This window comes from Microcoleus sp. T3_B1 (assembly GCF_036700445.1).
Classification (GTDB): Bacteria; Cyanobacteriota; Cyanobacteriia; order Cyanobacteriales; family Microcoleaceae; genus Microcoleus.
On record NZ_JAUBOX010000070.1, the window covers coordinates 1 to 43,220 of the forward strand.

General features: G+C 44.6%; 50 protein-coding genes. 20 read left to right on the forward strand and 30 right to left on the reverse strand.

Translation table 11 applies throughout. The features are described 5' to 3' along the window. Window positions 1-678: hypothetical protein (locus tag QT990_RS27195; protein WP_333465966.1), on the forward strand; the 678-nt coding region annotated here is incomplete at its 5' end. Window positions 679-830: 152 nt separating this feature from the next. Continuing rightward, window positions 831-1,517 (forward strand): response regulator transcription factor, encoded by a 687-nt coding sequence (locus QT990_RS27200; protein WP_333465967.1) that lies wholly within the window; start codon window positions 831-833, stop codon window positions 1,515-1,517. An 81-nt stretch (window positions 1,518-1,598) separates the two neighbouring features. On the opposite strand, the gene QT990_RS27205 is transcribed toward QT990_RS27200, so the two are convergent. Then, complete coding sequence (locus QT990_RS27205) at window positions 1,599-2,762, reverse strand: hybrid sensor histidine kinase/response regulator (protein ID WP_333143987.1); 1,164 nt, start codon at window positions 2,760-2,762, stop codon at window positions 1,599-1,601. After that, entirely contained in the window at window positions 2,759-4,693 is a 1,935-nt protein-coding gene (locus tag QT990_RS27210; protein ID WP_333465968.1) for a type IV secretion system DNA-binding domain-containing protein, read from the reverse strand. Before QT990_RS27210 ends, QT990_RS27205 begins: the two co-directional genes overlap by 4 nt. A gap of 83 nt (window positions 4,694-4,776) precedes the next feature. On the opposite strand from QT990_RS27210, the gene QT990_RS27215 reads away from it, so the two are divergent. Further along, on the forward strand, window positions 4,777-5,847 hold the full coding sequence (locus QT990_RS27215) for a DUF5895 domain-containing protein (protein ID WP_333465969.1): 1,071 nt from the start codon (window positions 4,777-4,779) through the stop codon (window positions 5,845-5,847). Window positions 5,848-5,850: 3 nt separating this feature from the next. Here QT990_RS27215 and QT990_RS27220 read toward each other — a convergent pair whose 3' ends face one another. From QT990_RS27220 to QT990_RS27255, 8 genes are all read right to left on the reverse strand, one after another. Continuing rightward, window positions 5,851-6,489 carry a hypothetical protein gene (locus QT990_RS27220; RefSeq protein WP_333465970.1) on the reverse strand — a complete coding sequence of 213 codons (639 nt, stop codon included), beginning with the start codon at window positions 6,487-6,489 and terminating at the stop codon, window positions 5,851-5,853. Window positions 6,490-7,159: 670 nt separating this feature from the next. Beyond that, the gene (locus tag QT990_RS27225; protein ID WP_333465971.1) at window positions 7,160-9,247 is read right to left on the reverse strand and encodes a hypothetical protein; all 2,088 of its coding nucleotides are present in this window, start codon (window positions 9,245-9,247) and stop codon (window positions 7,160-7,162) included. A gap of 321 nt (window positions 9,248-9,568) precedes the next feature. Continuing rightward, window positions 9,569-9,790 (reverse strand): hypothetical protein, encoded by a 222-nt coding sequence (locus tag QT990_RS27230; protein WP_333263986.1) that lies wholly within the window; start codon window positions 9,788-9,790, stop codon window positions 9,569-9,571. Between the two features lie 400 nt (window positions 9,791-10,190). After that, entirely contained in the window at window positions 10,191-10,424 is a 234-nt protein-coding gene (locus QT990_RS27235) for a type II toxin-antitoxin system RelE/ParE family toxin (RefSeq protein WP_333465972.1), read from the reverse strand. Further along, window positions 10,402-11,676: an RNA-guided endonuclease IscB gene (gene iscB / locus QT990_RS27240; RefSeq protein ID WP_333413138.1), complete on the reverse strand. Its 1,275-nt coding sequence runs from the start codon at window positions 11,674-11,676 to the stop codon at window positions 10,402-10,404. Before iscB (QT990_RS27240) ends, QT990_RS27235 begins: the two co-directional genes overlap by 23 nt. Window positions 11,677-11,916: 240 nt before the next feature. After that, entirely contained in the window at window positions 11,917-12,093 is a 177-nt protein-coding gene (locus QT990_RS27245; RefSeq protein ID WP_333413136.1) for a type II toxin-antitoxin system RelE/ParE family toxin, read from the reverse strand. Further along, the gene (locus tag QT990_RS27250; protein ID WP_333058483.1) at window positions 12,093-12,347 is read right to left on the reverse strand and encodes a type II toxin-antitoxin system ParD family antitoxin; all 255 of its coding nucleotides are present in this window, start codon (window positions 12,345-12,347) and stop codon (window positions 12,093-12,095) included. Before QT990_RS27250 ends, QT990_RS27245 begins: the two co-directional genes overlap by 1 nt. Before the next feature lie 332 nt (window positions 12,348-12,679). Continuing rightward, the gene (locus QT990_RS27255; RefSeq protein ID WP_333465973.1) at window positions 12,680-13,357 is read right to left on the reverse strand and encodes a hypothetical protein; all 678 of its coding nucleotides are present in this window, start codon (window positions 13,355-13,357) and stop codon (window positions 12,680-12,682) included. A gap of 180 nt (window positions 13,358-13,537) precedes the next feature. Between QT990_RS27255 and QT990_RS27260 the strand changes: the two genes are divergently transcribed. The 3 genes from QT990_RS27260 to QT990_RS27270 all read left to right on the forward strand — a co-directional run bounded on the left by QT990_RS27260 (window position 13,538) and on the right by QT990_RS27270 (window position 16,347). Then, window positions 13,538-13,681, forward strand: a complete 144-nt coding sequence (locus tag QT990_RS27260) for a hypothetical protein (RefSeq protein WP_333413132.1) — start codon at window positions 13,538-13,540, stop codon at window positions 13,679-13,681. A gap of 392 nt (window positions 13,682-14,073) precedes the next feature. Further along, window positions 14,074-15,930, forward strand: a complete 1,857-nt coding sequence (locus tag QT990_RS27265) for a bifunctional 3'-5' exonuclease/DNA polymerase (RefSeq protein ID WP_333465974.1) — start codon at window positions 14,074-14,076, stop codon at window positions 15,928-15,930. Between the two features lie 183 nt (window positions 15,931-16,113). Continuing rightward, complete coding sequence (locus QT990_RS27270; RefSeq protein ID WP_106331788.1) at window positions 16,114-16,347, forward strand: hypothetical protein; 234 nt, start codon at window positions 16,114-16,116, stop codon at window positions 16,345-16,347. A 243-nt stretch (window positions 16,348-16,590) separates the two neighbouring features. Here QT990_RS27270 and QT990_RS27275 read toward each other — a convergent pair whose 3' ends face one another. Next, window positions 16,591-18,264: an ATP-binding protein gene (locus QT990_RS27275; protein WP_333465975.1), complete on the reverse strand. Its 1,674-nt coding sequence runs from the start codon at window positions 18,262-18,264 to the stop codon at window positions 16,591-16,593. Window positions 18,265-18,427: 163 nt separating this feature from the next. Between QT990_RS27275 and QT990_RS27280 the strand changes: the two genes are divergently transcribed. The 5 genes from QT990_RS27280 (at window position 18,428) to iscB (QT990_RS27300) (ending at window position 21,987) form a co-directional block, all read left to right on the forward strand. Beyond that, window positions 18,428-19,159: a hypothetical protein gene (locus QT990_RS27280; RefSeq protein ID WP_333465976.1), complete on the forward strand. Its 732-nt coding sequence runs from the start codon at window positions 18,428-18,430 to the stop codon at window positions 19,157-19,159. Window positions 19,160-19,443: 284 nt separating this feature from the next. Beyond that, complete coding sequence (locus tag QT990_RS27285) at window positions 19,444-19,803, forward strand: hypothetical protein (RefSeq protein WP_015179737.1); 360 nt, start codon at window positions 19,444-19,446, stop codon at window positions 19,801-19,803. A 3-nt stretch (window positions 19,804-19,806) separates the two neighbouring features. Then, window positions 19,807-19,971: a hypothetical protein gene (locus tag QT990_RS27290; protein ID WP_333465977.1), complete on the forward strand. Its 165-nt coding sequence runs from the start codon at window positions 19,807-19,809 to the stop codon at window positions 19,969-19,971. A 341-nt stretch (window positions 19,972-20,312) separates the two neighbouring features. Continuing rightward, a complete protein-coding gene (locus tag QT990_RS27295; RefSeq protein ID WP_333465978.1) occupies window positions 20,313-20,489 on the forward strand; it encodes a hypothetical protein in 177 nt (58 codons plus the stop codon). A gap of 226 nt (window positions 20,490-20,715) precedes the next feature. Further along, complete coding sequence (gene iscB / locus QT990_RS27300; protein WP_333465979.1) at window positions 20,716-21,987, forward strand: RNA-guided endonuclease IscB; 1,272 nt, start codon at window positions 20,716-20,718, stop codon at window positions 21,985-21,987. Window positions 21,988-22,537: 550 nt separating this feature from the next. Here the strand turns inward: iscB (QT990_RS27300) and QT990_RS27305 are convergent. Genes QT990_RS27305 through QT990_RS27315 form a run of 3 tightly spaced genes read right to left on the reverse strand, consistent with a single transcriptional unit; the run spans window position 22,538 to window position 23,606 of the window. After that, window positions 22,538-22,684: a hypothetical protein gene (locus QT990_RS27305; RefSeq protein ID WP_333147853.1), complete on the reverse strand. Its 147-nt coding sequence runs from the start codon at window positions 22,682-22,684 to the stop codon at window positions 22,538-22,540. Beyond that, window positions 22,671-23,291, reverse strand: coding sequence for a Uma2 family endonuclease (locus QT990_RS27310; RefSeq protein WP_333147851.1), 621 nt, complete (start codon window positions 23,289-23,291; stop codon window positions 22,671-22,673). The genes QT990_RS27305 and QT990_RS27310 overlap by 14 nt, the downstream gene beginning before the upstream one ends. 39 nt (window positions 23,292-23,330) lie before the next feature. Beyond that, complete coding sequence (locus QT990_RS27315) at window positions 23,331-23,606, reverse strand: hypothetical protein (RefSeq protein WP_015179741.1); 276 nt, start codon at window positions 23,604-23,606, stop codon at window positions 23,331-23,333. 171 nt (window positions 23,607-23,777) lie between these two features. On the opposite strand from QT990_RS27315, the gene QT990_RS27320 reads away from it, so the two are divergent. Continuing rightward, on the forward strand, window positions 23,778-24,866 hold the full coding sequence (locus tag QT990_RS27320; RefSeq protein ID WP_333465980.1) for a hypothetical protein: 1,089 nt from the start codon (window positions 23,778-23,780) through the stop codon (window positions 24,864-24,866). On the opposite strand, the gene QT990_RS27325 is transcribed toward QT990_RS27320, so the two are convergent. The 3 genes from QT990_RS27325 to QT990_RS27335 form a co-directional block, all read right to left on the reverse strand. Next, window positions 24,814-25,182 (reverse strand): hypothetical protein, encoded by a 369-nt coding sequence (locus QT990_RS27325; RefSeq protein WP_333465981.1) that lies wholly within the window; start codon window positions 25,180-25,182, stop codon window positions 24,814-24,816. The genes QT990_RS27320 and QT990_RS27325 overlap by 53 nt on opposite strands. Before the next feature lie 240 nt (window positions 25,183-25,422). Continuing rightward, window positions 25,423-25,818, reverse strand: a complete 396-nt coding sequence (locus tag QT990_RS27330) for a HEPN domain-containing protein (RefSeq protein WP_333136428.1) — start codon at window positions 25,816-25,818, stop codon at window positions 25,423-25,425. Further along, entirely contained in the window at window positions 25,815-26,150 is a 336-nt protein-coding gene (locus tag QT990_RS27335; protein ID WP_015179744.1) for a nucleotidyltransferase domain-containing protein, read from the reverse strand. The genes QT990_RS27330 and QT990_RS27335 overlap by 4 nt, the downstream gene beginning before the upstream one ends. A gap of 166 nt (window positions 26,151-26,316) precedes the next feature. Here QT990_RS27335 and QT990_RS27340 point away from each other — a divergent pair, with 166 nt between their 5' ends. Further along, the gene (locus QT990_RS27340; RefSeq protein WP_333465982.1) at window positions 26,317-26,670 is read left to right on the forward strand and encodes a hypothetical protein; all 354 of its coding nucleotides are present in this window, start codon (window positions 26,317-26,319) and stop codon (window positions 26,668-26,670) included. Here the strand turns inward: QT990_RS27340 and QT990_RS27345 are convergent. The 6 genes from QT990_RS27345 to QT990_RS27370 form a co-directional block, all read right to left on the reverse strand. Continuing rightward, on the reverse strand, window positions 26,612-27,034 hold the full coding sequence (locus QT990_RS27345) for a hypothetical protein (protein WP_333465983.1): 423 nt from the start codon (window positions 27,032-27,034) through the stop codon (window positions 26,612-26,614). The two genes, QT990_RS27340 and QT990_RS27345, sit on opposite strands and share 59 nt — an antisense overlap. Before the next feature lie 58 nt (window positions 27,035-27,092). After that, window positions 27,093-28,214 (reverse strand): DUF6753 family protein, encoded by a 1,122-nt coding sequence (locus QT990_RS27350; protein ID WP_333465984.1) that lies wholly within the window; start codon window positions 28,212-28,214, stop codon window positions 27,093-27,095. Window positions 28,215-28,691: 477 nt separating this feature from the next. Then, window positions 28,692-29,489: a mobilization protein MobD-like protein gene (locus tag QT990_RS27355; protein WP_333465985.1), complete on the reverse strand. Its 798-nt coding sequence runs from the start codon at window positions 29,487-29,489 to the stop codon at window positions 28,692-28,694. A gap of 49 nt (window positions 29,490-29,538) precedes the next feature. Further along, a complete protein-coding gene (locus QT990_RS27360) occupies window positions 29,539-30,051 on the reverse strand; it encodes a hypothetical protein (protein WP_333465986.1) in 513 nt (170 codons plus the stop codon). Beyond that, window positions 30,044-31,708, reverse strand: coding sequence for a hypothetical protein (locus tag QT990_RS27365; protein ID WP_333465987.1), 1,665 nt, complete (start codon window positions 31,706-31,708; stop codon window positions 30,044-30,046). The genes QT990_RS27360 and QT990_RS27365 overlap by 8 nt, the downstream gene beginning before the upstream one ends. A 245-nt stretch (window positions 31,709-31,953) precedes the next feature. Continuing rightward, entirely contained in the window at window positions 31,954-32,187 is a 234-nt protein-coding gene (locus QT990_RS27370; protein ID WP_333281307.1) for an SMI1/KNR4 family protein, read from the reverse strand. 552 nt (window positions 32,188-32,739) lie between these two features. On the opposite strand from QT990_RS27370, the gene QT990_RS27375 reads away from it, so the two are divergent. The 3 genes from QT990_RS27375 (at window position 32,740) to QT990_RS27385 (ending at window position 34,213) form a co-directional block, all read left to right on the forward strand. Continuing rightward, window positions 32,740-32,976 carry a hypothetical protein gene (locus tag QT990_RS27375; protein ID WP_333465988.1) on the forward strand — a complete coding sequence of 79 codons (237 nt, stop codon included), beginning with the start codon at window positions 32,740-32,742 and terminating at the stop codon, window positions 32,974-32,976. Beyond that, a complete protein-coding gene (locus tag QT990_RS27380) occupies window positions 32,936-33,370 on the forward strand; it encodes a discoidin domain-containing protein (RefSeq protein WP_333465989.1) in 435 nt (144 codons plus the stop codon). Before QT990_RS27375 ends, QT990_RS27380 begins: the two co-directional genes overlap by 41 nt. Before the next feature lie 105 nt (window positions 33,371-33,475). After that, window positions 33,476-34,213, forward strand: a complete 738-nt coding sequence (locus tag QT990_RS27385) for a DUF72 domain-containing protein (protein WP_333465990.1) — start codon at window positions 33,476-33,478, stop codon at window positions 34,211-34,213. 40 nt (window positions 34,214-34,253) lie between these two features. Here the strand turns inward: QT990_RS27385 and QT990_RS27390 are convergent, their stop codons facing one another. Further along, window positions 34,254-34,433, reverse strand: a complete 180-nt coding sequence (locus QT990_RS27390; protein WP_333465991.1) for a hypothetical protein — start codon at window positions 34,431-34,433, stop codon at window positions 34,254-34,256. Between the two features lie 151 nt (window positions 34,434-34,584). On the opposite strand from QT990_RS27390, the gene QT990_RS27395 reads away from it, so the two are divergent. Both QT990_RS27395 and QT990_RS27400 read left to right on the forward strand, forming a co-directional pair. Next, window positions 34,585-35,136 carry a hypothetical protein gene (locus QT990_RS27395; RefSeq protein ID WP_333465992.1) on the forward strand — a complete coding sequence of 184 codons (552 nt, stop codon included), beginning with the start codon at window positions 34,585-34,587 and terminating at the stop codon, window positions 35,134-35,136. Between the two features lie 18 nt (window positions 35,137-35,154). Next, entirely contained in the window at window positions 35,155-35,373 is a 219-nt protein-coding gene (locus QT990_RS27400) for a hypothetical protein (protein WP_333465993.1), read from the forward strand. Window positions 35,374-35,759: 386 nt separating this feature from the next. Here the strand turns inward: QT990_RS27400 and QT990_RS27405 are convergent, their stop codons facing one another. The 5 genes from QT990_RS27405 to QT990_RS27425 form a co-directional block, all read right to left on the reverse strand. Further along, entirely contained in the window at window positions 35,760-36,836 is a 1,077-nt protein-coding gene (locus tag QT990_RS27405) for a leucine-rich repeat domain-containing protein (protein WP_333465994.1), read from the reverse strand. A 348-nt stretch (window positions 36,837-37,184) separates the two neighbouring features. Continuing rightward, window positions 37,185-37,406: a hypothetical protein gene (locus tag QT990_RS27410; protein ID WP_333465995.1), complete on the reverse strand. Its 222-nt coding sequence runs from the start codon at window positions 37,404-37,406 to the stop codon at window positions 37,185-37,187. Then, window positions 37,381-39,339 (reverse strand): AAA family ATPase, encoded by a 1,959-nt coding sequence (locus tag QT990_RS27415; protein ID WP_333465996.1) that lies wholly within the window; start codon window positions 39,337-39,339, stop codon window positions 37,381-37,383. Before QT990_RS27415 ends, QT990_RS27410 begins: the two co-directional genes overlap by 26 nt. 66 nt (window positions 39,340-39,405) lie before the next feature. Next, entirely contained in the window at window positions 39,406-39,909 is a 504-nt protein-coding gene (locus tag QT990_RS27420; RefSeq protein ID WP_333465997.1) for a hypothetical protein, read from the reverse strand. 155 nt (window positions 39,910-40,064) lie between these two features. Further along, window positions 40,065-40,427, reverse strand: a complete 363-nt coding sequence (locus QT990_RS27425) for a DOPA 4,5-dioxygenase family protein (RefSeq protein ID WP_333465998.1) — start codon at window positions 40,425-40,427, stop codon at window positions 40,065-40,067. 132 nt (window positions 40,428-40,559) lie between these two features. Here QT990_RS27425 and QT990_RS27430 point away from each other — a divergent pair, with 132 nt between their 5' ends. Further along, on the forward strand, window positions 40,560-41,639 hold the full coding sequence (locus QT990_RS27430; protein WP_333465999.1) for an alpha-L-fucosidase: 1,080 nt from the start codon (window positions 40,560-40,562) through the stop codon (window positions 41,637-41,639). Between the two features lie 556 nt (window positions 41,640-42,195). Beyond that, window positions 42,196-42,636 carry a hypothetical protein gene (locus QT990_RS27435; protein WP_333466000.1) on the forward strand — a complete coding sequence of 147 codons (441 nt, stop codon included), beginning with the start codon at window positions 42,196-42,198 and terminating at the stop codon, window positions 42,634-42,636. Between the two features lie 296 nt (window positions 42,637-42,932). On the opposite strand, the gene QT990_RS27440 is transcribed toward QT990_RS27435, so the two are convergent. Beyond that, the coding region (locus QT990_RS27440) for an HNH endonuclease (protein WP_445305455.1) at window positions 42,933-43,220 on the reverse strand (288 nt) is incomplete at its 5' end.

Genomic DNA, 43,220 nt, shown 5'->3' on the forward strand with positions numbered 1-43,220 from the left:
TCATTTTTTAACGTTATATGCTTGCTATGTAAGCATTATAACCTATTTTTATCGTATTTTATGTTTAAGTCCCGCTATCTGCAAGAACGCTTGCAACTGCTTGTCAAGCAAATTTTAATGGGATTACCTGTCGAGCCAATTCTCAACAGTCACCCCCAGTTCCAGCAGTGGGTTTTCCAGCTCAAAGAACTATCGCCATCACTGTTTTTACCGCAGCGAAAACTGTTTGTTGACATTCCACTTCAAACAAAACTAGACCGAAGAAAAAGAGGAGTGACAGAAGAAAATTCTTCCCCTTCTCCTCCATTTAAAGTGATACAAGTCCGTACAAATGTGGGTCTAGTCAAAGGGACGCCCAAACTATTTGAGTGGGCGATTCGCCATCCTGTACTGACTTGGCAAGACCGAGTTAAGTTATGGGTAGCTGCCGAATTCTTCGAGATCGAGCCTCACAAGCTACAACTGATTGTTTTGGCACTTCACCCGACTCAACCAGCAAAAAAAGTTCTGTTTGCCTGGGACAGCAAACAACACCGAAAAACTCAAAATTGGCTTTTGACTACCATTGAACGAGAGACAGAACAAACAGTTTTCAAGCTCAATGGTTATCTAACACCTCAACCGAAGGAAGTAGCAACAGCTATCAATTTGGATGAAATCAACGAAGTATCGATATAATCCGTTCACATTTTATTGCCATCCTCCTATCGAGAGATATGCACCCTATTCCCGACGCAATCGCCAAAAAATTAATACATTTCTTCTCTCCATAGGAGGATGGCACTCTTTAATATGAGAAAAAACAATAGGTATGGATAAATGTAGTAGGAATGTTAGCCGTGACTGCAACTACCGCCACCCAACCAAAAACAAGCCAACTAAAAACCATCCTGATAGTTGAAGATGACCCGATGATGCAGCTCGGGCTACAACATATCCTCAATCGCCAACCCCATTTAACAGTTGTCGCACAAGCTGTTAACGGTAACGAAGCCGTCAGTGCCGCACTGCAACACCAACCAGACATCGTGCTGATGGACATTGACTTGCCCGGAATCGACGGTATTGCAGCCGCGCAGCAAATCAGAGCCGCCCTGCTACATACTCGTATCCTGATGCTCACCCACCACAGCAATCCAACTCAGGTAATGGCGGCTTTGTCCAGCGGCGCTCACGGCTACTGCGTTAAAGGCACTAACGCAGAACAACTTCTAGCAGCGATTACGACTGTGCAAGAAGGTGGCAGTTACCTAGACCCTAAGATTGCCGACTGCGTGCTGCAAAATCTCAAAACGCCACTGCCCGAAAGCTATGCGAATGACGACATCAAGCTGACAGAACGGGAAATGCAGGTTTTGCAGCAGCTAGTTGAGGGTAAAAGCAATAAACAAATCGCCGCTCAACTAGGAATGAGCGTCCACACCGCCAAAGGTCATGTAGAGATGATTATAGCTAAATTTGAAGCGAGCGATCGCACCCAGGCTGCCGTTAAAGCACTGCGTTTGGGGCTGGTTTAGCCGTTGGAATGCAGCTTCTAATTGTTCTAAAAAAAGTGGTTTTTGAGGCGTAGCTATCGCGTAGCAAATTATGACAGCTTGTCAATCTTCAAACTTTGGCAATGTCAACCAAAACCTCGCTCCTTTTCCCAATTCGCTATCAACGCCAATATCTCCGCCGTGAGCCTCAACAATTTGCCTGCAAATGTAAAGTCCCAATCCCAATCCTTGCCTTAAACTAACTCCAACTCCCCTCGTATAAGGCTCGAATAATCTTGCACATTGCTGAGGAGAAATTCCTGCCCCATTGTCTGCAACCGTACAGCGAACCATCTCACCTTCCTTTTTAGCTTCTACCGTCAAAATAAACCCAGACTGATTGTATTTAACAGCATTGTCGATCAGATTGCCAAACACCCGCCAGAGCTGCTGGGCATCAGCATTGACTAAAGGCAAATCGGCTGCAAAAAGCTGCTTAACCTTGACTCGATGCTGGTTGAGAATTGGTAATCTTTCAATAAGAATATTTTGGACTAAAGTGGGCAGCGACAGCGGCTTCATGGCTAAAGAAGCACTTTTCACATCAAATTGTTGTGTTGCTGTTAGTGACTCAATCAACTGGAGTTGGCGCGAACAACTTTGCACCATAACCTCCATAGTCCGCCTATCAATAGCAATGTTACTGCCAGCATCATTGAGGCGACTTCGCAGCAGCAGCGACATTCCTGATAGAGGCGATCGCAAATCGTGCGAAACAGCGTGCAACAGCATTCTTAAATTGGCTTCTGCTTGCTGTCTTTCTTGAATTTCCTGGCTGAGCTGAACATTTTGTGCAGCCAATTGCACGTTAGCGCAGCGAAGTTGCTGCTGCAAGCGCTGCATTTTAAGTTGGGCAGATACCCGCGCTAACACTTCAACAGGCTCAAAAGGTTTTATAATGTAGTCAGCACCGCCCGCCTCAAACCCTTTTACTTTGTCAAATACGTCATCTAAAGCGCTGATGAAAATTATAGGGATATCACAAGTAGCTTCAGATGCTTTAAGTTGACGGCAGACTTCATAACCATCCATACCGGGCATTTTTATGTCTAGCAAAATCAAGTCTGGCGCTTGCAACTCTACTGCTTTTAAAGCTCGCTCTCCACTAATCAACTTCCTGACTTTATAACCATTTTCAATTAGCAATTGAGAAAGTAGTTGAATGTTAGCGGGAATATCGTCAACAATCAAAATGTCAGCCAAAAATTGTTTAGTTTGCTCCATCATCTATCGCCACCAAAGGACAGAGTTTTGAGTTTTTTCCGAATATTGCCAACCGCTATTTTCCCAGCCGCGCTGTTCGCACCAGCAGCATTAACAGGCGACTTAACATCAGCCACAGTCACGGGTTCTTCTGGATCGTTCGGATGTGGCAGCAATTGGTAAGCGAATCGAATCCGCTGATCCAGCTCTTCATCTATATTGAGCAGTTTACCCGTCTGCTGCTCTACTGATAAAGCTTTCGCCCGCCTTTCAAGCTGCGGTCTAATGCTGCTGTCCCACAGTTGTTCAGACTCTTTAGCTCGCTTTATGTCGCCGGGCCGCACCGGAATCTTGAGAGGGTAGGGAAATAAAGCTTCCGTCCCCGTTGCGTAGGCCGGTGAAGTGATGACGCACTTGCCTTGAGGAAACCTCAGAATTTCGTCAGGACTAATCAGCGGTTTCTTTTGCAACTGTTCGCTCCAGTTGACAGAACGGCTCGTTTGCTGCCCCGTCGAGCTGCCGGTCGATCGATTTTTTACCAGCACTTCCACTTCTCCGTACCGCTTAGAATATTTCTCGGCTGTCTCAAAATCGCCAGGGTTGAAGAGGACGTGAGTTGACAGAGCACTGGCGATCGCAGCCCCTTTTTTATCCCCATAGAGATTATAGAGTTGATTGAGTGATTGAATGCCAACAATCGGTACGCCGCCAGCAGAACGATATTCGTTAGCCCACTGATCCATTCTGTCGAACTTGAGAGACGGAAACTCGTCTAAGCAGTACAAAAATGGGTCAGAACGTACCCGACTCAAATTAGACACCACACATAAGTGAATAGCAGCAGCTAACAGCGGCCCCACTACAGTGCGTCTTTGGTCATCTAATTTGAAAATAATGCACTTTTTCCCTTCTAAAGCAATTGGAATGGTGCTGCGACCAATAAATGCCCGCAACAAATCTTTTTGAATGAAACTGGAGTAGGTAGCCTCTGCGGTGGCCTTGATGCCCGCCACTGTTTTTTCAGCATCTTTTGAACTTAATAACTGCGAAAAACTAGAGGCAATCCACCTGTCCATTTTGAGGGGATGACCGTCGGGTCGGTGAACGGCGTGGTCGATGCGCTTGACCAAATCAGGCAGTTGAATAATTGCGTACACAAAAGCTAAATCCGGGTAAGGACTGCTTTTTGCTAACTGCACTAAACCCTTCGCCATCAACTCGCCTGCTTTCTCAAAAAACTCATTGCCTTTACTCTCCCCCGGACTAGCATTTCGAGCAATAACTTGTCCAATTTCTGCTGCCATTACTGCATCTTGTGCATCTCTCATAAAATCCAGAGGATTGATAGTGCCGCTGTAAGCTTCCCCTGGCGCAAACACTTGCACATCGTAGCCATAGCGCACTGCAAGGGGTGCAAGCACTTTCATCTGGTCTCCTTTTTTGTCGTAAATAATGGCAGGAAAACCTTGCTGGAATGCACTTTCAACCATCCGGTCAATGACGCTGAATGTTTTGCCAGAACCCGGAGCACCAATGACTAAAGTTCCGCGTTCTGCGTGGGGAAACCAAACCGTCGGATTTGCACCTAATAGCGTTTGCAATCGAGCACTCAATCCTTGACAACCTTTAAACCAATAAGTCGGCGTACCACTCCACAAAGTAACGGGCTGCCGTTTTTTTTCTTTCATTTGCTTGAGGGCAGAGCCTGTGGCTGCCAATTTTTCAGCCGTCCCGCAGAGCCGCCCGGAGGTAATTTTCCCCTTCCCGTTTCCAACTAATTTGGAAGCAATAAGTAAGCCTGCCATTAGCCCTAACATTGCCAGTCCCTCTGGCTTCATAAACTGACCCAACAACCCGCCAAAATCTATGCTAGTTAACGAACGTTTAGGAGGTTGAACTGCCATTGGTATCAAGGTAGCTTTGTTAATTTTAGGCAAAAATTGCAAATTGTTCATTTTTTTTAGCTCTTAAAAAAACTAAAGGTTTCAGATAGCGGCTATCGCCTCAAGGGGGAGACCATGACAAAAATAGGTAAACAATGGTAAGAAGCAATAACGCGAAATCTCCCAGTAAGACAGTACAGAATTCTAGTGGAAAGTCCAACACGCAAAAGAACAAGAGTGCTGATTATTACGAGATAGATCCGGAGCTATTCAACAGTGATTACAACCAAACTCGCAAGCCCTCTTTGCCCTATGGAATCGTGATTAACGATAATCCAGCAGGTATTTTGCTCCCGAACGACCAGCTTGTCAAAGCGGAATGGCACGTAATGCCTAATGTTGAGGAATTGACAACGGTCGAACTAAGCGAAGAAGTGACAGGCTTACTGCTCCCAAAAGCGAGAATGTTGGTATTAGCTTGTGTGCCTGAGTACATCCGCTACAAAGATATTGAAGAAAATGGAGAATTAGCAGGTACTTTTATTGGGCTTTACGACGAATATCGCGATTCCCTCGATAAAAAGACGCAGGAAGTGTGTTCCGAACACGCTCTCATCTTTCTAAATCCCAAAAACCAACCCCTGCATCAGGTACCGATTGTCGTCCGCTTCAAGAATGTAGCCCTCTGGAGCTTTAAGAGCGCTAGAGAAGAATTTTACCGCAATTTGGAACGGGCATTTGCTGATTGCTTTGGGAGAGATTACAGCGGTAAAAATGACAAGTGGCGCTCTTTGGGAGTGTTGAATGTCGAATTTAGAGCTATCAAAGAAGGGGAAGGCAAAAATAAATCCTTTTGCTGCAAAACTCACAGCATTACTCAGCCAACTGATGCTAATTTTCCCAAGCTATTTCTCGGTCAAAAACCACAAAAGAAATTGATTTGGGGACTGCACAATAGCATTGCTGGGTTCATTGACGCTAGCGAGGCCGGGTTGCCAGCTATAGCTGCTGGTGTCGAACCTGAAGTCCAAGCGTTGCCAGAAAGCGTAACTAACCGCAAAAGTCAAGGTAAATTGTCGCCCCCTCGCAAAATTGCACAAGTTGAAGGAGGAACAGACTCAGAATTAGAGGAGTTAGATGAATTGTCGGAAGCTGCTGAGGTTGAGGTTGAAGTTGAGGTTGATTCAGAAGAAGATTTTGAATTCGATGAACCCGCCGACTACTAAACACTAACCATCTTTGAAAAGCTGGCTGTCAGCAAGTTGATAGGTAAGGCCGTCGTAGCAAAATTGAAGCTGGCGGCGGCCTTCTTGGGAAAGCTGATTCACTCCTAGACAAGGCAAACCCTCGTGCGAGGAACTGTCAGCCTTAAACAAAGGAGTTTTCGGCAGTTTATGGGGGTCGAGATAAGCTGCAAATACTTCTGTTGGCATTTGACTTGAATCATTAGGAATTAAGTAGCCAACATAAAGGCAGCCTTTTGTGCCGCACAGAGCGGAATTATTGAAATCATAAAGGTTCAGCCGTCCTACCGAGCCATTAACTTGCCACACTCGCATTCTCTTAATTGCTTCCGCCGCTGCACTTTGCCCAGCCGCTACTTTGAGTTCTGGAAGGCTGCTGTGTTCCTTTACAATTAGGGTTAAAGTTTCTTTTGGAGTGACTCGCAAAGCTTGTTGCCAAGAAGCTGGTGCGGTTGTTGCTGAACTAGAATTCGTGCAAGCAACTGTCCCCAATAATAGCGACAGGGCGGTAAAAACTGTCAAACCAATGCGAAACCAGTAACCAACTTGATTTAACCAAACCGGGGGGTTGACAATCTTTTGGCTGCCTGCTATTTTTTGCTTAACTCGATTTTGTTCAACCATTTGTTACTCCAATTATACAAAATAACAGAGAAAAAAGGACAATAAAGCGGAAGAAAAAGACACGAAAAGAGAGAATCTTTTGCTTAAGTAAGCTGTTGTATGTCTAAAATTTACAGTCAATTTTAATGACTTCCTTATCGGAATATAAAACGACTATGCAATTTAGAGCGAGAACAACTTAGGAACAAGTCATATCAAATCCGTTGATATCGGAATTATTAATCTCTCTCTTTTCTTTCTCTGCGTCCTCTGCGTCCTCTGTGGTTTAATCATTCCGATGCCACCGGAATAGATGTCAGAACAGAAATGCAATAAAATTCATGTTTCGGAATAGATATCAGAACAGAAACGTAAGAAAATTCATGTTTTAAGCAATTAAAAACGTCCTGTTAGCGAAAAAGTTGTTATAGTCCAATACGCTTGGGTTAGCCCTTTCAGACGAATTCCATTTCACGAATTTTTAGGATATACAGACTTGTGAAAGGAAGTCAGATTGTTCTTACTTGAACCGTATTGTGTTATAGTTCACTCGTGAACGCAGAGATACTGTTTGTAAGGTGTTTGTAGGTGCTCTTCGGTGCAGTTGGCCACAAATACTGTAAAATTTGCTGTCTTGCGTAAGTCCTATATTTGTTAATACCTTGCATTTCCACTTCCCCTTTCCCTTTGTTCAATGGGAGAGCGCAGCCGTGCCAAGAGTAATTGCTATCCCCAAACCGATTAGTATCAAAAAAATTAGCTGCTTTAGCTTGTGAAAAAGTCGAATTAAAAACCACATTCCCCCCAAAAAAGAGCTAATGAACAGCGCCACCTTAATACTCCAACTAGCATTTAAAGTAAGGCCGGTGCCTACCGAGTTGCTGATGCCATTGCTGTCACCAGAATTAGCTTGGCAATTGTCGCTGGTATTGTGGTTATAAAGCTCTCGAACTTTTTCCCCGTACTGTTTGAGAGAGTAGCCACCTAAAATGTTGGAATAGCTGGCATCAATTTTACTGCCAGAACCCCCAAAGTGTTTCTGTGCTACTCGCTCAATTAAGCGATCGCCCTTGAATACCTGCCCAGTTTTAGGGTCAATTTCCTGTTGGCTGCTGACTACGTTCTCAGCTAGAGAATTTTGCAAGACTTTATCCTGAACAGCAGGAGGAAAATATTGGAAGAGTTCCTCTCTTGTAGGTTTTTGGCCTTTGTTGACGTTTAGGATAAAGTTAGGCCCCCCTGGAATTGAGCTGACAGCACGCTGCACGTCTTCCCGGTAACTCATCAACTGATAGCGACCGATCGCCCGCCCGCAGTTGCGAGATCCTTCAGTACAAACCATCTCGCCAATAGCTTCGTAATCGCCACTGGCTGCATTTTCCAAATTGGCAATTCCTTCGGAAAGCTTTGCTAACGCCTCCCCTAATGAAGCTACATCCACACCGTTAACGTAAGTTGCGGGGCGCGCGCACTCTCGCTTGGATTCAGGTAGAGGCTGAGTTGGTAAAGGGTTTTCTTTAGCGTGATTTGAACTCAACGGTTTTGAAGGTTTTGTTTCAGATGCGACACCTTTTGAACGCGAAATACTGTTAGAAGAACCGCCCTCTAATCGACCGACAAACATAGGCGAATTAACGCTGTAACTGAGAAACGGAACCGGACCAATAATGTAAGGCGATTTGCCACAGGGCAAACTAAACCTGAAGTACAGAGCCGTGTCAACAGTATCGCTGGTTTCTGACGGTTCCATTACCACTACTTTAAACACTTCCCCAAAAGGATGCCGGCCCGTCGGTTCCCAACCGGTCAAACAGCCAGAACCGCCTCGCACTTCCTGATATTTGCCGCTAATCCACTGCTTGCCTTCTAGTGGCCCTGTGGCGCGGCGACCGGCGTTTTCCATGTCGTCGAGTTCGATATAAGCGCAATCTTTCTCGCAGGCTACCGCAAATCCTTCTACATCAGAACCAGAAATTGTGTTATTGCGCTTGCTCTCGTACCGACTGTAAATCATGTCAATTCGCATGACTGCGCTGCCAATGGACGCAATAGGAACCGGAAAGCTAGAAAGCGGGACTTGACTCAGCAGCGGAATATTGCTGATGAGTTCCTCTGACCAGCCAGAGAACTGTTCTAAATTTACGCTATTAAGGTTGGGGATTTGGGCGAGCGCAAACTCAGATAGGTCAATTTGGTTAAGTTTTGCCTGCGCTAGTTGCGGTACTTGTTTTACAGCTTGACCAATTGGTAATTGGTTGATGTTAGGGTTCACTCCGGCTATTTGAGAAGATAAAGAAGCAATTGGAGGAACATCGCTCAATTGAAATTGGCCTAGATTCGGAACAATTTCAACCAAGTGACCGACAGTTTGCTTACCAGCTAAGGGAAATGCTGACAAGCTGATATTTTCTAAATTGATATCCCCTAGTGCCAATTGTTCAATTGCTTGCAAAGACAGAATTTCAGGTTTTACATCGTTGATGTCCCCCAGCTTCAAGATGTTGTCAACAGAAGTGCCGGCTTGCCAGCTTCGACCGCCAGAACTTCCCGAACTAGCAACGGCGGGCAGGGAACTAAAGGTAATCTGGTTCCAATCTGGCAGCAAAACTCTAGATTGTTCTTTTTCCCAAATTTTAGTAGGTAAGGAACTAGCGCTAGCAATTGATGGAAAGCTTAAGAAAGTAATGCAGATGAAAGCAAAAATTAGGCAGAGTGTACTGGCAGCTATTAAAGCCGAGCCTACCTGGCTTAATTTTTTTAACTGCTTTGGACTGTTCATGGAAATCCTCTTGATGTTAACTAAAATTAGGCAAAAAAAACTGCTCTATTCTTTCTAATTTGGAAAAACTTTAAATGGTTTTTAAAACATTACGAAAAATAGAGCAGTATTGCAGAAATTACCCATCAGCTAAATCTCCCTCTCCCCCTCTCCCCTCTCTCCCTCTCTTCCTCTACCTCTCTCCCTCTCCATTTTAGGAATTACCCAAAAACCCGGTCTTCCTATGTAATTCCGTCATTTTAGGTTGAACATGAGAACGAGAAACTGGGTTTTTTAGGTTGATGCGTCCTGGACTGCATTTCTCCATCTTCGCTTTTTTCTTTAATCAAGCTCCAGCTCAAGCTGTGGATTCGGGCGGACTGCTGAATCTGTCCAAGGAGTATCTGCTAGGTTGGACAAGTCATACACATTTTCTTGGTAAGCGTTGTCAAAATTACCTTGACGAACTTCTTTAGATGACGAGTAACCGACAGTCAAATCCGGTGTCGATTCGTAACCAGAGTTGTTATAGCCGGAATTAGGTTCAATCGATGAATTATGCATGGTTTTTATGAGTTTATGTGGTGAACAATTCCAATTTAAATCGCATCTAGTTCCTGCAACTTCATTCCTATGAGCGATTTTGTTCAGTAAAAATTACCCCCTCCACATGGAGGGGGCAGCTCTATGAAAGTTACCTAACGGCTCTCAGCACTGGGCTATTCTACGAAGTCGAGAAAAATGTCTTTTAAGAAAGTGACAAAGTGCGATCGCGCACCCTTATTCTCTGATTTGTCAGTAATCGCGGTGTAAGAAACCGAATTCTAACCCGAGAGCGCGTTTCATCTAATAAAATTAATGCCCCTGATTCAATCTCTGACTCAAATTTATGCAACACTTCCACAATTAAACTCTCTCTATTGGCAGGCAGTACGCCTTGAATACGCACTTGCATTACAAGGAGTTAGCCGCGACTGAAAATGTCTTCTATGTCCCGTGAACCATGCAGAACACGAATTACATCTATTCCATTTTCAATTTCCCGGTAGAACACCACATAGTTCCCAATCGGAAAGCTGTGCAACCCAGCTAACAGTTCCTCACCAGAAAACGAGCGAGAAGCCCCTGGCTTTAGACATGGGGAGGAAAGCGGCTGCGACTTCAGTCGCCTTGAATCAAAATCCATAGGAATAGCCATCTTTTTTGTGAATAGGCTTGCAATATTTATGACTAATTCCTGCTACTCTTTCCTTCGTTGTAGCAAGATCGAACGAGCCAGATGCACGGCAAAGAACTCGTCCCACATAATAGCCGACTTTTTTGCCTGCGGTGACTGTCGCGCCAACGATATCGCCAGTCTGAAAACAGAAATGAATTTGCCTTCTCGACTTGTGACGAATTGGGAAGCCAAACTTATTTGTGCCACACATTTGTCGAGTACCGTGTCCTGCTGCCTTGATTAGCAGCGGTTGACAAATCAGCACCTTTAATTCTTCGACTTTGCCGGCACTTGCAGCATCTAACCAATGAGATTTAGGTAGGTTTAATCGAGTGCGATTGAATTTTGTCAAGCCACCACTGCCCGTAGAAACTGGTAAACCAGTCATGCTAAGTCGGTTAAATAATGCCCAGCGAGTCGAATTGACTGCTGCTGCGTCTTTTAATGGACGTTTTGCTTGAGATAGAATCCGCTTCAAAATCTCTGGCTTTTTAGATAGGAATTGCTCAACGTCTTGAGTACCTTTCTTTTTGTTGCAAGCATCGCAAGCAAGGCAAAGATTAGAAATACGATTAGATCCACCTTTGGCTTTGGGATGAATGTGTTCGACTTGTAGAGGTGTATCAGCAACTCCACAATACGCGCACTTTCTGTCCCATTTGTTCAACAAATATTCGCGAATTTCATAGCCACATAAAACGCCTTGTTGGTACTCCAGTCCACTAATTTCTGGGTTCTCAAGTTGTTGTAAGTCGAACCGCACAAGTTCTTGAACAATAGAAGAAATGGGAGCAACTTTTATCAATCTAGTTACCCAGGTTAGGGTTGTTTCGACACGATGCTGCAAGCTTGGGGCTAACCATCCTTTAGGACGAGTCCTGTTTAAAAATCTAGCTTTCCGATAGCGAGTATGGCGGTTTCTCCGGACTCTACGCAGTGAACGGCGAGACTCAAGGCTAGCTTTGATGGATTGACCTCTGTGAGTTAGTTCTGCGCCAAAAATTACGCTTTCTCCTTGCAGTAATGCGATTCCTGTAGTTTTAGACCCAGGATCTATTTTAAGAGTGATTGGTTGTTGGGATGCTGTTACCTCTACCTTGAGAATTATCGTAAATGGATACCTTTTGAAAACAGCAGCTTTGCCAGCGGTTAGCAATTTACGAGCCATTCCTGGGCGGACTGGATTGAGCGGTCGCTTGTGGCTATCAAGTACAAAAACGAAATTAGACATGAAGTCCTCCATTGCTGGGTAAAGTTCGCTCCCTTGAATGTTTTAAGAGCTTTTTAGACTGAAGGCACTGGCTTAACCCCGTTAAACCTGTTTAACATTCAGTGATAGAGCGGAAAACTAGCGACGCATTCGCCGGTATCATGACTCAAAAAACGTAGGTCTAATCCTGTCTCTGGTAAGGTTCGGGCTTTCTTCTTGCACCGCTGGCGATCGAGTCGGAGTTTCTAAAAGCCCCCGCTTTTAAGCGTGGGGTTCCTTACGCCTTCTGCCCAATCCTGGATTACGTGCCAAGGTTTGCAGTTTTCCCTCAACGCGATCTAAAAACTCGTCAGCCCGATCTAAACTATCATCAGCGATGTAGTCCCAAATATCTAGCAAATCCAGTTCAGCGCGTGGGCGTTTAACGATCGTGGCCATTACTGCGGTTTCCTCCGCCGACGCTGCCGCGCTTTTGCCTTGATTGCTGGCATATCCAAGGGAGTTGCCTCACCGCTGTCTAGCCCTAGCTGAATCTCCTGTCGCAATTCCTGCAAGCGAGTTTGCTGGAATTGTTCCCGTTCTTTCAACAGGCGCAACCCTTCACGGATCACCTCGCTGGCAGAATAATATAGTCCGCTTGAGACTTTCTCTTGGACATACTGCTCTAACTCCGGTGTCAAAGACACGTTCATGCCTGAGTCCTCCTGTAATTTGGGCTATTCCATTTTGGCTTTAATAACAGGGAATAGCAATCGTTGTTATTATTGTACTAAAAAACTAGCTCTTGTGTACAAGCGAGCTGAGAAATTATTAAAGTAACTCTCGCGATCGATCTAAATGAACTAATCATGCCCCAAGTGGGTTTCCAACTAAGCCGATAAAAATCAAAACAGTCAATTACAAGCCTGTAAAAATGTCTTTTAAGAGGGAGTAGGAACTAAAAGCTAAAGAATCCCCATGCTTAAGAAAGGGGATATGACGCAGATTGGGATGCGTTCAAAGCTACCAAATTCCTTCCGCATTTTTATTTTAAATTTTTCATTATGTCCAAGCAAATCACTTGGTTGGGTGCGAGAACACCTCCGACTTTGATTACTTGCAGCTCTCCGGTTTCGTGGGGATATTGTGCTTTAACTTCGGCAATTGCTGCATCTAAACTAGATGCCTGAGCAATATACACCTTCTCAAGAGCACTTAGTACCCAAATAGGTTTGGGCCACTTATGTCGAGGTTGAAGAATTGAATAGTGAATCACTTGACCAGTATACTGAACAATTTCCTCGATCGCAGTTTCCGAACAAAACTCCCTCAATTCTGACTCAATACATTGTTTGAGTTCTTTCGCAGGAATCTGCTCAAAAACTGATTCTAAGAGCATTAATGCCGGTCTTGTCTGCTCTAATTGAGTGTGTTCCTGCACGACTAATGACTCTACGAAATGACTGACCTGGTTGATGATTGAGTCAAAATCTAGCTCCATCAATAAATGACCTAAATACTCCCTTAACAAATTTCTTAGCTTTTCATCAGAGATATTGATACCGCCGGTTTTCAGATAAACTGAAGGTTTATTACCCAAATTCCGACCGCAGCCAACTTCTCCATTAGCTGTATCTTCTGCTTCTATCAGTTCCATCAAGCGCGGATAACGGGTTGTATCATCTATTGTGGATTGCGGCTGGGAGGGAATTGAGTTACTCATAAAAAAGCTCGGTAAGTGGGAAACTCAGTTACATTATAGTCATAATCTTTAAATTTAAATTCAAACAAAATTTTCCCATCCACCTTCCTCTAATTTTTTTTTTAAAATCTAATCGTTCCGAATTAAAGTCGCACTTAACAGTGCTGCATCGGTGAAGTTCATACATCTGAGTTCACCGTTATGAAAAAACTGCTCGCTATCGCTCTAACAAGCATTTTGCTTTTAATGGCAACAGACGCTAACGCAGTCGTCTGTAAAAAGATTACAGATGGCAAACCAGGTTTCGACTTTTTAGGTGGCACTTGGGATAGCCAAAACAACTAACTGTTACCGACTCTAAAGTTGGCAACTATTTTCAATGAAAACCAGGCAACCCCTGGTTGTTTTTAGACCAACCGCCATCCTTTATGTCTTTTACCTTATTTCTAAAGTTCAGGACTTAAATTGATTTACAAAAAACCGAATAATAACTCAATACGCTTGGGTTAGCGCTTTCAGACGAATTTAATTTCACGGATTTTTTGGAATTCCCGACTTGTGAAAGGAAGTCACATTGTTCTGAGTCCAAGCGTATTGACTTAAAACTCGTATACTTCCCAAATAAAACCCATTATCCTCAAGCTACCTAATCTCGAATACCGGCTTAAAAATAGTAAAACTTCGTGCATTATTGACAGAAAGATAGCCTTTCATTTTTTTTAGAAAAGCAAGTAATTATGAAACCTACTCCGCTAAATCAGCAGAAACAATCAACCGCTATTCCAACTTCTTTGACGCCCGAGAAACTTAAAATAGCTCAGTTCCCAGTTACACTTAAAACTCCTTACCAACTAATCGATACTGCTTTCAATCTTGAAACAGCCCTGCAACCATTCCAACAAGCAAAAATCATCGGTATAGACTGCGAAACGACAGGGCTTGACCCCTACCAAGCCAAAATTAGATTGTTACAACTTGCCATTCCTGACCATCCAGTAATCATTGTAGATTTATGGGCAATTGAACCGAGTTCTCTCGAACCATTACGCTTGCTCTTAGCGAGTCCTGCACTAAAGGTAGGTCACAACCTCAAATTTGAATGGCAAATGCTCGCTTTTGCCGGACTGGAACCATCCAAACCCTTTTTCGATACCTATTTGGCTTACCGAGTGCTGACGGCTGGACTAAAACGGTATCTGTCCTTAGAGGCTGTCACTGAGAATTTGCTCAAAGTAAATCTAGACAAAACGCAGCAAGTTAGCGATTGGTCAGGAAACTTAACACTCGCTCAACTGCAATATGCTGCTACCGATGCTGCAATTTTACTCCCGCTGGCTGCTGTTCTCGAACAAAAATTGAAAGCTTCTAAGCTTTGGAAAACTGCTTTACTAGAGTTTGCTTGTCTGCCTGCGGTGGCTTCTATGGAACTCAACGGAATGCTTTTAGATAGAGAACAGTGGAGAGTTTTGGGAGTGAAGCTCTGCCACCAACGCGACTCTCTTTTAAAACAAATTAATTCGCAACTCCATCGACCTAACCCTCACCAACAAATCTCTCTGCTGCCCGAATTTACGGATACAATTAATCCTCGCTCTCCCAAGCAAGTCTTAGCGGCTTTGCAAGAAAAAGGTATTCCTGTTACTTCCACTAGCTCTCAACATTTAATTCCTTTGCAAGGCGAGTATCCCGTTATTCAAGCACTGTTAGAATACCGCAGTTTATCGGCTCGTATCGATACTTTTACTCTGGGTTTACCTGAACGCATTCACCCGATTACAGGGCGCATTCATCCCAATTGGTTTCAGATTGGTGCTAGATCAGGACGGTTTAGTTGTCGAGAGCCAAATTTAACGAATATCCCCAGAGATAAGGAAACCCGACAGTGTTTTAAAGCTGCACCCGGTTACGTCCTGCTCAAAGCCGATTATAGCCAGATTGAACTGCGGATCATGGCGAAGGTTTCGGGCGATCGCACGATGGTGAAAGCTTACTCCAAAGGGGAAGATTTGCACTCTCTCACAGCTTCCTTGGTGCTAGCAAAACCTTTATCTAAAATTACTGTCGAAGACAGACAGCTCGGCAAAATTATTAACTTCGGTTTAATTTATGGCATGGGAGTTACGAAATTTAAGAATATGGCTCAAGCAGAGCATGGAGTCACTTTAACGCTGCAACAAGCTTCACACTTTCGTAAGAAGTTCTTTGAATCCTATACAGGTATCAAACAATTTCACGCCAAAGTTCGGAGCGCCTGGAGCCGAGGTATTCGAGAGAGTCGGACTGTCTTAGGCAGAAGGAGATTATGGTCAAAAGATACTAAACCGTTGCTTAATGAGATGCTAAATAACCCAATTCAAGGAATGAGCGCTGACATTACTAAACTCGCTCTTGCTCTACTTTTTATGCCTCTGAGCCGCACTGGTGCTAAACTGATTTGTGTCGTTCACGATGAAATTTTAATAGAGTGTCCTCTTGAACAAGTGACGGCAGTTAAAGCCTTGCTTAAAAAATGTATGGTGAGAGCCGGGAATAAATTTCTCTCTCCGATTCCTTGCGAGGTAGAAATTAAGGTGATGGAAAGTTGGGGAGGGTAAGAGATTAACGGGGAAAGATTGGGAGTGGGGAGGGGAGAAACCGCACCGCAGGCATTGCTGTGAAAATTCCACTTCCTGACCACTCCCCATTCCCCTAACAGTCACCGCATAATTCCGCGCCCAACCTCCCACCCCTAAACAACGATTGTTGAGGTGCAAGTGAACAGTTGATTTCAAAACATAATGAATGTAATTCTCACTGTTAGTAACCAAGCCGCAAATATCGTTGGTAAGTTATCAAAATGCGCTATTGCCATGCTGCACCAAGCTGAATATAGCGTTATCAGGCAGGAGGGAGAGCGCGGCTACACAACCAATGCTTTAACTGTACCGCTTGAACCAGAAACAGGTTTAACTTGGCAGGGAGTAAAACTATGCCTTGAAAATTGCGGCTACCGCGTCCAAGTTAAGTCTTAGATTACTTATACAATAATCCGTGCATCTGGTTAATAACAAATGCACGGGTTATTATTTCCCAGACCGTCCTGGACGCAACGCCACCACCACAAACGGGGGGATTGCCCGCTATTTCAGGCTTATTCAGAGGCTGGGCGTAAGTCCTGCTATAGAAAGTGCCATAAAACTTTTGCGCTAATTCTATCAACAGTCAAAACTTTTTGGCTCACCAACAAAGCCATGCTATTGTTGTTTATCGTACACTCAACTTTTCTCGTAAGCAGGTGGCCGATACTCGAATAATTCTTGCTCTGCCGCCGCAAATTTAGACTGATCGCCCCCAGAAGCAGGCCGAGCAAAGGACGCTTTGTTCCGAATCCCCTGGATATCTTCAGAAGAACGCTCAGACGACAGCACAAACTGAGTTCTCTGATAACGCAGATCGGCCAATTCAATTTTACCAGGTCGCCCTTCACAATAAGCTCGCTGGGCACAGCGTTTAACTGCGATCGCAATTTCAGCACTCGTTGCTCCGGCATAGTCAGATAGTAGCGAATACCACTGCCTGTCGCTCCAAAGGTTCTCTTTTCCTTCCCCAAATTGCTCTGGGAAATACTTAGCCAAATGCAAATTGAAAATCTCATAGCGAGCGCCGCTGTGTGGCAAATCCACAAACCAGATTCCGCCGTCGTCAAATCTGCGAATAAGTTCAGCCGGCAGCATTTCTAAACGGTTAACAGTAGCTAACATTAACACGGGGCTTTCATGCTCCTGCATCCAGGTGAGCAATTTCTGCGACAGCCGCCTAGCTGCACCGCCATCAGCATTTGATTCCCAGCCAGAAAAACCCTTGTCAAAATCGTCAAAAAATAGCACGCAGCCGCCCAAATTATCGGCTGTATCCAGCATTTTGTTGAGAGCGCGATCTGGATTAGAGGAACCTAGAATATTGCCCCAACTTGCTGCTAAAAGCGCATAACCTAGCTTCTTAGCAGCTAGCTTTGCACTCAAACTTTTGCCCGTCCCCGGCGGCCCCCACAGCAGCATTCCTTTGGGAGGTCTGAGGTGATATTTCTTGGCATCAGCTTCTGACAGCTTTACGACCTCGTTCAAATAAGCGTCTAATAGATCTAAACCGCCAGCATGAGGCACGTCTGGAGAAGCAATGAACTCCAACCCCTGGTCTCGAAGTTGCGATATTTTATGCTCCAATACCAACTGTGCGATTTTGACAACTGAAGCGGTCACAGAGAGCGATCGATCTAACACTAATTCAATTTCAGCAGTTGGCAGCCCTAGACTAGAAACAGCCAGCCGTTTTTTAGCAGCTACCGCATCTAAACCAAAATCAAGGGAACAATTGCGATCGCAAAAATTATCTACAAGAACTTCGACTTCAAAACGATCGGGTAACGGACATTTGAGTAGAGGAATTAATGGACTTAGCTTTGATGGCAGTTGGATGTACTCACCCAGCAGTACCCAATATTGCTCAGCTGAACGCCCTTTCAGCTCAAAGAATGCGTTAGCCAATTGAGAATAACGGCGGACAAGAGGCTGTTCGGTACTGTCTGACTCCAAAATGTCCTCTAACAAAAAGATACCGGGACAGTCATTTTCCAGCAGAAATTGCAGCACATCACTCTCGACAGATAGCTCAGTTTTACATAAGACGCATTCACTATTATACATCTGGGAAATATCTGAAACGCTTGCCATATCTGAATGACAACCTAAATTGGGGAGATGTTTATCCAAACACCGCACCTGTTGAAGAGTTGCATAGCCGGGATTCCAATAATAAACAGGTAAACAACACTCACTGGCGTACTGATGAAATGATGACAAGATTTTTTGGCGATTGGCACTGTAATATTCGAGGGCCACAATGGGAGTTTGAAGAACTCTTAAATTTGACCAATTATTGAAAATTTTCATGATTCATATACAACTAAATACAGGATGCTTAACATAATAATTTAACTAACATAATTAAGATTTAACTTCCTGCTAATGAGCGAAATACGCCCCCTCAACCGGAGGGGGTAATTGTGCCTAACGGCACTAATAAATTGATGTTAAACAAGTTAAATTGTCAATCATGGTCGCAACTAAAAAACAAACCGCAGCCACTCCTATTCGCTCTCAGTCACCAGTGCCTGCTAAATCTAAACCGTCTGAAAAGCAGAACAGTCAAACAGTCGGCAGTAACAATGGAGCCAAATCAAAACCTCAATCTAACCTCAGCCCGGAGCAACTTGCTGGCGAGCTAGTCAAACAGATTCGCAATACAATTCATAAGAAGTACGGTGTGACAATTCAGCGTCGCGATAGCCGTATTTCGACAAAGGTTGGCCACGCAATTCGCGAAAAACTGGGATTGGATATTCAAGCTCAGTTGAACAAGCGCAACGGCAATGGCAATGGTAAAAAGTTCGACTGGCAAGAGTGGAACAATACTGTGTTTCCCAAGCTAGTTGGCCGACCCGAGGAACTCAAGTATGATGTCGAAGTTGTTGCCTTAGCGATGAGCCAAATTTACGATACAATTGCTGACAACCCGCAAGCTGCCATTGCCGATTTAATGGAGTTCAATGCTCAAAGCTTAAAGCGTCGCAACGAGTTAGCTAAATCCTCTGAAGAAGATACTGAAGAACTCGATGACGACGACGAACTCGATGATGAAGATGATGAAATTGATGACATACTCGATGAAATTGATGAGGATGACGAAGACGAGGAAGGCGATGAGGATGAGGATGAGGATGATGACGATGAGGAGGATGATTTTAGTTTAGACGAAGACGAAGAATTTGAGGAAGACGACGAATAATTGCTAAAGTTTGATTAGAAAGCTCTGCTGAAAAAGCAGAGCATTTTTTTGCCTCTATCGAGGCCTTTTCCACGAATCGCGATGCTGGGTAATGATTGTCGCCACCGTCCGAATCAGGACGCTCTGGGAAGCAGACCCAACAAATTCACAATCAAGGAAACTTTGACCTTGGTTGTGAATTTAATTTTACCCACTCACCCACCCACTAAATTTTTTGAATTAATTGTAATTAGCGAACTGTCGTCGCTTTAGTTGTGAAGAAAAAACACGCTTGAGGGTTAATCATGGCTAATCGCAAATCCGCTCCAACTCCGATGCAAAAGCAATTTGCAGAAACTCTTGAAGAACAGCGCTTCGAGATGTTTTTGCACGTTGCCCGCGAGTTAACGGGACGTGCCAAACAACGACAGTTGCAGAAAGGTAAAGCTCTTGACTGGGAAGCGTTCAATACTTGGTTTAACAAGCAATATGAAGGCTACTCGGCTGACGAGATGCTTGAAGAAATCTTGAGCAACGTTTACTGGCTTTCATCGGAGCAAGCAGTGATTGACTTGCACTTCCGTTATATCGAATCGGCAGTCAAAGCTTCTCATAAGAAAAAGGCAACTGACGATAATGAAGAGATTGATGATTTTGTCAAGTAATCAATGACGACCCCCGATAAAGGGGATAAAATCCTGCTCCAAGCAGGATTTGTTTTGCCCGCCCACCCACCGCGCCAGTTCCCTTTGCGATATTTGCGATCGCATTCTCAGAAGGATTTAGTTAATAGCGGTTGGAGTAATAACTTAAATGTCATTCTGAACCCTTGACGGAGTTTACCATCGAGCGTAGGAAAGCTTCCGCCAGTAATGCGAATAATCTCAAACCTTTGCAATACAGTTACAAACCGTAAGTTATGGTTAATTGGTTTTATCCGAGAATGTAGGTTGCTCAATAAGTCAGCGTAAAACCGTTTGGCAATAAATTAAATGACTGTTTTTGTTAAAAGGCTTTGATACAGCATATTGCAAGTTTATGAAGTATACCCCAGATAGATTAATCCCCGTAGGGACAAGGCAATGCCGTGTCTAAAGCTGCATTTCATAAACCGGGGATACGCTGTATTAAACGCGAGCGCGTTTGAGAAATGTTACACTTGCAAATTATAATCATGTACGAACGTATTCAGCATTTTCTCACCCTCACAATTGAAACTGTGGTAATTTTTGGTTACGGTGGCTTAATTGTTCACTATCTCGCTACGCTGTTAGCATCGAAGCGGATGAATCATTCTGAAAAACTCTCAGCAGAACTTGCCCCCGATTTTGTGCCTCTTCTCAGTCAGTAACTCAGGGCTGAAGCCACTGAGCTTGTAAGAAGTTACAAGCTGTTCTGACCAGACCCCTTTTTAAAGGAGCCGTTATTTAGGTCACGACACCTCGAAATGCGAAGCTAGTTTCCCGCTCTGTCGTTTTCAATTAAACAGTTCTAAAGTCACTGGAACAGTGTTGAAAGCCTAACAAGCCTAAATAACCAGGTCGAAGCTAACATTACCCCGCAAGGGAGGACTGAAAATGTCTAATTTTGTTTTTGTTTGTGATACCGAAAAACGACCACTGAATCCGGTTCGCCCAGGTCTTGCACGTAGGTTATTGAACACCGGAAAAGCTGCGGTATTTCGGAATTATCCGTTTACCATCATTTTGAAAGTGGTGGCAACAGCAAGCTCCGAATCAATCACTCTCAAGTTAGACCCAGGCTCTAAAACTACTGGCATCGCTTTATTATTCGACTCAAAAGTAATTTTTGGCGCTGAACTAACTCATCGAGGGCAAGCCATAAAAGCAAGTCTTGATTCCCGTCGCGCACTGCGTCGAGGACGACGAAACCGTCATACTCGCTACCGCCAAGCAAGGTTTTTGAACCGTACCCGCCAAAAAGGTTGGTTAGCACCATCCTTGCAACACCGGGTAGAAACCACCTTAACTTGGGTCAATAAATTACGCAGACTTGCACCAATCAATTCGATTGTTCAAGAGCTTGTCAGATTTGACCTACAACAACTAGAAAACCCAGAAATTAGTGGGCTGGAATACCAGCAAGGTATTTTATGTGGGTACGAAATCCGCGAATATTTATTGAACAAATGGAACAGGAAATGTGCTTACTGCAACATTGAAAAAGTACCCTTGCAAGTTGAACATATTCAGCCAAAAGCCAAAGGTGGAAGTAATCGAATTTCTAATCTCTGCCTTGCTTGTGAGCAGTGCAATCAGAAGAAAGGCACTCAAGATGTTAAGCGATTCTTGGCAAAGAAACCTGATATTTTGAAGCACATTCTTGCACAAGCAAAACGTCCACTTAAGGATGCTGCTGCCGTGAACTCGACCCGATGGGCGTTATTCTCTCGACTAAAAGAAACGGGGTTGCCCGTTTCGACCGGTTCAGGTGGGCTGACAAAGTTCAATCGTACTCGACTGCAACTACCTAAAACTCATTGGCTTGATGCTGCTTGTGTCGGTCAACTTGAATCATTGTCTGTAGTTACGAGTAAACCATTACTAATTAAAGCAACTGGACATGGGACTCGTCAAATGTGCCGTACCGATAAATTTGGCTTCCCATCTCGGTACGTTCCAAGAAACAAATTTGTCAAAGGTTTTCAAACTGGCGACATTGTAAAAGCAGTCGTTACCAGTGGTAAAAAGATAGGTGAGTATGTTGGTCGGGTTGCGGTTAGATCGACTGGTTCATTCAATATTTCGGCATCAGAATTGGTGCAAGGGATTAGTCATAAATACTGCAAAACCATTCACCATAAAGATGGGTATAGCTACTCATTCTAAATTTGAAGATTCAAGGCGATTGAAATCGCCGAGCCGTTTCCCTCTCAGGGCTGAAGCCACTGAGTTTCCCACTTACCGAGTGTTTTTTATGAAATTGCTTCCTTTCCTGCTGTTGCCGAATCGGCAGCAACTCCAGAACCCACAGAAGAACAGCGCCTCACCTCTTCGCTACCAGTTAAAGCCGAATTTGCTTCTAATATTCAACTCGATACCGACACATTAAATCTACCCTTCATTCAAGTCGATAGCCTCACTCTTCGACAATGCCGCACCGTTATTCGAGCGCTCAATTCCACTCTCCCACGAAGTGAGCATATTCGCCTTAAACTCAACAAAAAAGATGTGCCAGCAGATTCGTTAAAATTTCAAATTAAGAAGCATTTTGAGCATCGACCGCAGCAAGTTGTCTCCCTAATTGATCAAATTTTGAAAGCTAGTTAAAATGCTCGGAGAATCAACGACTAAATTAGTGTTCTTTTTCAAAAAAACTTCTGGTAACGAGTTGATAGAAAGTTTTTTTGAATGCACCCTCCTTTTCCTGACCAAGCTATTAGTTACTTTCTTCAGCGCCTAGGGGAATCAGACCCTTGCCAATCTGTTCGCTCAACTCGTTGAGACTCAATCCCCGTTCAATTGCGATCGCACGAATTTCCTCCATCCTACCGACGTTACCTAGATATAAGCTACATAGCAGCATATCTGCCGGCAGCGAAGATTTGTTGCGCTGTTAATTGCAAGTCGGGAAAGATTGAGGAAATAAGCCGATCGTCATTTTGAAACAACTGTTTTTGATACTCGTCTTCTCGCAGCGTACAAATTGTAACTGTCGGCTGTTTGGGTTTGCCAATATATTCTCTGCCACCAATGCCCAAATAGTCAACAATCCAATACTCAGGCACTCCAAGCAGGGCGTAATCTTCAACTTTGCGAGCGTAATCGTTCTGCCAGTTGGTGCTAACGACTTCAGCAATCAGTTTAATTGAGGAACCTGATGTAATTACAGGTTCTTGTTGCCACAAAGGTTCATTAATTAGTCGAGTTTGGTCTAATACAAGCACATCAGGGTGAAAGGCTGTTGCTGTTCCTAATAGTTTGATGAGACAGCGAGGGGGGATAAGGTAGGGTAGATCCAGGCGGTCAATTTCTACATTCAGTTTTCGTCCCAGAAAACCGGATACTTGTTCGTGCGGCCCTGTTGGTTCCATTTCGGTTAATTCACCATCAATCAGTTCGTAGCAATCGCTGTCGCCGTAGTTTGTAATAAATTCATCAACAGTTATAAGTTTTGGAGGTGATTGAACCATTGTGTTTATTCCTCATCCGACGGCAATGTACGTCTTTATTCAAAGCCTCGCCATACCTGAAAGATTGGCTGTGGGTTGTTTGCGACTTTGTTCCTCGGCGTCAGTCAAAGTAATCTTGCGCCTGCCAATCTGTTCGATCAACTCGCTCAAACTCAATCCGCGCTCTCTAGCAATAGCGCGAAAACCTTCCCACCCCGCAGATGTTACCTGAATGTTCCTTTGCTTTTTTGGCTCCTCATATCGAGGTTCGCCTCCGCCTAACTTTAAATTAGCTAGAGAGTTGGGGTGGAGCTGCGTTCCTTTGCTTGGGGGCATTTTGCAACATTATCCTTTCGACTTTTTTCTTTATTATCCCACATTACGAGCAAATTTCCGTGGTACTATAGGTAATATGGAATCAACCTATACGAGTCAACTTCTTCAATCTGGTGTCTAGCTTTGGGGCTGGCAAGTCAGGGGTTGACTTATCTCAGGAGGCACTAGGAAATGCACCCAACTCAGGAGACACCGGGCAGCGAGCAGCGTCAACCTTTAGTAGTTTTGCGAGGCTCAACCCGAAAGCACCACCACACTGTTGCAGACTCCCTGCGGATTGACCCAGATTTCCAAACGCTCATCCCTCCTTTGAGTGCGAGCGAGTTTGCTACCTTAGAAGCCAGCATTCAAGAGAAAGGGTGTCGGGACCCTTTGGTGGTTTGGGCTGAGGAAAAAATTCTCATCGACGGTCACAACCGCTATGCTATTTGTACGGCGCACGGCATCCCCTACCAAACTGTAGAGATGTCTTTCGACAGCCCTAACACCGTCAAAGTTTGGATGCTCCTCAATCAACTGGGCCGCCGCAATCTCACGTCTGAGTCAGTCAGCTATTTGCGCGGCACTTGGTACGAACTCACCAAACAGTCCCGCGGCGGAGACAGAAAATCAAGTGGTCAAAATGACCACTTGAAAACAGAGACAAAGTTGGGGGCACAGTTCAAGGCATCCCCAAAAACAATTCGCAGAGACGCTCAGTTTGCTAAAGCAGTAGACACCCTGAGTTCTATTGGAGGAGAGGATATGAAGTGGAAAATACTGAATCGCTCTGCGGGGATGACCAAGAAGCAGGTCATCGCTTTGGCGATTGATGCTCGCAGCCGTCCGGCTAAGGTTGCCAAAACTTTACAGGGGCGCGACCAAAAAGTAAAGCTTGAAGGTGAACTTACCATCGCTCATCACCTGACGCTCAAAATTGGTTCCTTAGTAGAAGTGTACGCGCCCGATCGCCAGGACGTTAACGGTCGGTTGGGGCGCATTCAGTCAGTGGGCGAGAAAACGGCTACCGTGTGGATGCGGCACATCCCTACTCTTGCCATGAATTTGCATACCTTCAAACACTCAGCTCTCACCGTCGTGCCGCTCGAAAATCAACCGGGACTTCAAGAAATTTGCGATCGCACTGGCCGACTTCACCAATTAGGAAATCTAGATCCCTTTGAAGTAGAAATCCTGAACTTGTTAGAAAGAGCAACGGTTCTTACTCCTACCGAATTGCAGTATTTAGAACAGATTGAGGATAGACACAAGCTTGATTGAGTGCCTCATGGTGTTGCTGAATCAAATATTCGGGGAGATTTGCAGGCGGGGCTTCGTCGTAATAGTAGATAAATAGACAACCGATGATGCTGTCGCTGTGTTCTAATAACCAGCAGAAAGAAAGGGGTTTTTTGATTGAATTGATGACGTATTTTTCAAATTCAAAGTTAGGTTTGACTAGCATTGAGGGGTCGATAGCTTCGCGTTCAGCAGCGAATGCTTGCCAGAGGGGGGCGAGATCCTTTGCGTCGGTTGCGGTGGCTAGACGGTGGCTGTAAGGGGCGATCGGGGCGATCGGCATAGTTGTGGCTGTCATAGTTTTTGGGGAGTGAATTTGCTCCGAAGGTGAAAGCCTTCTATTGTGTATTGGGATTTTGCAGGGTATTTTTACGCAAAATCGGAGTTTTTGTAATAAAAGTTAATATATAGGACTCAAAGAGGGAGGCTCAGAAACCGGGTTTTTTACGAAAATACTGAATCGCAGTGTTGAATCTGCTGAAAAACCCGGTTTCTTTAGTTGGCGGGTGCAGGAGTGGAAAGCAGGCTATCTACTCAATCAAGGAGAGGATGGAGGAATAGAATCAATATTTGCCAAAGCAAAGTTGAGCATTTCTTCTGCCCGATCTATTGTTTGCACTGCGTCTGTTTGTGAGATTTGTATATCAGCGTTATAATCAGCTTCTAATCGAGTTTTTTGAGCATCTATTAGGTAACGATGGAACTGCACCGGAACGCGGCCCGAACGAGCAAATTTTTGACCGAAACCGGCGATGACAGCGGAGTGGCGAGAATAAGATAATTTCTCTGACTCTAAAAATGCAGTGACTGTGTAAAACATCACATAATAAGCGCGGGAAGCGGCAGAATCAAAAAAGCCTTGCTCACATAAAACCCGTGCAGCCTGCAAAGTTCTATCAGCTTTATCAAGTAACCTTTGTTGCTCTGGGTTCAAATTGGGACTCCTTCGCGACGGATATTGCGAAAGAAACCGCTTTCATACTCTTGGTACTTCTGAAGTGTGGCAAACATACAGCTAATCACGACGGTATGTTCTAAGCATATATCGGCAATCAAAACAGAAATACGCTCGCTTTCTTGGGAGTAATTGAAGGGTTGTTTGAGAAGGATTAATATATCAATATCGGAGTCCGGTCTAGCATCGCCTCTGGCTTGGGAACCATAGAGAATGATTCGGATTAACTGTTCGCCATAAAGATTTTCTAATCCCTGGCGGATTTGGGCAATAATTTCTTTGAGTTGAACATTGATCGTTGAAGTTGGCATAGTTGTTTATAAGCCAATCGATGATGTTTTTAGCTAAGATGTTGGCAATATACCAATTATACTGGCAAATGATGCTCGTAGTCGTCGGGCTCAAGTTGCCAAAACTTTACAGGGGCAATGTCGTTCGGTAAAGCCTGAAGATAAACCTGCCATCGCTCACCACCTGATGCTTAAAATTGGTTCCTTAGTAGAGGTGTACGCGCCAGATCGCGAAGACGTTAACGGCAGGTTAGGCCGCATTCAGTCAGTCGGGGAGAAAACCGCCACTGTGTGGATGCGACACATCCCCACCGTTACCATGCAGTCATACACCTTCAAGCACTCGGCTCTCACTGCTGTACCGCTAGACAATCAACCGGGACTTCAAGAAATTTGCGATCACACTGACCGACTTCACCAATTAGGAAATCTAGATCCGTTTGAAGTCGAAATTCTGAACTTGTTAGAAAGAACAACGGCTCTTACTCCCACCGAATTGCAGTATTTAGAACAGATTGAGAACAGACACAAGCTTGATTGAGTGCCTTGCAACTATTCTTCCTTTTGAGAACAGCAATAACTTCGGAAGTTTTAGTTGATTCACTTGACAGTTCAAACACTGAGTTAATCAATTTTTGTTGAGCTGCTAATTGTTGCAGTGAATAACAAGCTATTGCTCGCACTCGCTCAGGAGACTTGCTAGCATTTTTAGCAGCAAACGGCCCCCAGAAAGCACTCAGCACAATCTTAATCTGTTCCGATATTGGGTATGTTTGACTCAAACAGTAATCCCAAACCATCTTATCGAATGGATCGTCTAGTGCAACTAAAACACCCGATATTTGCGACTGCACTTGCTTCTGATTTTGGTCAGGTAACGGCTGATTGTTCAAATTGGCAATCATAAATTTCTCCTGTTAAGCTAACTTATTTACATCCCATTCAAGACTTTAGTATTTGCCCTCAAGGAACAAACTCTCGTTCTTGAGGGGAGCGAATCCACAAAGTACAAAATCCTTTTTGTGCAGGTTTACCCTCTACTGTCAGCGTCACCCCCAATCGATTTATCTCAGTTTCACACAGTTTTTTGCCACCTTTCTCGCTCAACAAAGCTTGATTCCAGCTCATAAGTTGGCGAGCATATTTCCCTTCATTGCTTGTTGCCCACTGAATTGTATCCGCGTTCTTGCGAGCAAACTGACCCTCTTTGCTCAGCCCCCATTCGAGCGCTACGGCTTGTTCTAAAGTGAGCTGGCGCGGCCCTTTTGGGTCGAGTTCAGGCGGTGGAATGAACCGGGGCACAGCTAACCCGATAAAAGCGCCGATCGCCATTGCCCCTAACACCACCCCGCTCCCAAAAATCACCGACCAAATATCGTGAGCAACTTTCTCTAAAGCTGCTTGTCGCACTAGGGTGTAAACTGAGTTGGAAATGTGGCGATGTTGCACCTTAACAGCCGCTTTTCCCTGCCGTTCTAAAAACTCCCTGCTTTCTTTTTCCCAATTTTCAGTAAGCTGGCGAACTTGTTCCAGTTCTTGAGAAATAACAGCTTGAGAATCTTTCAAATCACCTTGCCATTGAGATTGCCAATTCTTGAAAAACTGGTCAATCTCTTGTGGTTTTTTTTCTAACAGCAGTTCGAGTTGACCTGTAGCCAGCAATACGATAAAAAGCGGGTCATTTTTATTGAGACCGTATCGGTAAGCTGTCTGAATGACATGAGAGCGAAATTTGGAGTCTTTGCCCTTGAGTACCTGGCTGATTAGTGACTCAGTATCTCTCTCGTACATGGGAGGGGCAGATAAAGGATCTCTGTTCAGAGCTTCTCTTTCCCTCGAATCATCGTCTATGAGTTCCCAAAACTCCTTTTCATTTAGCTTACTCCCATCTGATTTCAACTTTTCTTCTACTGCATCTTCTGGGACTGTATCTGGAGAATCGGGCAAATTTTGCGAATTTTCAGCGGATTGTATGGAATTATTTTTGGTATTATTAAGTCTGCCCTGTTCCCTTGGCGTTTCCAATATCTCGCCAAACTCTTCAGAGTCAACTTCGGAAAGTTCTTCTAAAAGTCGATCGGACATTTAACCTCCTACCTAATCAAAATCCTAATCTTTATGCTGTTCTGCATCGCGCATTCTATAGTGTGAACTCATATTTTGTCCGTCTCCTAACGAGTTCATCACCCATTGACTGTAAAATTTACAGGAATACCCGCAAATTATCGGTTTAGACACTATCTGTAGTATTAAGATGTGTTTCGGCACACCCAGCCCGCTGGCCCAGTGGTGAACAAGTTTTTGAAACCCTGGAAATCTCGTAGCGGGCGATCGATCAATCTTCTTCTTTTCAGAATTTAAACGCAATAAACAACGTTTATTGCTAATATCCAACGCCTGGGATAACACAACTGCGTTGATTGCACTCAGCCAGCGGGCTGGTTTCGGCACACCCTATCAGTAGAGTCTGTGCGTAAGCCTTAATTTAGATTCTTAAAAGCTTACGATACCTTTTTTACAAATTACCGCCTCCTGAGACTTTACAACCTGTTGCTTATTTTGTTACTCATTTTGGGGTTCATTTTCTCTCTGCATTTCCTCATTTTTTTTTTGTTCATAGGGCGCGATGACTTCTTTTTTATTGCGATTGGGTGCGTTGTTAAACAAACCTACATCTTCTATCAGACGGAAACAGTCTTCCAGAAAAGTATGCAATCGCTGCTGACTAATCAAGAAGAATTCAGAGTGTTTCATTGCTTGAGAAAATGACAACCGCTTCGTATCAATAAACTTGCGCTCTCTTGCACTCAGCGCCGGCAAATCTACCACAGGAATTCGGTAATTATTAATGAGCTTGTTCATTTCCTTATGGCTTTGTACGTGCGACCAATCTTTGCAAACTCCAAAATTGCGGACAAAAATGTGATTGAGCTGACCTTCAAAGTAGTTGAAAGAGTCAATAAACATTTCAATGCTGTCCGTCGTGCCACCGCAAATAAACCACTTGCATACATCAACTCCTGACTGCTCTTTAAAATCAGGAGAGGTTAAATTAGCTTCGTCAATCCATTTGTTGATAATGCTGTAAACCCGAGCTGGTAAATTGACAATCACAGGAGTTTCTACTGCTGTTTCAAAAATAATATCGATATCGAAAAACTTCTCTTCATCTTCAACTAAAGCTACGATTTTTGCATTGTGTTCAGGATAGCGCTGCTGCACGTCAGGATTTTGAAAATCACCATCAATTAACGTGTACAGCAGTTCATACTTCTGATTGAATTCAACCAGAATCCGAGTTAGCATCGACTTGCCAACGCCACCTTTCTCGCCGTCAACCAAGTGAATCATGTTAGTCATTTCATTCCTCCTTGCTGGATGTCGATGTCTATTCAAGACTTAATAATTTTTAACTAAAGCTAGGCCCGACCATTGCCGGATCGAAACCAGCTAAGTTAAATGCGCTGTTTTCAAACTCAACTTCTCCCGAAAATTCCTCTGGTTCTTTTTCTTCGGGCAAACTTGCGGGATTTGAACTCTCAGGGGCAGTTAATTCCGTAGCAATAGATGCACTTGAATTCGATAAGTGAGGGAAAGTAGCTAAAGGAATTAAACCCGAAGAAATACCAGGGGCAATTACTCCTAACTCGGTACAGTTAAATCCCGCATCTCGGCAAACTTCATCTATCTGCCTGAGCAAAAAATTAATGCTTTCTCGCCTCAAATACTCTAAGTCTGGGCTAGAATGACTACCGCTATTGCGTAAAGATGCTAATAGCCACCGCGCTTTGATAAGAGGTAAAATCGTTTCTTTGAAGCTAAAAAAAGGATGATTTTGTAGGTAAGACAGCAAGATAGCGTCTTCGGAATCTGGCAAAACTTGACAGCGCCAGCAAAATTCCTTGTAGCGTTTTCTAGGCATAATTCCTCACCTTCTTTCCAGCACCTCGGTAGGGCCCTCCCAATAAGAGAGCTGCATCTAAGTTTGCTTCTGATTCCTCTAATGAAGGTTCTGTATTCGACGACGACTCATCACTCAATTTATTAGAATCATCTAAGCAGCTATCTTTGATACTTGAATTAGCCTGTTGTTGAGCGCAAATCTCACTGTTTTGTTCAGTAATATCTTCAGTGTTTTGTTCAGTGGGTTCCTCAAATTTTTGTTCAGCGGGTTCTTCAATTTTTTGTTCAGTAATATCTTCAGTCTTTTGTTCAGTAGATTCCTCAAATTTTTGTTCAGTAGATTGCTCGGATTTAGCGTGAGTAAATTGCTCAAATTTTAATTGAGTAGGTTGCTCGGATTTTGGGTGAGTACGTTGTTCAGATTTTGGCTTGGTAGATTGTTCAGATTTTGGCTTGGTAGATTGTTCAGCACATTCTTTTACACTCTGTATATCAGTCGTAGGGACTAGAGCATCTCCTGAACAGGAAGTTGTATCTTCTGCCCTCTGAGAAGTTGCCGCAACAGACCTTTGCCTCAGTACCTCAAACTGAGATTTGAAGTAAGAAAATAGTCCGTAAACATCAGCTATGCGGCAACCTAAACCATCAGGATCGAGTGTTTTTGGCACTGTTATACCTGCGTGCCAAGACAGCGAATAATGAGAAAACTGATTTCGCAGTTCTGGCTTCATATATTCAGAAGTACCCCCGCAAAATACAATTTCATCTAAATCGGGCGGCAGCACTTCATTAATCCAATGAGATAGCATTCGAGCGTAGTCGAAGCGAGACAGCTTGACTGCTTCAATCAATTGGTCAACTTCTCGATCTTTAGCTGTTTCCTCTCGATTCCGAGCAATTCGGTAAAAGTAAGGGCGGTTGTAGCTTACGCCCGCTTGAGCGATTGATAAAGCCAAACGGGAAGCATCGTAGTTAGAGGTTCGCTCTTGAACTAGATCCACCAACTTTACCATTCCTAAGTCTGAAGTTTTGCCCTTACCGACAGCACCGCGTGCCGAAACTATTACCGAAGCATTGCGAAATCCTACCATAACAAAGGCAGTTACCCGCTGCTTGAAGGCTGAACCTAAATTACTGTTGTGGATCAAAGCAATGCCGCCACCTTCTTGCAAAGCTTGGGTTTTGTCCAGGGTGACCGATAGCTTGCCTGTGGGTGTTTCAAATGAAGCAGAGTATTGACTTAATAGCTCAAAAAATTGCTTGGAGTCATTAAATTCGCCTGGGGGCAAGAAAACGGAGACCGCAGCGCTAAATTGACTGCCTAAATCTAACTTCCGCGACACTACCCACAAAGCTGCTAGAGCTTTGTACAAAGCGCTACTGTACTTCAGTCCCGCCAAACCGATGTGAGCATTGAATTGCGCTGCTGCCAGGTAGCCAACGGCTCGGCATTCATTGCCAATTGCCACCCAAGCAATATTTTCGGGAGATGCTGATGCGAGGTTGGGTTGTGTGAAACAATTGGCTATGTCTTGGCTCACTGGCCCCACCTGCGATTCCATTACAAAGGAGCTTGCTTTACTGCCTGCTTGCGAGCTTTGGCAGAAAACTCTAGTAGATAAGCCGCCAAAATCTATAGCCAGAATCGCATCTGGTATTGAGGATTTTTTCTTCATAAACGCTGGCTTTTATTACGTTATAAAATGATAGTATTGGCTTCAGTTTAAGTCTGACCTCACCAATTATGGTGGTTTTTGATAGTTAAAATAGCCCCCTCCAAATGGCGGGGTACAGGCTGCCTTGCAAGGAAAAAATCTCGGTTTGTGTCTGTTGCTTTGCGCTTCCTACAAATAGCAACTATGTCAAGGTTAGGCTAAGATGAAAGGCGAAAGATTGATTTTGATAACTATCCTGTCTTCGTTTAACTCAAGCTGAGCGGGGAGTTCTGGAGCTTCAAAGAAATAAATTGGGTACGGTAATCTTCGGGCAGCTTGATTTGATGTTGCCGCTCGAAACTTTGCAACTCGGCTTCCGCAAGCGTTTGCCTCAGTTTGTATTGGTGAGAATCTGCGCGTGTTCCGTGCAGATTTTTATCTTCTTGCTGCAAGGGTTGAAGCAGTTCTGCTAATTCTTTAATATTCTCTGATATTTTCAATTGCCGATTCCAGAGAGCAATCCATCATATCCCAGTCAATGCCATCATCGGGGAACAGCGATAATTGCCCGGGTGATACGTTGGATTGCCCGCGGTTGTGATAAGAAAGGTGACACGCAGTACAAAGGGCTATTAAGTTTTCTGGACGGTTGTCCTCCGGTATCCGGTTGCGGTGGTGCACTGTCAAAGTTAGGGAACATCGTTCGGACTTGGTTAAGCCACTTTTCCTACCGGGTCGGAGGCATTGTTGGTTGCATTTAGTACAGCGCCAAAGAGCACTTTCTTTCACTGAGAGCGCAATCTCTCGCCAATTTTTTGGATACCTTTTGGGTTTTGCCATAAACGTCAAAGCTCATCTCTCTATAGGGCGATCGCTTTTGTTCCCATTACTCAGAATACCGTCTCCTCCTGGCATAAAAGCGATCGCACTCAGGGAGTTTGGGCATGACGGAGGTGTTGAGGTTTTGGTCTGGGTTTAGTTTCCCTCAGAACAGAGGCGAGCGTATCCTTGGATAATATGCCTAAATTGCTGGGGCGATCGTCCCTCCTCAAATGATGAAACAATTGTGTGCCTGGTTTGCTCGGATCTTCCTCGCTACGGGAGCTGTGGCTGGCTGTTCTCAATCGATTCAACAAATATTAAACACCCCTACACTTCCACCGCCAGCAGTGGAATCAGCATCTCCAACCAATATTGCTTTGTCGAAGCCACTGTCAGGCACTAACGTAGCTGCTGGCAAACCAGTGATTGCCAGAAACGGAGGGATTACCTATCCTGGCGCTTGCTAATGCTAACGACCCGGCTGATTACCAAACAACAACGAATTATCCAAAACTTGGGCGGTGGGGAAACGGAACCAATCAAGGGACTGGCACTTTTCAAATCGTCGATTTAGGTACGGTTTATTCACTTCATGGCGTTGGTTACAATATTGATTGGGATGGCGCGTTTAAGAATCCACTCACTTTTCGTGTTGAGGTTTCAACAGACAATAAGACTTGGCAATTAGCTTCTGAAATAGTCCATCCTTACTCTCCAAATACCAGTTTCAATAAAATTGATATTGATGTTGCAATTTCACCGATGACCGCTCGATATGTCAAGTATTGGGAGCCACCAGACGGCCAATGGAATGGTTGGGGGGCGTTCCATCAACTCCGGGCTTACTCCCCAAAAAAGTAAAAGGTTCAAGTGTCTTTTAGGATAGCCCAGAGCTGAACTCGGTGCGGTAGCGATGCGGGCGGACTAAACTTAAATTCACACGCTTATTGGTGGAGTAAAAAGGCGATGATTGTTCACATCGGCACTTCAGGTTGGAGTTACGACCATTGGGAAGGTGTGCTTTATCCTCACCAGCTACCGCCTCGCTCCCGACTCGATTGCTACATCCAGCACTATCAAACCGTCGAAGTTAACAGCACCTACTACCGCTGGCCACCAAACGCTACCTTCGCTAACTGGCAGCAGCGCCTCCCCCCAGGATTTCTGATGACTGTAAAAGCGCCCCGCGGTCTAACGCACTCCAAGCGCCTTTACTCGCCAGAAAAGTGGTTGGAACGCATGAGTGAGGGACTTCAATGCTTGGGCGATCGCCTGGGTATTCTGCTCGTCCAGCTTCCTCCCCAGTTCGGCTGCGATTTGGCTCGCCTAGCCTACTTTCTAGAACAGGTGCCGCCCTGGATAAAAGTAGCTGTCGAATTCCGCCACCCTAGCTGGCACACGGAAGAGGTATTTTCGCTGCTGGAAAGGTTTGGAGCGGCTTACTGCGTGATGAGCGGGGCGAACCTGCCGTGCATCCTGCGCGCAACGGGGTCATTCGTTTATGTGCGGCTCCACGGCCCCGACCCCAACTACCTCTACGGCGGCTCCTACTCGGATGATGATTTACATTGGTGGGCCGATCGCATCCAGGAGTGGGAAAGTCAGGGGCTCCGTGTGTTCGCCTACTTCAACAACGACGGAGAGGGGAATGCAGTGAGGAACGCTTCTAGGCTGAAAGCTTTTTTGGAAAACGGTACTTGCTGACAGGCTCTGATTGAAAGCGTTCCCATTCTTTGGAGCGCATTCAAAAACGCTCCGCAGTTCCCTGAAGCTGAATTAAAAATCGGAGGTGGCGTTCGTCTAGGTTGTTTTTGACGATCGCACTATTCGAGATTTGGGGCACGGGTTGGTGTTGGGATTTGGTTCGATTTTCCTCAAAACTGAGGTGTTGGGAGCGATCGCACTTTTGCTCAGTTAATCCCAAGAAGGCAAGTACAAATCATCACCCGGAAGTCGCCGCTCGATAACTTCTTGCCGGTTCTCCAACATAACTGAATCAACGAATTTACCAAACCGCAAATTGTACTGAATCAGGATAAAAGGTAAACTGGGTGCAAGCACGATTAAAAAATGATATGAAAAGCTTTAAAGTTAAGTATTTCAGGCAAATTCTGAAGCAACTGTCTTTATGTATGGGGATTTTAGTTATCACCCAATTGTCTCTATTGGCAAATCCCAGTCAAGTCATCCCCATTCGTCTCACGTTCAGCGTTTATCATCTCTATACGAGAGAATTCGCCTACATACAGCGCCAAAGTTGTCCCACCGAGTTTAATGTGACTGAAACATCACGCCCTTACGAAGGTGGCGCTACGAGTGAGGGGTCAGCTTCCCTAGGTTGGTTGGCCGAACCATTTAAGATTGAGAACAGGGATGAATTTAGCGTAACTTGGGTGGCAAAACTGCAAGCCAAATATCATAATTGCCAAGCAACTGCCAGAATTACCAAAATTAATGACAGACCCTTTAACGGTCATTCATATCTACGAATGCGCTTTATCCATGAGAACGCCTATCTCATTTTGGATATGACAGGTATGACTGCTGGTAGAGATTCAATGCCTTCAATTCTCAAACAAGATGTAAAAGATGGTAATCCAACTTGGAGCTGGTCAACTCCAGATTAGCGGTAAAATCCCATAATTTTGTCCGATGCCGATAGTGCTTTCCAAATTTATGCTCGCGAGGCAATTCGCGATCGATGGCACTCTCTATCAGAGATTGAAAGCTCTCTTGATATCGTAGTTTTAGGGTTCGGCGATTGCAACGGTCAAATTCGGTTGAAATCAACTGCTGCGATCGCCGACTCGAAACTAGAACTTAGACCCGCCGCTACCGTAGCAAGCAAAATAACAGAGTTCTAGCGATTTAATGAATGCTGCTTTGCTGTTGGTCTTTGACCGGGCGCTGGTATGTACAGCCCGATGTAAGCTCCAACCACAACTTTAGTCAAGTCGCCAAACATCGGTCGGGTACGCTCGGTCTATGACGGCTAGCACCACGGAACCGAGAACGAGTAGCAGAACGACAGCCCCTAAGATGCGGGTTTGCGCGAAAGGGGTAACAGATTTTCTCTAGTTGGGGGAGCTAAATCGGGATATGGAAGTTTACAATTTTGTGCAATCAAACAAGCCCCGCGTCAATTGCACAATCACCACAACCGCAAGTACAAGTACAGCCTTTAGTTATCAATCAAGTTGCTAGTCCGAGACGACATAAAATGTCCCTAAACATCTCTAATCCCGAGGATTTAAAAGTTAAAGAAGGTGAGAGGCGTGTAGCTTTTCTCCCAATGGCAAATAGAATTTAGCAGTGGGCAAATATTGTTAGGAACGGGATTGCCGTATAGATGGACTCCCCTTAATTGGGAAAGCGTTTCCAAGGGGTTTATATCACTTATTTGATTGTTGGATAGGTAGAGGTATGTTAATTGGGAGAGGGATTGCAGAGGTGTTATATCACTTATTTGATTGTGGGAAAGGGAGAGTCCTTTTAATTGGGAAAAAGATTGCAAGGGTTTTATATCACTTATTTGGTTTTTGTAGAGGGCGAGTAGCGTTAGTTGGGAGAGGGTTTGCAAGGGTTTTATATCACTTATTTGATTTTTACCGAGGTAGAGTATCTGTAATTTGGAAAGGGATTGTAGGGGGTTTATATCTCTTATTTGATTGTCGGAGAGGTAGAGGTACGTTAATTGGGAGAGGGATTGCAGGGGGTTTATATCACTTATTTGATTGTTGCCGAGGTAGAGTTTCTGTAATTGGGAAAGAGATTGCAGAGGTTTTATATCACTTATTTGATTGGTGGAGAGGGAGAGTTTCGTTAATTTGGAAAGGGATTGCAGGGGGTTTATATCACTTATTTGATTGGTGGAGAGGTTGAGTTCCGTTAATTTGGAGAGTGATTGTAAGGGTTTTATATCACTTATTTGATTGGCGGAGAGATTGAGTTCCGTTAATGAGGAGAGTGATTGCAGAGGTTTTATATCACTTATTTGATTGGTGGAGAGGGAGAGTTTCGTTAATGAGGAGAGGGATTGCAGGGGGTTTATGTCTCTTATTTGATTGGCGGAGAGGGAGAGTTCAGATAAACTGGTTAGCTTCAGATTAGCTTGTTGACAATCAAAAGTCTTCGCTTTTTGTAACAGCACTTGAACAGTATGTTTAGTATCGGCTGTCAGATTTCCCCGATTGAGACACCAATCAGTAAAGGTTTGGAAATTTTCTGCCTGTGGTTGAAGTGCTAATGCTGAATTACTCCACCCCGAAACAGCGATCGCTATCCCTGTCACTAAAATCGTCTGTGAACACACAAATATTAATTTCATATTAAGTTTTCCCCAGCCTTTAACACTGGAGCCTCCTAGTATCTAACTATGATACTGCCCGCGATCGCTTTACAGATAGCCATCAAAAACGCACCGCGATGCGTTTTTCCCTGTGATGCTACCCCTCAAGCTCCTTAAGCCCCTCTTCCAGCAACAGCCGTACAATATCAACCTTTTTGCGTCCAGTTTAAGCGGCTAATAAGGAAAGCTTACGGTACAGTTTCAATCCCTAGTAGGGAATGTGGTTTATTGCGGCCACGGAGCTAGGAGCATCAAACCCTTGCAGCATCTACGTTACAGCAGAAAAATCTGACACTCCAAATTTTACACTTACTGATTCCCCCGTCGCTAGGGGTTTTCTCGAAAGTCAAGGCAAGTGTCGGCGTTGGGGCCTGCGGGATGCACGGCACAGACGAGGTGTGGGTTGCGGGCAAAGAGGAGACAGCGATCGCATTCGGGGATTCTGGGCATGGCGAGGGTGTGGAGGTTTTGGTCTGGGTTTAGTTTCTCGCAAATGGGGGTGTTAGTGGCGATCGCACTCGCGTCAAAACACCGCTGCTTTACCCGCATCAAGGATACCTCGCAAAAACTGGACTAATTCAGCAAAGCTATCGGGGTTATTTTCAAGCAACCATTCTGTAAGCATGATTGAGTGTTTGGTTTTCCTAAACTTGACCCGCGCGAACGATAACTCGGCAAACAGCACATCGAGCAGTTTTGCTGCGTTAATATTTTTGTCAACGTATTGGAGATTTGATAGCTCCTCTGGAGTAGCATCTTTAGAGAAACAATCCTTCTTCTCCTTCAACTTATCTTTATTGCTTTCCAGCCCTTCTCGAACTGCTTCGCTGGTAAGAGCGTGTTCTCGTCCCGCATCGTCTTGATTAAGAACGGCTGCTATAGCATCGGGATGCAGCAGGTAATTTTCATACATACACCTTTCGAGAAAATGAACTGCTTCCGAGCTTCTTTTCTGCAAATCCGCGAGATCCTGTTTAGTCCTATTTTCCTGGTCAAACACAAATCCAACAGCAGGAGGGTACAAATTATTCCCACCGCTGAGCCGTTGGTATAGGTCAAACATAACATCAACAAAGTGAGCTTTCTTTCCCAATAAATCCCCCGTGTTTTTGATGCTGACAATTTTAGTTCCTGTCAAAAGTTCGGGAGCTAGCTTGGACAATATGAGCGGAAAGCACTGCTCCTCGGTGGGCCCTTCCACCCAGAGAATGCTATCAGCACCAAAAACGTCAGACAAACTCACCCCCAGTTCAGCTAGAAGAGAGCGCTGTTCCCTAATATCTCGCGCATTCATCGTTGATGCTTGGGTTTGGCCATCCTCATATCGAAGCTTCACGATAGTTGAGGGATTGGCACCAGCAATAATCTGGGCCGAATGAGTGGCAATAAAATATTGGTGCTGCGGAAACTCTTTGAGGATTTGTATCAGCTTCTTGGCAGCGCCAGGATGCAAATAAGATTGGGGTTCGTCAATAATAATGGGTCTGGATTCTGGGGAAGCCAGTATCGCGTAAAGAATCGCCAGCACTTGACCGGTGCCAGTCCCGCAGTCTGACAAGGAAAATGCTAAATCCTTTCTCTTGCTTTCGGCGGCTTTCGCGGGCCAAAGCAATATTTCAACAGGGTTGGGTTCCCGAGAGTGCTGCTTCGATAGAATTTGAGTTGAAACTGACGCGAACTGAGGAAACATGATAGAAACATAGTCATTGAAACGCTCGTACAGCTCTTCTTTACCTCGCGACTCTAATAAATGAATAACTTCGGCTAGGTTTGAAGCCCTTGGATTAAGCTCTTCATTGTTTCCCACAGAGCATTTTCCAATCAACCGCTGGGCTTGAAGTTGGGAAACGCAGCTTCTGAATTCGTGAAAAAGTGTTACGAAAAAATCTTCACTTGTATAGTTAGAGTCTATTTCATTAGTTTCTTGGTAAAATGTAAAACGACCGCTTTCGTCTTTTTTAATAAGATTTCTGTTTCGGTTCCTTGAAAGTCCCGACCAGTTTTTACTTGGTTGGTAGTATGTTAACTCAATAGCCGGATCTAAATCTTTGATTGAAATGTTATCCCGGTTTACTGAATTAGCCGTTAATTTTGAAACACTTAACTCTACATCATTGGGATTGTCCATCCAATTTTGGAATAAAACAAGCACTTCGGATGGGGGTAAGAACGAATCGCGAGCAGAAGATAATTCTACATAGCAGTCTGCTGATAAATCATCGAAGAGGCGATGAATTTCTGCTTTTGTGAAGATTAAAGTTAATTTAGCGACAGATTCTCGGTTCGGCGTTGAATTGGGCTGCGGGAACGTTTCGATAGTGCGGTGCGGGCTTGTCTCAAAGCTCAGGCTCAGAGCTTCCAGCAGCGCTGTTTTTCCTGAATTGTTGGCTCCCACAATAATGTTGATGCCAGGTTGGAATTCTAATACCCCAGAATCCCGGAAGGATTTGTAATTAAGTAGCTGGAAACGGGAGATGTACATAACTGTGTTTCGGGGCAAACTTTAATCAATAAGCTAGCGTAGTTGTAGGAGCGAGCGCACTTTTGCTCAGTTAATCCCATCTGGCAAGTACAAGTCATCACCCGGAAGTCGCCGCTCGATAACTTCTTGCCGGTTCTCCAACATAACCGAATCAACGAATTTACCAAACCGCACATTGTACTCTATTTCAGTGCGCTTGTGGCTGAATGCTGCGTCAGCCCGCCGTTCGATGGATTCTGCCATGCTGGCTTGAACCAAAGCTTGAGCTTTCACGTTGCCTTTGCCTACTTCATGCAACCAATATGCTGTAGCTAATGCAATGGGAATAGGCTTGATTAATTGAGCGTTACCTTCCACTGGAATGCTTTGGGCTTGTGTAAAATTGTATCCGCCAAAAGGCAAAGCTAAAGCCGATTTCCCAGCGAGAAACTTAGTTAAGGCGCTGCCCTTTTTATCCACCGCGTTCATAACTCCAATCGCATCGACTTTGTAGCCGCCATCGGGTAGTTGATAAACATCAAGCGGAATCGCACCTAAAAGGATGGTGGCGGAAATAGCTTTAACTGTCATTTGTTACTTCAAATAAATTACAATTGCCAAAGATTAGCCTGTTTTTGACTAATTAATCAACGATATCTCTGAGCAAATAATTTAGTTTGCGGACTACCGAACCTAGCAAGTAGTGTTTGCTCTACATAGAGCAATCCACCGCTGAGAATGATGACTTAGAACTTCGCGTTGGCTGTCCTAGGTCGCAGGACTTCGACATTCAGCTCTAGTTTTTCTCCCAGCCACAAAGAATGTGTTGTATGGTCTGCCAGATCGTCGCCTGTTTCGGGATGGACGAGAATATTTAGCTCCTCGCGGTGGAGCATCAACCAGGAAACGACTTTGCCAAATTGCGGGGGTAAAAACGCAACTTGATACATCGCTTGGGGGTGGGGGCCTATGGGTTTGTCGTGCCAGCGCCCTAGCTGCACCTCAAACCGAGCCAATCCTTCGCGTACACGCGCAGCAGCATCGCGGCTATCGCTGTCAAAGTAAATATGTGCGTGAAAACCAACAATTTCGATGGTGTCTGCTTTCATGATTTTCAGTGGGGTATTATGGGGAGGTTCATTGCAGCCAAATCCAACAAAGAAGTATACCCTAGCTTATTAATTTTACCTGCGAGTAAACATTACTCTTTCACAATACCCCCTATATTTTAGGGTAAACCAATGACTCAAGAAAACAACTGGTTTGAGACAGCACGATTGGGAATGTTTGTTCATTGGAGTCACAGCAGCCAGTGCGGGTACGAAGTATCTTGGCCGTTGGTGGGAGGCGTCTTTAGCTTGCCGTACTGCCAAGATGTCCCGGTAGCGGACTATCACCGCACCGCGCAAACTTTCAATCCGACTGAATACAACCCTCAAACTTGGGCTAATTTAGCGAAACGCTTGGGGATGCAGTATGTGATTTTGACGGCTAAACATCATGATGGATTTTCCTTATTTCATACTCAGGAATCCGACTTTTCTATTGAGTATGCGCCGTACAAAAAAGATATTGTCCGAGAATTTGTGGAGGCGATGCGGGCGGAGGGTTTGCGAATTGGGTTGTATTTTTCCTTGATTGACTGGCATTACCCTGACTATCCGGCTTTCACAGAAGCCGACAAACCGTATCAGTTTGGGAAATTTCGACAGCCGACGAGTCGAGCGTGGGAGCGCTACCTTGAATTTATGTTTGCTCAAGTCAAAGAATTGTTGAGCAACTACGGAAAGATTGACTTGAAGAGGTTTGATGGCGGTTGGGAACGAAAGCCAGAGCAATGGCAAGCTAGAGAGCTACATGAAATGATTCGCTCGCTGCAACCGCATTTGTTAATCAACGATCGCCTCCCTGGATTTGGAGACTTCGATACTTGCGAACAATTCATTCCGCCCCAACCGCCTCCGCGCACTTGGGAAGCTTGCCTAACTCTCAATGAAAGCTGGGGTTACAACCCGAAGGACACCCAATTCAAGTCAGCTCGCCAACTTATTCATACCCTCTGTGAAGTTGTAGGTAAAGGCGGCAATTTGCTGTTGAATGTCAGTCCTACGGGCAATGGGCAGATTCAATCCGAACAATTGGATTTGTTGCAATCCGTAGAAGAATGGATGGCTGTCCATGCAAGCGAGCATTGTAGGAACACAGCCTGGACTGGAACCTTGGCAATTCTACGGCCCTTCTACTCGGCTGGGCAATCGCTTTTATTTATTCTTGCTGATGAAGCCCTACGATTCAGTAACAGTACGAGGTGTACCCATTAAACGGATTCAAGCCGTTTCTCAAGTCGCTGGAGGGGAATCATTACAATACTCAACTCGCTGTGCGATTGTCGATTCTATGTTAAGTGCCGATCCTTTTGGGGAGTTAACGATTCAAGTGCCTGAAGAAGCTCTCAATCCCTATGCTACGGTGATTGCAGTTGATATTGCTCCAGTCAACGATAACGATACTTAAAGGAAGATGTAACCAGTGTAGCGATCGCACTTCTTCACTTCCTACCCCCGTCGCAGATCGCATCCAACTCAATATCACGCTCGCACTTTGGGTTTCCTCTCGTACAAACCCCGCAACACGACCTTGACATTAGGAAACGCGAAATAATTAGTTAGGCAAGCCGGTGCAATGGGGGTTCGGGTTGCGTGCATATAAAGTGTAGCGACCGCACTCTTCGAGATTGGGGGCATGGGGGGCGTGTTGGGTTTGGTTCGGTTTCTCCCAAAATTGGCGTATTGGTGGCGATCGGCAACAAGTTTGGTAATAGATTGGTCGTGGTGACCAGAGAACTTGCTAAGCCTGACACTTCCCTTATTTCCGAATATGTTAACCGTGGATAAAAACTTGAAAACTTTGTCGGTTTTCCTACCGATTCTAGCACTGGGCATGGTTGCCACACCTGCACGCGCAGGCAGAATTGAGGGAGCATCTGTTTCCTGTTGGTTGCTTCGCCGAGACAAGGTAGAAGTTAAACAAACCTGCATCTATGAGTCGATTTCTTGGGCTGGAGGCGGAGGAAGGACTTTGCGTTGGGAAGATGGCGGGCAAACAAAAATGACGTGGGGATTACAAGGGCGCGGAGAAAAACCTTGTGCCGAGGATAGCATGAGCGTAGATGGTGTCTGCGGTGTGGTATATTTCCGCCATCCCACCACCTTACAACGGATTTCTGAAGAAGAGAGCTACAAGCGCGCCATAAACCGCCAACTGGCCGTGACCTGTGTCCAAGTACAAGATAAATCAATCTGCTGGCTCTTTAGATGAAATTAATCACAAAGAGAGAGGTGTGAGTGTTAAAGTTCCCCTCGCAGAAGTACCAAATATCAATAGCAGCTTTCATTCTTATTGTCGGACAGTAACTAATAACAAATGCTGTACTTGTTTCAAGCTTGCTTACTTATGTTTTTTTAATATATGCTTTTTTACCTGATGTTTGTTGAGGGCGATCGTACAAGTTGAAAACATCCACCTCAACCTCACTCAGCATTTTGGGTTTCATCTCGTACAAATCGTTCAGCACCGCCTTAACGTTCGGAAATAGATTGAGTCGAGGGGGGATATTATTCCCCGCCCCTCTCAGTTAGATCTGGGCGTGCGACTTTCACCGCACCCAGCTCCCGATGTTCTTGACTTGCGCCTTTGCTCATGTGGATGTAATCGTGGCAGCTTTCGTGAACCGCTAGAAGGTTGTTTATTTTCCAATTACTATGGTTTCTGTCTACATGATGTAGATGCACCTTTTCATCGCCTAGCATTTTTAAGCCACATTTTCCACATTTATGGTTTTGCCGTTTTAAAGCTTTAGAGGTTTCGCCGTTATAGAGTTTGCTGTTACGCTCACTCCAGTA

Bases quoted from the DNA above. Each gene is read 5' to 3' on its own strand.
- QT990_RS27265 (WP_333465974.1), top strand. From the start codon at position 14,074: ATGAAACCTACTCCGCTAAATCAGCAGAAACAATCAACCGCTATTCCA.
- QT990_RS27375 (WP_333465988.1), top strand. From the start codon at position 32,740: ATGATGAAACAATTGTGTGCCTGGTTTGCTCGGATCTTCCTCGCTACG.
- QT990_RS27275 (WP_333465975.1), bottom strand. From the start codon at position 18,264: ATGAAAATTTTCAATAATTGGTCAAATTTAAGAGTTCTTCAAACTCCC.
- QT990_RS27235 (WP_333465972.1), bottom strand. From the start codon at position 10,424: ATGGCTATTCCTATGGATTTTGATTCAAGGCGACTGAAGTCGCAGCCG.
- QT990_RS27360 (WP_333465986.1), bottom strand. From the start codon at position 30,051: ATGCCTAGAAAACGCTACAAGGAATTTTGCTGGCGCTGTCAAGTTTTG.
- QT990_RS27285 (WP_015179737.1), top strand. From the start codon at position 19,444: ATGGCTAATCGCAAATCCGCTCCAACTCCGATGCAAAAGCAATTTGCA.
- QT990_RS27230 (WP_333263986.1), bottom strand. From the start codon at position 9,790: ATGCATAATTCATCGATTGAACCTAATTCCGGCTATAACAACTCTGGT.
- QT990_RS27220 (WP_333465970.1), bottom strand. From the start codon at position 6,489: ATGGTTGAACAAAATCGAGTTAAGCAAAAAATAGCAGGCAGCCAAAAG.
- QT990_RS27255 (WP_333465973.1), bottom strand. From the start codon at position 13,357: ATGAGTAACTCAATTCCCTCCCAGCCGCAATCCACAATAGATGATACA.
- QT990_RS27385 (WP_333465990.1), top strand. From the start codon at position 33,476: ATGATTGTTCACATCGGCACTTCAGGTTGGAGTTACGACCATTGGGAA.
- QT990_RS27430 (WP_333465999.1), top strand. From the start codon at position 40,560: ATGACTCAAGAAAACAACTGGTTTGAGACAGCACGATTGGGAATGTTT.
- QT990_RS27335 (WP_015179744.1), bottom strand. From the start codon at position 26,150: ATGCCAACTTCAACGATCAATGTTCAACTCAAAGAAATTATTGCCCAA.
- QT990_RS27290 (WP_333465977.1), top strand. From the start codon at position 19,807: ATGACGACCCCCGATAAAGGGGATAAAATCCTGCTCCAAGCAGGATTT.
- QT990_RS27410 (WP_333465995.1), bottom strand. From the start codon at position 37,406: ATGCGGGTAAAGCAGCGGTGTTTTGACGCGAGTGCGATCGCCACTAAC.
- QT990_RS27295 (WP_333465978.1), top strand. From the start codon at position 20,313: ATGTACGAACGTATTCAGCATTTTCTCACCCTCACAATTGAAACTGTG.
- QT990_RS27250 (WP_333058483.1), bottom strand. From the start codon at position 12,347: ATGAACGTGTCTTTGACACCGGAGTTAGAGCAGTATGTCCAAGAGAAA.
- QT990_RS27435 (WP_333466000.1), top strand. From the start codon at position 42,196: ATGTTAACCGTGGATAAAAACTTGAAAACTTTGTCGGTTTTCCTACCG.
- QT990_RS27350 (WP_333465984.1), bottom strand. From the start codon at position 28,214: ATGTCCGATCGACTTTTAGAAGAACTTTCCGAAGTTGACTCTGAAGAG.
- QT990_RS27200 (WP_333465967.1), top strand. From the start codon at position 831: ATGTTAGCCGTGACTGCAACTACCGCCACCCAACCAAAAACAAGCCAA.
- QT990_RS27210 (WP_333465968.1), bottom strand. From the start codon at position 4,693: ATGAACAATTTGCAATTTTTGCCTAAAATTAACAAAGCTACCTTGATA.
- QT990_RS27315 (WP_015179741.1), bottom strand. From the start codon at position 23,606: ATGCCCCCAAGCAAAGGAACGCAGCTCCACCCCAACTCTCTAGCTAAT.
- QT990_RS27355 (WP_333465985.1), bottom strand. From the start codon at position 29,489: ATGACTAACATGATTCACTTGGTTGACGGCGAGAAAGGTGGCGTTGGC.
- QT990_RS27310 (WP_333147851.1), bottom strand. From the start codon at position 23,291: ATGGTTCAATCACCTCCAAAACTTATAACTGTTGATGAATTTATTACA.
- iscB (WP_333413138.1), bottom strand. From the start codon at position 11,676: ATGTCTAATTTCGTTTTTGTACTTGATAGCCACAAGCGACCGCTCAAT.
- QT990_RS27305 (WP_333147853.1), bottom strand. From the start codon at position 22,684: ATGCTGCTATGTAGCTTATATCTAGGTAACGTCGGTAGGATGGAGGAA.
- QT990_RS27405 (WP_333465994.1), bottom strand. From the start codon at position 36,836: ATGAAATTAATATTTGTGTGTTCACAGACGATTTTAGTGACAGGGATA.
- QT990_RS27345 (WP_333465983.1), bottom strand. From the start codon at position 27,034: ATGATTGCCAATTTGAACAATCAGCCGTTACCTGACCAAAATCAGAAG.
- QT990_RS27415 (WP_333465996.1), bottom strand. From the start codon at position 39,339: ATGTACATCTCCCGTTTCCAGCTACTTAATTACAAATCCTTCCGGGAT.
- QT990_RS27215 (WP_333465969.1), top strand. From the start codon at position 4,777: ATGGTAAGAAGCAATAACGCGAAATCTCCCAGTAAGACAGTACAGAAT.
- QT990_RS27225 (WP_333465971.1), bottom strand. From the start codon at position 9,247: ATGAACAGTCCAAAGCAGTTAAAAAAATTAAGCCAGGTAGGCTCGGCT.
- QT990_RS27205 (WP_333143987.1), bottom strand. From the start codon at position 2,762: ATGATGGAGCAAACTAAACAATTTTTGGCTGACATTTTGATTGTTGAC.
- QT990_RS27320 (WP_333465980.1), top strand. From the start codon at position 23,778: ATGCACCCAACTCAGGAGACACCGGGCAGCGAGCAGCGTCAACCTTTA.
- QT990_RS27420 (WP_333465997.1), bottom strand. From the start codon at position 39,909: ATGACAGTTAAAGCTATTTCCGCCACCATCCTTTTAGGTGCGATTCCG.
- QT990_RS27340 (WP_333465982.1), top strand. From the start codon at position 26,317: ATGCTTAAAATTGGTTCCTTAGTAGAGGTGTACGCGCCAGATCGCGAA.
- iscB (WP_333465979.1), top strand. From the start codon at position 20,716: ATGTCTAATTTTGTTTTTGTTTGTGATACCGAAAAACGACCACTGAAT.
- QT990_RS27395 (WP_333465992.1), top strand. From the start codon at position 34,585: ATGAAAAGCTTTAAAGTTAAGTATTTCAGGCAAATTCTGAAGCAACTG.
- QT990_RS27280 (WP_333465976.1), top strand. From the start codon at position 18,428: ATGGTCGCAACTAAAAAACAAACCGCAGCCACTCCTATTCGCTCTCAG.
- QT990_RS27325 (WP_333465981.1), bottom strand. From the start codon at position 25,182: ATGACAGCCACAACTATGCCGATCGCCCCGATCGCCCCTTACAGCCAC.
- QT990_RS27245 (WP_333413136.1), bottom strand. From the start codon at position 12,093: ATGGCCACGATCGTTAAACGCCCACGCGCTGAACTGGATTTGCTAGAT.
- QT990_RS27260 (WP_333413132.1), top strand. From the start codon at position 13,538: ATGAAAAAACTGCTCGCTATCGCTCTAACAAGCATTTTGCTTTTAATG.
- QT990_RS27365 (WP_333465987.1), bottom strand. From the start codon at position 31,708: ATGAAGAAAAAATCCTCAATACCAGATGCGATTCTGGCTATAGATTTT.
- QT990_RS27270 (WP_106331788.1), top strand. From the start codon at position 16,114: ATGAATGTAATTCTCACTGTTAGTAACCAAGCCGCAAATATCGTTGGT.
- QT990_RS27425 (WP_333465998.1), bottom strand. From the start codon at position 40,427: ATGAAAGCAGACACCATCGAAATTGTTGGTTTTCACGCACATATTTAC.